The 57,671-nt window shown below is 63.0% G+C and carries 54 protein-coding genes; 49 read left to right on the top strand and 5 right to left on the bottom strand.

Annotated elements, in window-relative coordinates:
- Nucleotides 1-189 precede the first annotated feature (189 nt).
- From folD to recN, 7 genes are all read left to right on the top strand, one after another.
- Entirely contained in the window at nt 190-1,041 is an 852-nt protein-coding gene (gene folD / locus NUH19_RS09200) for a bifunctional methylenetetrahydrofolate dehydrogenase/methenyltetrahydrofolate cyclohydrolase FolD (protein ID WP_262316262.1), read from the top strand.
- The gene (xseA, locus tag NUH19_RS09195) at nt 1,034-2,392 is read left to right on the top strand and encodes an exodeoxyribonuclease VII large subunit (RefSeq protein ID WP_262316261.1); all 1,359 of its coding nucleotides are present in this window, start codon (nt 1,034-1,036) and stop codon (nt 2,390-2,392) included. Before folD ends, xseA begins: the two co-directional genes overlap by 8 nt.
- Nucleotides 2,385-2,609, top strand: a complete 225-nt coding sequence (locus tag NUH19_RS09190) for an exodeoxyribonuclease VII small subunit (protein WP_262316260.1) — start codon at nt 2,385-2,387, stop codon at nt 2,607-2,609. Before xseA ends, NUH19_RS09190 begins: the two co-directional genes overlap by 8 nt.
- Nucleotides 2,602-3,459 carry a polyprenyl synthetase family protein gene (locus NUH19_RS09185; protein WP_262316259.1) on the top strand — a complete coding sequence of 286 codons (858 nt, stop codon included), beginning with the start codon at nt 2,602-2,604 and terminating at the stop codon, nt 3,457-3,459. The genes NUH19_RS09190 and NUH19_RS09185 overlap by 8 nt, the downstream gene beginning before the upstream one ends.
- A 7-nt stretch (nt 3,460-3,466) precedes the next feature.
- Nucleotides 3,467-4,288, top strand: a complete 822-nt coding sequence (locus NUH19_RS09180) for a TlyA family RNA methyltransferase (protein ID WP_262316258.1) — start codon at nt 3,467-3,469, stop codon at nt 4,286-4,288.
- Between the two features lie 76 nt (nt 4,289-4,364).
- Nucleotides 4,365-4,817, top strand: a complete 453-nt coding sequence (locus NUH19_RS09175; protein ID WP_262316257.1) for an arginine repressor — start codon at nt 4,365-4,367, stop codon at nt 4,815-4,817.
- Between the two features lies 1 nt (nt 4,818).
- Nucleotides 4,819-6,519, top strand: coding sequence for a DNA repair protein RecN (gene recN, locus NUH19_RS09170; protein WP_262316256.1), 1,701 nt, complete (start codon nt 4,819-4,821; stop codon nt 6,517-6,519).
- Nucleotides 6,520-6,854: 335 nt separating this feature from the next.
- Here recN and NUH19_RS09165 read toward each other — a convergent pair whose 3' ends face one another.
- Entirely contained in the window at nt 6,855-7,154 is a 300-nt protein-coding gene (locus NUH19_RS09165) for a hypothetical protein (protein ID WP_262316255.1), read from the bottom strand.
- 171 nt (nt 7,155-7,325) lie between these two features.
- Here NUH19_RS09165 and gmk point away from each other — a divergent pair, with 171 nt between their 5' ends.
- From gmk to NUH19_RS09105, 12 genes are all read left to right on the top strand, one after another.
- A complete protein-coding gene (gene gmk, locus NUH19_RS09160; protein WP_225047529.1) occupies nt 7,326-7,934 on the top strand; it encodes a guanylate kinase in 609 nt (202 codons plus the stop codon).
- Nucleotides 7,935-7,962: 28 nt separating this feature from the next.
- A complete protein-coding gene (gene rpoZ / locus NUH19_RS09155; RefSeq protein ID WP_262316254.1) occupies nt 7,963-8,208 on the top strand; it encodes a DNA-directed RNA polymerase subunit omega in 246 nt (81 codons plus the stop codon).
- Between the two features lie 101 nt (nt 8,209-8,309).
- Nucleotides 8,310-9,488 (top strand): bifunctional phosphopantothenoylcysteine decarboxylase/phosphopantothenate--cysteine ligase CoaBC, encoded by a 1,179-nt coding sequence (gene coaBC / locus NUH19_RS09150; protein WP_262316253.1) that lies wholly within the window; start codon nt 8,310-8,312, stop codon nt 9,486-9,488.
- The gene (priA, locus tag NUH19_RS09145; RefSeq protein ID WP_262316252.1) at nt 9,485-11,878 is read left to right on the top strand and encodes a primosomal protein N'; all 2,394 of its coding nucleotides are present in this window, start codon (nt 9,485-9,487) and stop codon (nt 11,876-11,878) included. The genes coaBC and priA overlap by 4 nt, the downstream gene beginning before the upstream one ends.
- Nucleotides 11,879-11,939: 61 nt before the next feature.
- The gene (gene fmt / locus NUH19_RS09140; RefSeq protein ID WP_262316251.1) at nt 11,940-12,881 is read left to right on the top strand and encodes a methionyl-tRNA formyltransferase; all 942 of its coding nucleotides are present in this window, start codon (nt 11,940-11,942) and stop codon (nt 12,879-12,881) included.
- A complete protein-coding gene (rsmB, locus tag NUH19_RS09135; protein WP_262316250.1) occupies nt 12,874-14,208 on the top strand; it encodes a 16S rRNA (cytosine(967)-C(5))-methyltransferase RsmB in 1,335 nt (444 codons plus the stop codon). Before fmt ends, rsmB begins: the two co-directional genes overlap by 8 nt.
- A gap of 17 nt (nt 14,209-14,225) precedes the next feature.
- Entirely contained in the window at nt 14,226-14,969 is a 744-nt protein-coding gene (locus tag NUH19_RS09130) for a Stp1/IreP family PP2C-type Ser/Thr phosphatase (RefSeq protein WP_262316249.1), read from the top strand.
- Nucleotides 14,966-16,987, top strand: a complete 2,022-nt coding sequence (gene pknB, locus NUH19_RS09125; protein ID WP_262316248.1) for a Stk1 family PASTA domain-containing Ser/Thr kinase — start codon at nt 14,966-14,968, stop codon at nt 16,985-16,987. The genes NUH19_RS09130 and pknB overlap by 4 nt, the downstream gene beginning before the upstream one ends.
- Entirely contained in the window at nt 16,980-17,888 is a 909-nt protein-coding gene (rsgA, locus tag NUH19_RS09120) for a ribosome small subunit-dependent GTPase A (protein WP_262316247.1), read from the top strand. The genes pknB and rsgA overlap by 8 nt, the downstream gene beginning before the upstream one ends.
- Nucleotides 17,889-17,965: 77 nt before the next feature.
- Entirely contained in the window at nt 17,966-18,616 is a 651-nt protein-coding gene (gene rpe, locus NUH19_RS09115; RefSeq protein WP_262316246.1) for a ribulose-phosphate 3-epimerase, read from the top strand.
- Nucleotides 18,613-19,275, top strand: a complete 663-nt coding sequence (locus NUH19_RS09110) for a thiamine diphosphokinase (protein WP_262316245.1) — start codon at nt 18,613-18,615, stop codon at nt 19,273-19,275. Before rpe ends, NUH19_RS09110 begins: the two co-directional genes overlap by 4 nt.
- A gap of 18 nt (nt 19,276-19,293) precedes the next feature.
- Nucleotides 19,294-20,454, top strand: a complete 1,161-nt coding sequence (locus tag NUH19_RS09105; protein WP_262316244.1) for a hypothetical protein — start codon at nt 19,294-19,296, stop codon at nt 20,452-20,454.
- A gap of 96 nt (nt 20,455-20,550) precedes the next feature.
- Here NUH19_RS09105 and rpmB read toward each other — a convergent pair whose 3' ends face one another.
- Nucleotides 20,551-20,736, bottom strand: a complete 186-nt coding sequence (gene rpmB, locus NUH19_RS09100) for a 50S ribosomal protein L28 (protein ID WP_225047517.1) — start codon at nt 20,734-20,736, stop codon at nt 20,551-20,553.
- 235 nt (nt 20,737-20,971) lie between these two features.
- Between rpmB and NUH19_RS09095 the strand changes: the two genes are divergently transcribed.
- From NUH19_RS09095 to ftsY, 9 genes are all read left to right on the top strand, one after another.
- Nucleotides 20,972-21,337: an Asp23/Gls24 family envelope stress response protein gene (locus NUH19_RS09095; RefSeq protein ID WP_262316243.1), complete on the top strand. Its 366-nt coding sequence runs from the start codon at nt 20,972-20,974 to the stop codon at nt 21,335-21,337.
- A gap of 54 nt (nt 21,338-21,391) precedes the next feature.
- Entirely contained in the window at nt 21,392-23,059 is a 1,668-nt protein-coding gene (locus tag NUH19_RS09090) for a DAK2 domain-containing protein (protein ID WP_262316242.1), read from the top strand.
- A 65-nt stretch (nt 23,060-23,124) separates the two neighbouring features.
- Nucleotides 23,125-25,164 (top strand): ATP-dependent DNA helicase RecG, encoded by a 2,040-nt coding sequence (gene recG / locus NUH19_RS09085; protein ID WP_262316241.1) that lies wholly within the window; start codon nt 23,125-23,127, stop codon nt 25,162-25,164.
- A gap of 71 nt (nt 25,165-25,235) precedes the next feature.
- Complete coding sequence (gene plsX / locus NUH19_RS09080; protein ID WP_262316240.1) at nt 25,236-26,240, top strand: phosphate acyltransferase PlsX; 1,005 nt, start codon at nt 25,236-25,238, stop codon at nt 26,238-26,240.
- A gap of 79 nt (nt 26,241-26,319) precedes the next feature.
- Entirely contained in the window at nt 26,320-26,565 is a 246-nt protein-coding gene (acpP, locus tag NUH19_RS09075; protein ID WP_262316239.1) for an acyl carrier protein, read from the top strand.
- A 721-nt stretch (nt 26,566-27,286) separates the two neighbouring features.
- The gene (locus NUH19_RS09070) at nt 27,287-28,951 is read left to right on the top strand and encodes an oligopeptide ABC transporter substrate-binding protein (RefSeq protein WP_262316238.1); all 1,665 of its coding nucleotides are present in this window, start codon (nt 27,287-27,289) and stop codon (nt 28,949-28,951) included.
- 124 nt (nt 28,952-29,075) lie between these two features.
- Nucleotides 29,076-29,780: a ribonuclease III gene (gene rnc / locus NUH19_RS09065; RefSeq protein WP_262316237.1), complete on the top strand. Its 705-nt coding sequence runs from the start codon at nt 29,076-29,078 to the stop codon at nt 29,778-29,780.
- A 4-nt stretch (nt 29,781-29,784) separates the two neighbouring features.
- The gene (gene smc, locus NUH19_RS09060; protein WP_262316236.1) at nt 29,785-33,333 is read left to right on the top strand and encodes a chromosome segregation protein SMC; all 3,549 of its coding nucleotides are present in this window, start codon (nt 29,785-29,787) and stop codon (nt 33,331-33,333) included.
- Between the two features lie 10 nt (nt 33,334-33,343).
- Complete coding sequence (gene ftsY / locus NUH19_RS09055; RefSeq protein WP_262316235.1) at nt 33,344-34,345, top strand: signal recognition particle-docking protein FtsY; 1,002 nt, start codon at nt 33,344-33,346, stop codon at nt 34,343-34,345.
- Between the two features lie 36 nt (nt 34,346-34,381).
- Here ftsY and NUH19_RS09050 read toward each other — a convergent pair whose 3' ends face one another.
- Nucleotides 34,382-34,696 (bottom strand): hypothetical protein, encoded by a 315-nt coding sequence (locus tag NUH19_RS09050; protein ID WP_262316234.1) that lies wholly within the window; start codon nt 34,694-34,696, stop codon nt 34,382-34,384.
- Between the two features lie 272 nt (nt 34,697-34,968).
- Here NUH19_RS09050 and NUH19_RS09045 point away from each other — a divergent pair, with 272 nt between their 5' ends.
- Together NUH19_RS09045 and ffh are read left to right on the top strand one after the other, a co-directional pair.
- The gene (locus tag NUH19_RS09045; protein ID WP_262316233.1) at nt 34,969-35,310 is read left to right on the top strand and encodes a putative DNA-binding protein; all 342 of its coding nucleotides are present in this window, start codon (nt 34,969-34,971) and stop codon (nt 35,308-35,310) included.
- A gap of 12 nt (nt 35,311-35,322) precedes the next feature.
- A complete protein-coding gene (ffh, locus tag NUH19_RS09040) occupies nt 35,323-36,759 on the top strand; it encodes a signal recognition particle protein (RefSeq protein WP_262316232.1) in 1,437 nt (478 codons plus the stop codon).
- Nucleotides 36,760-36,847: 88 nt separating this feature from the next.
- Here the strand turns inward: ffh and NUH19_RS09035 are convergent, their stop codons facing one another.
- Nucleotides 36,848-37,369, bottom strand: a complete 522-nt coding sequence (locus NUH19_RS09035) for a GNAT family N-acetyltransferase (protein ID WP_262316231.1) — start codon at nt 37,367-37,369, stop codon at nt 36,848-36,850.
- 105 nt (nt 37,370-37,474) lie between these two features.
- On the opposite strand from NUH19_RS09035, the gene NUH19_RS09030 reads away from it, so the two are divergent.
- From NUH19_RS09030 to NUH19_RS09010, 5 genes are all read left to right on the top strand, one after another.
- Nucleotides 37,475-37,951: a hypothetical protein gene (locus NUH19_RS09030; protein ID WP_262316230.1), complete on the top strand. Its 477-nt coding sequence runs from the start codon at nt 37,475-37,477 to the stop codon at nt 37,949-37,951.
- Nucleotides 37,952-38,296: 345 nt separating this feature from the next.
- On the top strand, nt 38,297-40,087 hold the full coding sequence (gene spxB / locus NUH19_RS09025; protein WP_262316229.1) for a pyruvate oxidase: 1,791 nt from the start codon (nt 38,297-38,299) through the stop codon (nt 40,085-40,087).
- Between the two features lie 17 nt (nt 40,088-40,104).
- On the top strand, nt 40,105-40,845 hold the full coding sequence (locus NUH19_RS09020; RefSeq protein ID WP_262316228.1) for an FAD synthetase family protein: 741 nt from the start codon (nt 40,105-40,107) through the stop codon (nt 40,843-40,845).
- Nucleotides 40,846-40,925: 80 nt separating this feature from the next.
- Nucleotides 40,926-41,660 (top strand): PAS domain-containing protein, encoded by a 735-nt coding sequence (locus NUH19_RS09015; protein ID WP_262316227.1) that lies wholly within the window; start codon nt 40,926-40,928, stop codon nt 41,658-41,660.
- The gene (locus NUH19_RS09010) at nt 41,660-42,580 is read left to right on the top strand and encodes an FAD:protein FMN transferase (protein ID WP_262316226.1); all 921 of its coding nucleotides are present in this window, start codon (nt 41,660-41,662) and stop codon (nt 42,578-42,580) included. The genes NUH19_RS09015 and NUH19_RS09010 overlap by 1 nt, the downstream gene beginning before the upstream one ends.
- 160 nt (nt 42,581-42,740) lie before the next feature.
- Here NUH19_RS09010 and NUH19_RS09005 read toward each other — a convergent pair whose 3' ends face one another.
- A complete protein-coding gene (locus NUH19_RS09005) occupies nt 42,741-43,565 on the bottom strand; it encodes an AraC family transcriptional regulator (RefSeq protein ID WP_262316225.1) in 825 nt (274 codons plus the stop codon).
- Nucleotides 43,566-43,655: 90 nt separating this feature from the next.
- Between NUH19_RS09005 and NUH19_RS09000 the strand changes: the two genes are divergently transcribed.
- The 14 genes from NUH19_RS09000 (at nt 43,656) to NUH19_RS08935 (ending at nt 57,078) form a co-directional block, all read left to right on the top strand.
- Nucleotides 43,656-45,368 (top strand): glycoside hydrolase family 2 protein, encoded by a 1,713-nt coding sequence (locus NUH19_RS09000; protein ID WP_262316224.1) that lies wholly within the window; start codon nt 43,656-43,658, stop codon nt 45,366-45,368.
- 74 nt (nt 45,369-45,442) lie between these two features.
- A complete protein-coding gene (yaaA, locus tag NUH19_RS08995; RefSeq protein WP_262316223.1) occupies nt 45,443-46,186 on the top strand; it encodes a peroxide stress protein YaaA in 744 nt (247 codons plus the stop codon).
- Nucleotides 46,187-46,295: 109 nt separating this feature from the next.
- The gene (gene rpsP / locus NUH19_RS08990; RefSeq protein WP_225047495.1) at nt 46,296-46,571 is read left to right on the top strand and encodes a 30S ribosomal protein S16; all 276 of its coding nucleotides are present in this window, start codon (nt 46,296-46,298) and stop codon (nt 46,569-46,571) included.
- Between the two features lie 8 nt (nt 46,572-46,579).
- Nucleotides 46,580-46,828, top strand: a complete 249-nt coding sequence (locus NUH19_RS08985) for a KH domain-containing protein (protein ID WP_262316222.1) — start codon at nt 46,580-46,582, stop codon at nt 46,826-46,828.
- Between the two features lie 54 nt (nt 46,829-46,882).
- Nucleotides 46,883-47,401, top strand: coding sequence for a ribosome maturation factor RimM (gene rimM / locus NUH19_RS08980; RefSeq protein ID WP_262316221.1), 519 nt, complete (start codon nt 46,883-46,885; stop codon nt 47,399-47,401).
- Nucleotides 47,391-48,143: a tRNA (guanosine(37)-N1)-methyltransferase TrmD gene (gene trmD / locus NUH19_RS08975; RefSeq protein ID WP_262316220.1), complete on the top strand. Its 753-nt coding sequence runs from the start codon at nt 47,391-47,393 to the stop codon at nt 48,141-48,143. Before rimM ends, trmD begins: the two co-directional genes overlap by 11 nt.
- 174 nt (nt 48,144-48,317) lie before the next feature.
- A complete protein-coding gene (locus tag NUH19_RS08970; protein ID WP_262316219.1) occupies nt 48,318-50,054 on the top strand; it encodes an ABC transporter ATP-binding protein in 1,737 nt (578 codons plus the stop codon).
- Nucleotide 50,055: 1 nt separating this feature from the next.
- Entirely contained in the window at nt 50,056-52,152 is a 2,097-nt protein-coding gene (locus tag NUH19_RS08965) for an ABC transporter ATP-binding protein (RefSeq protein WP_262316218.1), read from the top strand.
- 116 nt (nt 52,153-52,268) lie between these two features.
- Entirely contained in the window at nt 52,269-52,616 is a 348-nt protein-coding gene (gene rplS, locus NUH19_RS08960; protein WP_225047490.1) for a 50S ribosomal protein L19, read from the top strand.
- 56 nt (nt 52,617-52,672) lie between these two features.
- The gene (locus NUH19_RS08955; RefSeq protein WP_262316217.1) at nt 52,673-52,846 is read left to right on the top strand and encodes a hypothetical protein; all 174 of its coding nucleotides are present in this window, start codon (nt 52,673-52,675) and stop codon (nt 52,844-52,846) included.
- Between the two features lie 16 nt (nt 52,847-52,862).
- On the top strand, nt 52,863-53,108 hold the full coding sequence (locus tag NUH19_RS08950; RefSeq protein ID WP_262316216.1) for a DUF896 domain-containing protein: 246 nt from the start codon (nt 52,863-52,865) through the stop codon (nt 53,106-53,108).
- A 69-nt stretch (nt 53,109-53,177) separates the two neighbouring features.
- Nucleotides 53,178-53,396, top strand: a complete 219-nt coding sequence (locus NUH19_RS08945; protein ID WP_262316215.1) for a YneF family protein — start codon at nt 53,178-53,180, stop codon at nt 53,394-53,396.
- A gap of 150 nt (nt 53,397-53,546) precedes the next feature.
- Nucleotides 53,547-55,301: an ABC transporter ATP-binding protein gene (locus NUH19_RS08940; RefSeq protein WP_262316214.1), complete on the top strand. Its 1,755-nt coding sequence runs from the start codon at nt 53,547-53,549 to the stop codon at nt 55,299-55,301.
- Nucleotides 55,302-55,353: 52 nt separating this feature from the next.
- Nucleotides 55,354-57,078 (top strand): ABC transporter ATP-binding protein, encoded by a 1,725-nt coding sequence (locus NUH19_RS08935; RefSeq protein WP_262316323.1) that lies wholly within the window; start codon nt 55,354-55,356, stop codon nt 57,076-57,078.
- Nucleotides 57,079-57,671: the final 593 nt, after the last annotated feature.

The following is a 57,671-nucleotide window of genomic DNA, read 5'->3' as shown; positions in this document are numbered from 1 at the left end:
CGGGCCGTGTTTTCTCACGGTCCGTTGCTGTATGCGCTCGGCATTCTTAACGCCGGGTGAGAGTCTCTTGAGGATTGCGGGCTGAGGCTGGACGTCTTGACAGGCATCTTGTATGATGACACCACGACCTGCACTGGGCAGGTCGCGGCCCGAGTTGGGCCCAGCAGCCGCACCCGATGGAGGAGAACAATGACTACAATCTTAGATGGAAAAAAAACCGCCAACGCCTTGATGTCCGAGCTCAGCGCCACGGTTCAGTCGATGATTGCCCGTGGGGTGACGCCGGGGCTTGCCGTGGTGTTGGTCGGTGACGATCCGGCCAGCGCCATCTACGTTCGCAATAAGCAGCGCCGCGCCGAGTCGTTGGGCATCCGCTCGGTCAAACACGTGTTGCCGGCCAGCACCACCCAGGCCACGCTGCTTCAGATCATCGCCGAGCTGAACCTTGACCCCGCCATCGATGGCATCTTAGTTCAGCTGCCGCTGCCGGCGCAAATCGACGCCCAGGCGGTGATTGCGGCCATTGCGCCGGACAAGGACGTCGACGGCTTTCACCCGGTCAACATGGGGCGGCTGTGGACCCGCCAACCCGGCGTGGTCGCGTCGACCCCGCTCGGCATCATGGCGCTGCTTAACCACTATGGCATCTCGGTCGCCGGCCAACACGCCGTCATCGTCGGCCGCTCCAACATCGTTGGGCGGCCGCTGGCGGGGCTTTTGCTCAACCAAGACGCCACGGTCACCATCACCCACAGCAAGACGGCGAACCTGTTTGCACTGACGCGCCAGGCCGACTTGTTGGTGGCGGCGCTGGGCCAGGCCGAGTTCATCACGGCCGAGGCGGTCAAGCCTGGTGCCGTGGTGATCGACGTCGGCATGGACCGCAACGATTCCGGCAAGCTGGTCGGCGACGTCGCCTTCGATCAGGTGGCGCCGTTGGCCAGCGCGATCACACCGGTGCCGGGCGGGGTGGGGCCGATGACCATCGCCGCGTTGATGATGCAAACTGTTACCTTAGCCAAGAGGCGATTAAATGAGTGAACCCGAGTACCTCAGCGTCAGCAGCCTCACCACCTACCTGCGGCGCAAGTTTGACCTTGATCCTTACCTGACACGGGTCTTTTTGACCGGCGAGCTGAGCAACTTTCGTCTGCGACCCGGCCACCAGTACTTCTCGCTGAAGGACGACCAGGCCAAAATCAGCGCGGTGATGTTCAAAGGTGCTTTTGCCAAGCTGAAGTTTCGCCCCGAGGAGGGGATGAAGGTTCGCGTGGTCGGCCATGTCACCTTGTACAACGCGTCTGGCCAGTACCAGATTGTGATCGAGAGCATGGAGCCGGATGGCGTTGGGGCCTTGTACCAGGCGCTGGAGCAGCTCAAAACCAAGCTGGCCGCCGAGGGCCTGTTCAGCCGCAACCAGCGGCCGCTGCCGCGCTTTCCGCGGCGGGTCGCGGTGATCACCAGCCCCAGCGGCGCGGTGATCCAAGACATTCGCACGACGGTGGCCCGGCGCTACCCAATCCTGCAGCTGGTGCTGTTTCCGGCGGTGGTTCAGGGCACGGCCGCGGCCGGCGACTTGGTTCGCCAGCTGCGGCGGGTGCGGGAGATGGGCGGCTTTGACGCGTTGATCATCGGCCGTGGCGGCGGGTCAATCGAGGACCTTTGGCCGTTCAACGAGGAGACCGTGGCCCGGGAGTTAGTCGCCATGCCGATGCCGATTGTCAGCTCGGTCGGGCACGAAACCGACACCACCATCGCCGATTTCATCGCCGACCATCGCGCGGCCACCCCGACGGCGGCCGCGGAGCTGGTGACGCCGGTGCCGCTGGTCGACGCCTTGGCGCGGCTCGAAGAGGATCGGCTGCGCATCGTGACGGCGACCAAGGCGCTTTTGAGCGGCCAAGACGCGCGGCTCAAGCGCGTACGCGCCAGCGTCGTGCTGACGCAGCCGGCGCGGCTCTACGATCAGTACGTGCAGCAGGTCGATCAGCTGAGCGGTCGCCTGGTGGCCAGCACCCAGCAGCTCTTGGCCGACCGGCGCCACCGGCTGGCGATGGCCAATGCGCTGCTTGCCCCGCAGGCGCTGACCACCCGGGTGGCGACTGCGGCCCAGCAACTGAGCCAAGACCAGGTCCGGCTGGGCCGTGCGATTCGCGCGGCAGTGGCGACCGACCGGCAGCGGGTTGCCCAGGCCGCAGCGGCGCTGGATCACCTCAGTCCGCTCAAAATTTTGGGTCGCGGTTACAGTTACGCCACGGCCCCCGATGGCACCATGCTCAAGCACCGCCGCGACTTCACGGTGGGGCAAAAGGCCCAGCTTCACTTACAAGACGGGGTCGTGCCGGTGCAGGTGCTTGCACCGCAACAGGGAAAGGAAGACAACAATGGCTGAACCTACTTTTGAAGAGAATCTGACCCGCTTGGAACAGATTGTCGCAAGCCTCGAGCAGGGCCAAGTCCCGCTTGAAGCCGCGATGGATCAGTTCAAGACCGGCGTCAAGCTGAGTCAGCAACTGGAAAAAACGCTCAAGGAGGCCGAGCAAACCGTGACCAAGATGGTCAAGGACGACGGCACCTTGGTTGACTTCGAGCCGGCCGATCATGCTTGAGGCTACGACCTTGGGCTTCAAGGCCCCGCTTGAGGCGGCCCTGGCCGCGGCGCTTGCGCCGATTGCCAACACGCACCTGCAGGCGGCGATGCGCTACTCGGTTGACGCCGGGGGCAAGCGGTTGCGGCCGCTTTTGCTGCTGGCGGTGGTGGATAGCTTCGGTGGTTCGGTGAAGCAGGCCCTGCCGGCCGCGGCTGGGCTAGAGCTGCTGCACACCTACTCCCTGATTCACGACGACCTGCCGGCGATGGACAATGACGACCTGCGCCGCGGCCGACCGACTAGTCACAAGCGCTTCGGCACGGCCATGGCGATTCTGGCCGGCGACGGACTACAGGCGCAGGCCTTCGCCCAGGTTGCTGCGGTGACGGCCGCACCAGGCGTCGTGGTCCAATTGCTCCAGGCGCTGGCCCAGGCGGCCGGTCCCTGCGGCATGGTGGCCGGGCAGGTGATGGACATGGACGGTGAACACCACCGACTCGACCTGGCGGCGCTACGCCGACTGCAGGCGCTCAAAACCGGGGCGCTGATTGAGGCGGCGGTTGCCATGGGCGGCCTGCTCGCCGGGGTCACCACGACCGACACCGCAGCGCTGCGGGCGTTTGCCGCGCATTTCGGGCTGGCCTTTCAGATTCAAGACGACATCAACGACCGCACCAAGACCGCGGCCGAACTGGGCAAGACCCCGAACAAGGACCTGGCCGAGGCCAAGGCGACCTTCCCCAGCCTGCTGGGGCTTGCCGGGGCCCAAGCGGCGCTGGCCCAAGAGGTGGCGGCCGCCCGAGCGGCGCTGGCCGGCCTGAGCCGACCGGTGCCGCAGCTGAGCGCTTTTCTGACTTATTTTGAGTGAGGTAACTGTGAAAAAAGAACGAGTAGATGTGCTGCTGGTCGAGCAGGGGCTGTTCCTGTCGCGCGAGCAGGCCAAGCGAGCCGTCATGGCTGGTGAGGTGTACGATCAAAACAACGAGCGCCTGGACAAGCCCGGCGTCAAAATCGATGGCGAGTCCGTCCTGCACGTCAAGGGCAAGGTGATGCCCTACGTTTCCCGGGGTGGCCTGAAGCTGGCCAAGGCCCTGGACGTGTTTGGCCTCGACTTGAAGGGCCTCACGGTGCTTGACATCGGCGCCTCGACCGGCGGCTTCACCGACGTCGCGCTGCAGGCCGGCGCCAAGTTGAGCTACGCGCTGGATGTCGGCTACAACCAGCTGGCCTGGAAGCTGCGCGAGGATCCGCGCGTTGAGGTGATGGAGCGGGTCAACTTCCGCTACAGCAAGCCGGAAGATTTTACCCACGGCCCCGTCGAGTTTGCGATGACCGACGTGTCCTTCATCTCACTGAAGCTGATTTTGCCGCCGCTGCGGGCGATTCTGCAGCCCGGCGGTCACGCCGTCGCCTTGATCAAGCCGCAGTTTGAGGCCGGACCGGCCAACGTCGGTAAGAAGGGCATCGTACGTGACCCCGCGGTTCACAAGGCGGTGTTGACTATGATTGTCGACTTCGCGCTGGCCGCCGGCTACAACGTCTTGGGGCTGGACTTCTCGCCGATTAAGGGCGGGGAGGGCAACATCGAGTTTCTGATTCACCTGCAAAATGCGCAGGTACCAGGCGTCATGGCGCCTGACGTCAGCGTGACCGACACGCTGGCCCGGGCTTACGCCGAGCTGCGACCCGGCCATTGATGCATATCTATTCATAATACTAGCGCAAATATGCAGAATGCGGTATGCTTTGGGTAACTTCGAAAGCAGGTGCGTTATGCAAAAAAGTGAACGTCAGGCCCACATCAGGCAGTTAGTCGAAACCAGCGTCATCGAGCGCCAAGGCGAGTTCGTCGAAAAGCTCAAGGCGCTGGGCATTCCGGTCACCCAGGCCACCATTTCCCGTGACATCAAGGAGATGCAGCTGGTTAAGGTCCCAGAGGCCAATGGTGCGTACCGCTACGCCTTGCCCAAGGAAATGCAGCTGGCGCCGCTGGACAAGCTCCGCCGCACCATGGTTGGGGCTTATTTGCGTGGCGACGTGCTGGACCGCTTCGTTCACCTGGTGATGACCCCCGGTACGGCGCCGGCGGTCGGCAACTTGATCGATCAGCTGGAGGATCCGCGGGTGTTTGCGACCATCGCCGGCGACGCGGCGATTCTGGTCATCTGCCGCACCGCGGCGGCGGCGCAGGCGCTGTTAGCAGAACTGGACGAAATGGTGGGATAACATGTTACAGGAACTGGTCATCCATGATTTTGCAATCATCGACAAGCTCGAGCTGAGCTTTCAGACCGGCATGACCGCGCTGACCGGGGAAACCGGGGCCGGCAAGTCGATCATCATCGACGCGGTCAGCCTGCTCGCCGGTGGTCGCGGCAGCACCGACTTCGTGAGAACCGGCGCGGCTAAGGCGACGCTGCAGGGGCTGTTCGACGCGACCTCCAACCCACGCACGGCCTCAGTGATGGCCGCGTTCGGCCTGGCGCCGGACGACGGCACCGTGCTGTTGTCGCGCGACCTGTACGCGTCCGGACGCAACCTCTGCCGGGTCAACGGCGAGTTGGTCAACACCGCGACGCTGCGTGCGATTGGCGAGACGCTGGTCGACATTCACGGCCAAAACGAGCACCAGCAGCTGATTCACCCCGAGTCGCACCTCGGGCTCTTGGATCAGTTCGCCGGCGACCCCGTTGCGAGGCTTTTGACCGCCTACAAGGCGGCCTATGCGACCTACCAAAAGGACCGCGCGGCGCTGTCGCGCAAGCAGCAAAACGAGCGGGAGTGGGCCCAGCGCCTGGACATGCTGCGCTTTCAGGTTAACGAAATCACAACGGCGGCGCTTGCGCCCGATGAGGAAAACCAGCTGACCCAGGAGCGTGACCGCCTGGCCAATTACCAGCGCATCGCCGACGCGTTGAACGACGCCTACGCGCTGCTGAGCAACGAGGAGCAAAACCCGCTTGACCAAGTGGCCACGGCGATGACCGACATGCAGGGCATCGCCAAGCTCGACGAAGGGTTTGCGGCGATCAGCCAAAGCATCGAATCGGCCTACTACGCGCTGCAGGACGCGCAAGGCGACCTGTCGCGCCAGCTCGATCAGCTGGAGTGGGACGAGGGCCGGCTGGACGCGGTGGAAAAGCGGCTGGACCTGATTGCGCAGCTTGAGCGCAAGTACGGCGCCACGGTTGAGGCCGTGATCGCATACGGCCAAAAGGCGGCCAAGGAGCTGGCTACCATGGAGGCCACCGAGGCCGACGCCGAGGGGCTGGATCAGCGCGTCGCCGCGGAGCGGGCCGCACTGGTCCAGGCCGCGGCCAAGCTGACGACGGCGCGTCAGGCGGCTGCCAAGCGACTGATTGTGGCCATCCACCAGCAGTTGGCCGCGCTGTACATGGCCAAGACGGTGTTTGAGGTTCACATCGAACCGGCCACGACGCTGCGCGATGATGGGCTGGATCAAGTCGAGTTTTACATTCAGACTAACCCGGGTGAAAGCGCCAAGCCGCTGGCCAAGATCGCCAGCGGCGGCGAGCTGTCGCGCATCATGCTGGCCCTCAAGACGATTTTTGCCGAAACCGACGGCGTCACCAGTATCATCTTCGATGAGGTGGACACCGGCGTCTCCGGCCGCGTCGCCCAGGCGATTGCTAACAAAATCAGCCAGATTGCCACGCACAGCCAGGTGCTGTGCATCAGTCACCTGCCGCAGGTGGCCGCAATGTCCGACCACGAGTACGTGATCCAAAAGGCCGTTCACGGCGGTCGCACCAACACGACGGTCCAAAAGCTCGACCACGCCGCCCGGGTTCAGGAAATCGCCCGGATGCTGGCCGGCGAGTCCGTCACGCACCTGGCCGTTGAACACGCCGAGGAGCTTTTGGCGATGGCGGCCGAAACTAAGGCGACGCTGCGCAAGCAGCGTTGACCTAACCCAAATAGCCCCTGCGTGGCGATTGATGCCACGCAGGGGCTATAAGTTTAGTGTGGGACCGACAAAAGACGCACCAGACCCGCCGGTGGGAATAACCGACCGACGGATTTGGCGCGTTGTGGTCGCGTGGGGGCTTAACGACCTTGGGTGGCTTGGCTGCCAGCCCGGGGCGATGAGCAGCCCCGCAATCACGGCTGGATTGCGTGAGGTGGTGGCGCCTGCCACGGATTGCCAATGAGAACGGGGCCGTCGCGGTGGCTGGCCACCGTCCCGCTCCCACGGTCGGCTTGGCGACTGAGCGGCGGCCGGCCACGCCGAGGCGCGGAGGCTTACACCCGCTTGAGGTAGCGCAGCTGCGCCAGTGGCGCGACCCGCACGACGTTGCTGCGGTAGCCCTGAATCAACAGGCGGTCGCCTCCGAGGTGCCGGGTGACGTGGCCGATCATCGGCTGGTCTTCCCCCTGAAAGTACAAGGCGACCAGGTAGTGGCGAGCCTGGGCCTGCGTGGCAAAGTAGGTCAGCTGGCTGACCGGCATCGCGCTGGCAGGGGTGGCGAGGTCGAAGAACTCCCGGGCGTTGTTGAGCAGGGTGAGGGTAACCGCTTGAAGCCGATGCGCTTTGTTTTCCATTGTGAGGACCTCCGAACGTTTGTTTGTGACCCCATTATACGAACAAACGTTCTAAAAGACAAGCGGTCGCGGCAACTTTTTTTCGGCGGCGGCCGCGCGGGATTGCGGGTTGATATTTGCCCTGAAAACACGCATAATAGTCCTAATACAGTGAATGAAAGAGGTTAGAGCATGCATGAACGGGGAATGCTGATCGTGCTGTCGGGTCCATCCGGGGTCGGCAAGGGGACGGTTCGGCAAGCCATGCTGGAAGGTGACTACCGGGATTTTCAGTACTCGGTCTCAATGACGACGCGCAATATGCGCCCAGGTGAGCAGGACGGAGTGGACTACTACTTCCGCACCAAGGCCCAGTTCGAACAGGAAATCGCGGACGGCCAGATGCTCGAGTACGCGAAGTACGTCGACAATTACTACGGCACGCCACTGAAGTACGTGAACCAGACGCTGGATTCGGGCCGCGACGTGTTGCTCGAGATTGAGGTCAAGGGCGCGATGCAGGTGCGTGAGAAGTGTCCCGACGGTGTGTTCATCTTCCTGACCCCGCCCGACTTGGTCGAGCTCAAGAATCGCCTGACCGGCCGCGGCACCGACTCGGCCGAGGTGATTGAAAAACGCATCACCCAGGCCAGAGAAGAGATTCAGATGATGGCCAACTACGACTACGCGGTGGTCAACGACGAGGTCCCAAAGGCCGTCCAGCGCATCGAACGCATCATCGAAAGCGAACACCTGCGCGTGCCCCGCGTAATCGATCGCTACAAGAACATGGTCAACTAACCCGGCGTTTTTGCCAAAGGAGATAGTCATGATTATTTACCCATCCATCGATAAGTTGCTGGCCAAGGTGCCGTCTCGCTACTCGCTGGCCGTGCTTGCGGCCAAGCGGGCCCACGAGCTCGAGACGCAAGGCAGCATTCGCATGCTGTCTGTCTACCGCTCGAAGAAAACCGTCGGCCAGGCGCTTGAGGAAGTCGCGGCCGGCGATGTGATCATCGATCCGGACTCCAAGCTGTTGGAGCGCGACGCGGAGAAGCTCGACCACGAAGCCTGATAGTCTTGCAACGGTCAATCCGAAGGGGTTGGCCGTTGTTTGCGTTTAGGCGGCGAAAGTTTTTGGTATAATGAACCCAAAAGCGCAAGGAGGAATTCGGGATGACCCAACACATCGGGGTGTTCGTCACCGGCGGCATCGCCGCCTACAAGGTGCCGGGCATCGTGCGGGACTTGATCAAGGCGGGGCACGAGGTTCGCGTGGCGATGACCCCAAGCGCCGCGGCCTTCGTGACGCCGACGACACTGGCGACCGTCAGCAAGGCGCAGGTTCTGACCGACGCTGACGCCGAGCAGAACCCGGAGCACGTGGCGCATGTCGCCTTGGCCCACTGGATGGACCTAGCGGTGGTGGTACCGGCGACGGCCAACACGCTGGCAAAGCTCGCCTTTGGCCTGGCCGACAACGTGGTCACCACCACGCTGCTTGCGTTCAACGGACCCAAGCTCCTGGTGCCGGCGATGAACGACCAGATGTGGCAAAACCCGCAGACTCAGCAAAACATCGCCCACCTCAAGGCGCTGGGTTTTCGGGTGCTGCAGCCAGCCACTGGTTTTTTGGCCGAGGGGTACGCGGCGGTCGGGCGGATGCCCGAGCCCAGCGTGATTGCGGCGTTCATCGCCACCTACCAGCCTGCGGCCTTCCTGGCCGGACGCACCGTGCTGGTCACGGCCGGCGGCACCCGCGAGCGGCTGGATCCGGTGCGGTATCTGACCAACGACTCCAGCGGCAAAATGGGCACCGCGCTGGCCAACGTGGCCGCGGCGGCCGGCGCTAGGGTCACCCTGATTACCACCGCGACGCAGCCGGTGCTGCCCGACGTGACGGTGGTGAAGGTGGCCAGTGCCGCGCAGATGACCCAGGCGGTGCTTGCGGCCTTTGCCGAAAGCGACGTGGCAATCATGGCCGCGGCGGTGGCGGATTACCGCCCGGTTTCGGCCGCCGACCTCAAGCTCAAAAAAACCGGTACCGCCGGCCTGAGCCTTGAGCTGACCCAGACCCAAGACATTCTGAAGACACTGGGTACCACGAAGACGCACCAGCTGGTCGTCGGCTTTGCCGCCGAAACGGACCACCTGCTGGCAAACGCGCAGCAAAAGCTCGCCGCCAAACACGCGGATCTTTTGGTGGCCAACCGGGTGGGGCCGGGCATTGGCTTCAACCAAGACGTCAACCAGGTGACGCTTCTGGCACCCAGCCGCGAGCCCGAGGCGGTGCCGGCCGCCAGCAAGGTGGCCGTCGCCGCGGCCATTTTGCACCGCATCGAGGCCGCACTGTGACCGCCGTGGCCAAGGTGATCGTCGACGTGCCGACGATGCAAACCGACCGCCCCTTCGACTACGCGATTCCCAACGCCCTAGCCGACGCGATTCAGCCCGGCATGCGGGTGTGGGTCGGCTTTGGCCGCGGCAGTCGCCAGGTTGCCGGCATGGTGGTGGCCGTCGACACCGTCAGCGACTATACCGGTGAGCTCAAGCCGGTGCTTGCGGTGCTGGATTACGCGCCGGTGCTGGATGCGGAGGGGCTGGCCCTGTCCAAGTGGCTGGCCGACACCACCTTCGCCTTTTGGATCACCTGCATTCAGACGATGCTGCCGACGATGCTCAAGGTCGACACCATCAAGTCCGTGACGCTTGGGCCCAAGCCGACTCCGGCGGCCGTCGCGCTGCTGGCAGGCGCCAACAGCCGGCCGGTCGCCGACCTGCCCGAGGCCACGGTGGCCAAGCTGATTCAGGCCGACGCACTGCGGGTGGACTATGCGGCCAAGGACCGCGCCAAGGTCAAAACCGCCGATTACATCGTCCCCCAGCCGCTCGACTGGGCCGCCGAAAAGGCGAAGCTGCGGCCCAACGCCGCCAAGCAGCACGCGCTGCTGGCGCTTCTAGAAGGCTGGCAGGCCCAAGGCGAGCAGCCGGCCGCCGCCAGCGTCAAGCAGGTGACCCGAGCCCAGCTGGTGGCCGCGGCCAAACGCGGTTGGCTGACCTTGGAATCCCGCGAGGTCTACCGGGCCCCGTACGAGCAGCTCGACCACCGCGCCAAGACCGCGCCGTTGGCCCTGACGCCGGAGCAGGCCACGGTGGTGAAGACGGTGACGCAAGCGGTGAGTGCCCGTAAGCCAGAGACCTTCTTGCTTGAAGGGGTGACGGGCTCCGGGAAAACCGAGGTTTACCTGCAGGTGATGGCCGCCGCCTTGAAGCGCGGTCAAAACGCGATGATGCTGGTGCCCGAAATTGCGCTGACCCCGCAGATGGTTCACCGCGTCAAGGGGCGCTTTGGGGCAACCGTGGCGGTGATGCACAGCGGCCTGTCGGATGGCGAGAAGTTCGACGAGTGGCGGCGCATTCAGCGCGGCGAGGCCAAGGTGGTGGTCGGCGCCAGAAGCGCCGCGTTCGCGCCTTTGGCCAACATCGGGGTGTTCATCATCGACGAAGAGCACGAGTCAAGCTACAAGCAAGACGACGCGCCGCGCTACCACGCCCGAGACGTGATCTTGCACCGCGCTTTGCTCGCCCACGCGCCGGTGGTACTGGGGTCGGCCACGCCGAGCCTAGAGTCACGAGCCCGGGCGGCCAAGCACGTCTACACCCGGCTGGTGCTGCCGCACCGCATCAACCAGCGGCCGCTGCCGCCGGTTCACGTGATCGACATGCGCCAGGCCATGCAGCAAGGCGGCCAGGGCGATTTTTCCAAGCCCTTGCTTGCGGCCTTGCAGGCGCGGCTTGCGCGACACGAGCAAAGCGTGCTGATGCTCAACCGCCGCGGCTATTCGAGCTTTGTGATGTGTCGCGAGTGCGGCTTTGTCGTGCAGTGTCCCAACTGCGACATCAGCCTGACGCTGCACATGGACACCCACACGCTGCGCTGTCACTACTGCGGCCATGAGGAGCCAATCCCCACGCGCTGCCCGAGCTGTGGTTCCAACAAGATTCGCTACTACGGCACCGGCACCCAAAAGGTCGAGCAGGCACTCCACGCGCTGCTGCCGACGGCGCGGGTGCTGCGCATGGACGTCGACACCACCCGCAAGAAAGGCGGCCACGAGCGCATTTTGAACGCGTTTGGCCAAGGCGAGGCCGATATTTTGCTGGGAACGCAGATGATCGCCAAGGGCTTGGACTTCCCCAATGTCACGCTGGTCGGGGTGATCAACGCGGATACCGGGCTTTCGATGCCCGACTTTCGCGCCGCGGAACGCACATTCCAGCTGCTGACGCAGGTCTCGGGCCGCGCCGGGCGAGCCGACAAGGCCGGTGAGGTGTTCATCCAGACCTACAACCCGGATCACTACGCCATCCAATACGCGCAAAACCATGACTACGAGGGCTTTTTTGCCCAGGAAATGGCGATTCGCCACCGCGGGAACTATCCGCCGTACTACTTCACCATTAAGCTGACCGTCAGCCACCAAGACGAGAATCAGGCGGCCAAGGCCATTTACAGCCTAGCCGCCCAGCTGCAGCGGGTCCTGAGCCCAAGCGCGATCGTGCTGGGGCCGTCGCCGGCGGCCATCGCCCGGCTGAAAAACCGCTACATCTACCAGCTGGTGGTGAAGTACAAGCGGGAGCCGCGACTGGCCGAAACGCTGGCCGCGGTGCTGGATCAGACGCAAAAAAGCACCCGCAGCGGCTTTTTCGTGGCTATCGACAGAGAGCCCCAAAGCTTTTTGTGAGCGCAACATCAAGACTGAAAGGAAACGTGCGACCGGCTGGCCCGGCCGCACAGCAAAACACATGACATCGATTATTTTCTTAGGCACCCCAGACTTTGCGGTGCCGATTCTTCAGGCCGTGGCCCAAAGCTACGACGTGGTGGCCGTGATGACCCAACCGGATCGGCTGGTTGGCCGCAAGCAGGTGCTGCACCAGTCGCCTGTCAAGCAGGCGGCCGTGGCCCTGAACATTCCGGTACTGCAGCCGGAGAAGCTGTCCGGCTCACCGGAGCTTGAGCAGGCGATTGCGCTTGCCCCGGATCTGATCATCACGGCGGCTTACGGGCAGTTCCTGCCGACGCGCTTCTTGAACGCGGCCAAGATTGCCGCCGTCAACGTTCACGGCTCGCTGCTGCCCAAGTACCGCGGCGGGGCGCCGATTCAGTACAGCATTATCAACGGCGACGCCGAAACCGGGGTGACCATCATCGAGATGGTCAAGCAGATGGACGCCGGCGGCATGTACGCGCAGGCCAAGCTGCCACTGACCCGGGCCGACGACACCGGCACCGCCTTTGCCAAGCTCAGTGAGCTGGGCCGTGACCTGTTGATGCAGACGCTGCCGGCGCTCATCGCCGGCACCGCCCAAAAAGTGCCGCAGGATCCGGCGCTGGTGACGTTCTCCCCGACCATCAAGAAGGAAGAGGAACACCTGGACATCACGCTTCCCGCTAGCAAGCTGGACAACTGGGTGCGGGGCTTGCGGCCGGCCGTCGGGGGCTGGGTGACGCTCAACGGCGAACGCACTAAGCTTTGGGCGATCACGCCGCAAGCGGTGCCGACCGACGCGGCGCCGGGAACGGTGATTGCGCGAACCAAAAAAACCCTGGTGATTGCCGCCGGGGCCCACACCAGCTTTGCCGTCGACGTGATTCAGCCGGCCGGCAAGGCCCAGCAGCCGATCGCCGCGTTTTTGAACGGCGCCGGTCGGACCATCCAAGAAGGAGACCTGATCATTGCGTAACGACCCTCGCACGCTGGCCGTGCAGATTCTGACCAAAGTGAAAACCCAACACAGCTACGCCAACTTGGCGCTGGACGCGACGCTGAACCAGGCGCGGCTTGACCCGCGCGACGCGGCGCTGGCCACGACCCTGGTTTACGGCGTGATTCAACACCAGCTGACGCTTGACTTCGATTTGGCACCGTTCATCGGCGCCAAGAAGCTCGACGCCTGGGTGGTGGCGCTGCTTGAGACCGCGGTGTATCAGATGCACTACCTGGACAAGATTCCGGACCGGGCGATTTTTTACGAATCGACGCGCATCGCCAAGCAGCTGGGCCACGTCGGCATCGCCAAGCTGGTGACGGCGGTCCTGCGCAACATTCAACGCACCGGGCTGCCGGATCCCGCGACCATCAAAGACCCGACCGAGCGGCTGAGCATCACCTACAGCGTCCCGATGTGGCTGGTGGCCAAGCTGCAACAGCAGCTCGGCGCCACCAAGTGCGAATCGATTCTGGCGGCGATTAACCAGCCGCCGGCGGCCAGCCTGCGGGTCAACACCACCAAGGGGACGCGAGCGGAACTGTTGGCCCAGCTAGCCGATCGCTTCCCAGAGGTTGCCCCCAGCGAGCTGTCGCCGGATGGCATCGTGGCCCCTGGCGGCCACTTCGCCGGGCTGCCGGAGTTTGCCGTCGGCGCCTTCACCCTCCAGGATGAAAGCTCGATGCTGGTGGCCCCAAGCCTTGCGCTTCGCCCCAGCGACCGGGTGCTTGATGCCTGCGCCGCCCCCGGCGGCAAAACCACCCACATCGCCCAGTTCCTGGACCCGGCGGTTGGCGGGGAGGTCGTCGCCCTTGACTTGCACCCGCACAAGGTTCGCCTGATTGAGCAAAACGCCAAGCGGCTGGGGGTGGCCGACCGGGTTCACGCCCAGGCGATGGACGCCCGGCAGGCCGCTGACGTGTTTGAGCCGGCCAGCTTTGACCGGGTGCTGGTCGACGCGCCTTGCTCGGGGCTTGGGCTCTTGCGCCGCAAGCCGGAGATTCGCTACGGCAAGACACCTTCAGACCTTGAGAATTTGCCAAAGATTCAGCTGAGCCTGCTTGAGGCGGTGGCGCCTCTGGTAAAATCAACGGGAAGGCTGACCTACTCGACCTGCACCATGGTCCAAGAGGAGAACCAAGACGTCGTCGCCGCCTTTTTGGCCAAACACCCGGAATTCCGCCAAGTGGCGGTGCCGACCGCTCAGCCACTAACGCGCGTTCACGGGGCCCCGGCGCTGCAGGTGTTCCCGGATGACTACGGCACCGACGGCTTTTTCATCGCGAGCCTGGAACGCATCTGAAGTTTAAGGAGTACAAGATGGAATACACGTATCGCACGGACATCGGCCAGAAGCGGCCGAACAACGAAGACTATGTCGGCCTGTTCAAAAACACCGCCAACACGACCCTGGCGATTGTGGCCGATGGCATGGGCGGCCACCTCGGCGGTGATGTCGCCTCCGAAATGGCGGTTTCGCACATCGGCTACGCGTTCGAAAAAACCGGTACCACCGATGTCGAGACCATCGTGCGGTGGCTGATATTTGAGCTGCAGGAAGAAAACGCGGTGATCCTCGAAAAGGCGCAGCAGTACTCGGACCTGACCGGCATGGGCACCACCTTGGTGGCCGTGATCATCTCGGGTTCGCGCTTCGTGGTGGCCAACATCGGCGATTCGCGCTGCTACCTGTACCGCCGCGGCCGGCTGATGCAGATCACCGAGGACCACAGCCTGGTCAACGAACTGGTCAAGACCGGCGAGCTGACCCCGCAGGAGGCCAAGAACTTCCCACAAAAAAACGTGATCACCAGAAGCCTCGGGGTGTCGGCCGATGTCGATGCGGATGTCACCATCTACGACATGGAACCAGATGACTACTTGCTACTGTGCTCTGACGGGCTGACCAACCAGGTGCCGGACGCGGCGATTGCGGCGGTACTTGCCGCCGACCTGCCGCTTGGCGACAAGGCCCAGTCCTTGATCGACCAAGCCAATGCGGCCGGTGGACCCGACAACATCACGGCTTTGATTATTCACCAAGACAGGGGGGCTGACGCTTGATCGAACCAGGCTACATTCTTAACGAGCGCTACCAGCTGCTCAAAACGCTGGGGGAAGGCGGCATGGCCAACGTCTACCTGGCCCACGATCTGATTTTGGATCGCGACGTGGCCGTCAAGGTGCTGCGGCTGGACCTGCAAAACGATCCGGACACGATTCGCCGCTTCCAGCGCGAGGCGATGGCGACCACCGAGCTGGTTCACCCCAACATCGTGGCCATCTACGACGTCGGGGAAAGCCACGGTCAGCAGTACCTGGTGATGGAGTACGTGCCGGGGTCGGACCTCAAGAAGTACATCGTCGAACACTTCCCGATCCCGTACCAGCGGGTGGTCGACATCATGACCCAGATTCTCAGCGCGGTGCAGATGGCGCATGACCACAACATCATTCACCGCGACTTGAAGCCGCAAAACATCCTGATCGACGCGGATGGCAACGCCAAAATCACCGATTTTGGCATCGCCGTGGCGCTGTCGGACAACTCGATGACCCAGACCAACTCGCTGTTGGGGTCGGTGCATTACCTGTCGCCCGAGCAGGCGCGAGGCTCGATGCCGACGCGCCAAAGCGACATCTACGCGCTTGGCATCATTCTCTTTGAGATGCTGACCGGCACCGTACCCTTCGAAGGCGACTCGGCGGTGTCCATCGCCTTGAAACACTTCCAAGAGGACATGCCGTCGGTGCGAGACTTCGACCCGCGGATTCCCCAGGCGCTTGAAAACGTGGTGCTCAAGGCAACCGCCAAGGACCCGAGCAACCGTTACACCAGCGCGGATGCGATGAGCCTCGACCTCAAAACCGCGCTGTCGCCGACCCGGGCCCGGGAGGCCAAGTATGCGGTGCCGGTCGATGGGAGCTTGGAAGAGACCAAGGTGATTCCGACGCCGGCGCTGGCCGCAGCGCAAGCGACGCCCAAGCCAGCGGCGGTTGCCAAGCCCGAACCGGCGCCGGCGGCCAAGCCGGCCAAGAAGCGGCGCTTTTGGGCCAAGTACTGGCCATTCGTGCTGCTGGGCGTGGTGCTTTTGATGATTGTGGCCGGGTTGGCCTACGCCTTTTCCGGCAAGCAAGGCGACTACGCGGTGCCGGATCTCACCGGCATGACCCGGGCGCAAGCCGAAACGGCACTGGAAAGCCGTAACTTGGAGCTCGGTGCGGTGACCACCGCTTACTCCAGCAAGGTCGATCGAGACCGCGTGATTAAAAGCGACCCCAAGGCCAACACCAGCCTGAAGGCCGGCGCCAAGGTCGCCATCACCCTGTCCAAGGGGGCCAAGAAGGTGACGCTGTCCGATTACACCGGTGCAAGCTACGCGGATGTCAAGGCCGACCTCGAGGACCGCGGCTTCACGGTCAAGCAGAAGAAGAAGACATCGCGGTCGGCGGTGCCCGGCACGATTTTGAGCCAGGACCCAACCGCCGGCACCAAGGTGGTGGCCAAGGAGACGACGATCACCTTCACCGTGGCCAAGGCGGCCAAGGCGGCAAGCTCAAGTTCGAGCTCCAGCACCCAGACGATCACGATGATCGACCTGACCGGCAAGGACCGCGCCACGGTTTTGGACTGGGCGACCGAAAACAACCTGAGCGTCAACTTCGAGAGTGACTACTCGGACAAGTACCCGGAGGACCAAGTGATGGCCCAAAGCATTCCGGCCGACACGCAGGTGAAGGCCGGCGACCGCTTCACGGTCACGCTGTCCAAGGGCGAAGACCCGACCACCAAGGAAACCACGGTCAAGCGGACCGTCACCATTCGCTACCAGGCGCCAAGCGACACCGCTTCCAGCGACAGCTCAAGCGCCGACTCGAGCAGCAGCAACGTGGCCAACACCGTTGAAATTTACCTGGGCGACAAGGATCACAGCATCGGTAACGTCTACAAGACGCTGACCATCACCGCCGATCAGTCGGTGACGCTGACCTTCGTGCTCAACGACAAGGTGACGGCCGGCGCCTACAAAATCGTCAACGACGGGACGGTCGTGCAATCGGAGGACAGTATTAGTGAGTGATGAGCAGAAAACGGGGCGGATCATCCGCCAGATCAGCGGCTACTTCGACATCGCCGTGGATGGGCAGATTTTTCGCACCCGGGCCCGAGGCAACTTGCGGCAGCGCAAGGTCAGCCCGGTGGTCGGCGACTTCGCCCGGTTCACGCCGGGTGACGGCGCGACGCTGGCGGCGCTTGAGGAAGTGCTGCCGCGAACCAACCTGTTGGAGCGGCCGCCGGTGGCCAACATCGACCAGGCGCTTTTGGTGGTTGCGGCGGCCGAGCCGGACTTTTCGCTCAACCTGCTGGACCGCTTCCTGGTCTACCTGGAGGGCCAGCAGATTCACGCCGGCATCTACCTGACCAAAACGGACCTGGTGAGCGCGAGTCGGCTTGCCGGAATCACCCAGGCGCTGGCCGGCTACGCGGCGATCGGCTACGCGAGCTTTCACAGCGAGCCGCCGTTTGGGTCGGCAACGCTGGCGGCGGTTCGCCGGACCTTCGCCGGCCGGCTGACCATTTTCACCGGGCAAACCGGGGCCGGCAAGTCGACGCTGCTGAACCACCTGGTGCCGGGGCTCGAGCTGGCCACCGGGGAGATTTCCAAGGCGTTGAACCGCGGCCGCCACACCACCCGCACGACCGAGCTGTTCGCGACGGACGGCGGGTTAGTGGCCGACACGCCGGGGTTCAGCTCGCTGAACCTGCTGGACGTCACACTGGATAACCTGCGTGACCGCTTCCCCGAGTTCGTGGCGGTGGCCGGCGACTGCAAGTTTCGCTCATGCCAGCACCTGGCCGAACCCAAGTGTGCGGTCAAGGCGGCGGTGGCGGCCGGCACCATCATGCAAAGCCGCTACGATAACTACGTGCAGTTTCACCAGGAGCTGGCCGGGCAGCGGCCGACTTACATCAAAAAATAAGCCAGTGGCGCAGTCGAGAAGACTGCGCTATTCTTATGGGGAAGGCGCCGGCGACGGCGCGTAAGGAGGATCATCTGATGAAAATAGCAACTTCGATTTTGAGCGCGGACTTTGCCCATTTGGCCCAAGACATCGACGCGGTGGCGGCGGCCGGGGCCGACCTGCTGCACGTCGACGTGATGGATGGCCATTTTGTCTCGAACCTGACCTTTGGCCCGGGGATGGTGGCGGCGATTCGGCCAATCACTAATCTACCGCTGGATGTGCATCTGATGGTCGACGATCCGCAGCGCTGGATTCCGCAGTTCGCCAAGGCTGGCGCCGACACGCTGTTGGTGCATGCCGAGGCGACGCCACACCTGTACGGCGCCTTGCAGGCGGTGCAACAGGCCGGCTGCAAGCCAGGCGTCGTGGTCAATCCAGGCACCGGCCTAGCCACGATTGAAGAGGTGCTGCCGCTGGTGGGGCAGGTGCTGGTGATGACCGTCAACCCGGGCTTTGGCGGTCAAAAGTTCATTCCCGCGATGACCGCAAAGGTGAAGGCGTTGGCCGCGCTGCGCCAAAGGCTTGGCCTACGCTTTGACATCGAGGTCGACGGCGGCATCTCGGCGGTCACGGCGCCGGCCGTCTTGGCCGCCGGCGCCGACATTCTGGTGGCCGGGTCGTTCATCTACGCGGCCGGCCGCCCGGCGACGCAGATCGCGAAGCTGCGGCAGGTGGCGCGATGACCACGCTGAATCTGATGGTCGGGGGACCGCGTGAGCTGCTGCCAGCCGACTGGCAACAGCTTGACGGCGACTGGGTCGGGGTCGACCGCGGCACCTTGCACCTGCTTGAGGCGGGGGTCGTGCCGACGTTTGCCGTCGGGGATTTTGATTCGCTGACGCCGGCCGAACGAGACCGGGTCGCCGCCCAGGTGGCGACGCGCTACACGGCTCCGCCGGAAAAGGACGAAACGGACACGGAAATGGCGGTGCGGCTGGCCTTTGCCGCCGGCGCCGAGCGGGTGCGGCTGTTAGCCGCCACCGGCGGTCGGCTGGATCACCTGCTGAGCAACCTGTTTTTGCCGACGCAGCCGCGCTTTGCGGCCTTCACCGAGCAGCTTGAGGTACTGGACGCCCAAAACCGGGTTCGCTTCTACCGGGCAGGCACCCATCAGCTGCTGCCGGCCGGCTACCGCTACTTGGGCATCGTGCCGCTGACGGCGGTGGCCGGGCTGACGATTGAAGGCGCCAAGTACCCACTTTTGAATTGGTCAAGCGCCACGCCGTTCTCCTGGGCCTCCAACGAGTTCGTCGACTCGACCCCGGTCACCGTCAGCTTCACCCAAGGCGTGGTCGCGGTGGTGGACAGCCACGATCGGCGGGGCCAAACCGTCGACAACTGAGCCGCAGGAGGGAACGCTATGCGCAAACTAATCCGCATCGCCGATTCGGCGATTCAAGCCGGGGCCACGCCCCAGGAACCTTACCCGGTCGTGTTCGCGGGGCTGGTCGCCCCAGACCTTGCCGCCGCGGATTTTGAGGGGCTCACAACCGATACCATCGGCGACCACTGGGTGACGCTGTCACCACGGGGCTGGTTGCGGCTGCAGCAGGCCAACCCGAGCGTCGCGGCCCAAGACATCAATCTGCTGCCCGGCCGCATGACGGTGTTACCGCCGGTCACGCCGCGGTTCATCGTCTTGACGCGGACCATCACCTACGTCGGGGCCGGGGCCCAGACGCCACCGCCCTTGGTGCAGCGCGTCAACGTGGCGGTGTACACCGAAATCGGCGGGGCCGGGCGCGTGGCCTACCTGCCCCAAGGGGCCTTTGCCGCCGTGCCGACGCCGGCGCGGTTTGGTTTTGTGCCCGACCGCTCCGTGCCGGCGGCGTCGCCGGCCAGCGGCTTCACCCGACCGGCCCACCGCTTCGTCACGGTCACGTACCTGCCGGCGGTGATCGAGTACCTGCTTGAGCCGACGGACCGCGCCGGTAATCCGATTGCACCGGCTTTGCGCTGCTACGGGCTGCAGGGGCATGCGATCACCACGTACCCGGAATACGCCGCCTTCGAGCGGCTGCCCCAGCCGCTGCGGGTCCCGGCCGTTGACGGGGGCCGGGTTCGCGCCATCTACGTGCCGGCCGATCCCTGGCGGCCGACGCCGCAGGCCGAACTCGAGGCGCTGGCCCAGGCGCTGATGCCAAAGGCCACGGCGGTGCCGCCTGTCGCGACCGCCGAGCCGGCCAAAGCGCCACGGCTCCTCGGTGCGGCCAAGCCGCAGCCGGCGTCGGCTGCCCCAGACGCCGGTTCCGCTGTACCAAAGACGGCGGGGCGGCCTGCCGTGGCGCCGGTTGATGCGCCGCCGTCACCGGCCGGCGGGGCCGCGGCCGAGTCGCCGAAGCGCCCTGAGGCCGGGCCCGATCACCCCGCCGAGCCGGCTGAGGACCGCGCGGCCCTGTCCCTGCGTTCCCCGGAGGAGCCGACCCTGCCGCTGGCGGTGCCGGCGGATCTGGTCCAGCCGGTGCGGGTCAAGGCACTGTTGCGCCGGGCGACCCGCCAGCTGTTCGGCCGCCGCGGCTGAAGACGAAAAACGCCCCTGGCTTGCACAGATGTGCGAGCCAGGGGCGTTTTTGGTCAAAAAAAGGGCACCGCAAGCGGCGCCCCTGGGCTCGGGAGGTTAGACCCGAGTCACTTTACCTGATTTCAATGCGCGGGCAGATACCCAAACGCGCTTTGGCTTACCGTCGATCAGGATGCGAACCTTTTGCAGGTTAGCCTTCCAGGAGCGGCGGCTGGAGTTCAAAGCGTGCGAACGCTTGTTGCCAAATACAGTGTGGCGACCTGTGATTACGTCTTTTGCCAATTCTCGGACCTCCTTGCTTATCCAGTCACGGATTTTTCACTCAACTAACTTATCATAGGGCACCGCCGATTGCAAGAAGTTTTGCCAAGTTATTTTACTTGACAGCGCGTCGGCCGACTTTTAAAACGGCATTTGCTATGCTAAACTAGTCTAGAAATGCCAAGCCCAACTAGGCTTGGCCCAGTTGCGAGGCGACTTGCGCCTCAATCATTCCCTAACACTAGGAGGTCAGCGCATGGCGGTCAAAATCAAAACCAAGTACGGGACCATCGACATCTCGAACAATGTCATCGCGACAGTTGTTGGCGGCGCCGCGACCGATATTTACGGGATCGTCGGAATGGCCAGCAAAAACCAGATCCGCGACAATCTCAACGAAATCCTGAACCGTGAGAATTACTCGCGCGGCGTGGTGGTGCGGCAAGCCGACAACGGCGTCACCGTCGAGGTCAACATCGTCGTTGGCTACGGCACCAAGATTTCGGAGGTGTGCCGCAACGTTCAAGACAAGGTCAAGTACAACCTCGAAACCATGCTGGGGGTCACGGCCAACACCGTCACGGTGATCGTGCAAGGTGTGCGTGTCTTAGGCGAAGACTAACAGATCGTGGCCGGTGTGTGCCGCACACCGGCACCAATACGGAGGAATTACCGAGTGGAAGTTACTGAAATCACGGCGGCGAAGTTCTCGGACATGATCCGGATCGCCGCACACCGCATCAAGAAGAATGCCGAATTCGTCAACTCACTGAACGTCTTTCCGGTGCCGGATGGCGACACCGGGACCAACATGAACCTGACCTTCCAAACCGGGGCCAAGGCGGTCCTTGAAAGCGACAGCGATCAGGTCGGTGAGCTGGCCAAGCACCTGGGCAAGGGCCTGCTGATGGGCGCCCGGGGCAACTCCGGCGTCATTTCGTCCCAGCTGTTCCGCGGTTTCGCCAAAAGCGTCGCCGCCAAGGACACGCTTTCCGCCCAGGACCTTGCCGATGCGTTCGCCGGTGGGGTGGAAACGGCCTACAAGGCGGTGATGAAGCCGGTTGAAGGCACCATTTTGACGGTGGCGCGGGAAGGCGCCAAGGCCGGGCTCAAGGCCGCGGCCGGCACCGAAGACGCCGTGGTGGTGATGAACGCGGTGGTCAAGGCCGCCAAACGCGCATTGGCCAAGACGCCGGACCTACTGCCGGTGCTCAAGGAAGTCGGCGTCGTCGACTCCGGCGGCCAGGGCCTGGTCTTCATCTACGAGGGCTTCAAGGAAGGGCTGTCCGGTGAGGTCGAAGACGACGCCTACGTGCCGGATGAAGTCGAGATGGGCGAGATGGTTTCGGCCACCCACCACCAAGGCGCCCAGGCCCAGCTGAACCCGGAAGACATCGTGTACGGCTACTGCACGGAGATGATGGTCAACCTCGGGCAGGGCGATGCGCCTAAGGCCTTTGATTACGAGACCTTCCGCCAGTACCTCAACCAGCTCGGCGACTCCACCTTGGTGGTGGCCGACGACGAGGTGGTCAAGGTTCACGTTCACACCGAACACCCCGGCACCGTCTTCAAGTACGGCCAGCAGTTCGGGACGCTTGAGAAAATCAAGGTCGACAACATGCGCCTGCAGCACGAGTCGATCATCGAGCGTGAAAAAGAGGCGCCGCAAGAAGCGCAGCCGCTGGCCGCCGCCGGGGTGGTCACCATCGCCGCCGGGTCCGGGTTGGCCGAGCTGTTCAAGAGCCTCGGCGTCACCTACGTGCTCAACGGTGGTCAGACCATGAACCCAAGCACGAACGACATCTTGGACGCCATCACCGCCGCCCACGCCGAAAACGTGATTGTGCTGCCGAACAACAGCAACATTTTCATGGCGGCGGCCGAGGCGGCCAAGGCGGCCACGGTCAACGTGGCGATCGTCAAAAGCCGCACCATCAACCAGGGGATGACCGCGATGCTGGGCTTCAACCCGGAGGCAACGCTTGAGACCAACGAGGCGGCGATGGCCGCCGAGCTGGGCAACGTGGTGTCGGGTTCCGTCACCCAGGCGATTCGCGACACGACCATCGACGGGCTGACCATTCACAAGGACGACTGGATGGGCATCATCGACAACAAGATCAAGATTTCGGAAGGCGACCGCCAGCAGGCGACCACCGACATGATCTTGGCAATGCTGGATGAGGATTCCGAAATCATCACGCTGATTGTCGGGGCCGATGGCAGCAAGCAGGAGGCAGAGGCCGTGACTGACGCGGTGACGACGGCCAACCCGGATGTTGAAGTCGAGATTCACCAGGGCGACCAGCCGGTTTACCCGTACCTGGTTTCCGTAGAGTAATGGCATAGGGCAGGTCACACTGGTGGCTGGCCCTATTGTTTTTGACTGGCGAGGAGGACGAGCGCTTGGCATTGATGGATCCGTTAACGGTGTTGCCCGGCGTCGGGCCGAAAAAAGCCGAGCAGCTGGCGACGCTTGGCTTGCACACGCTCGGGGAGCTGCTGTTTTATTTTCCGTTCCGCTACGACGACCTGCAGGTCAAGGACCTGGCAGAGGCGGCGGATCAAGAGAAGCTGACCATCAAGGGCGTCGTCGTGGCGCCGCCGGTGGTCAGCCGCTTCGGGCCGCGCAAGAACCGGCTGAACCTGCGACTGCAGGTCGACCGCGCGGTGGTTTTGGTCACGTTCTTCAACCAGCCTTGGCTCAAGGACAAGTTCGAGCAGGGCGAAGAGGCCGCGATTTACGGCAAGTGGGACGCCAAGCGCCACACGATGACCGGCATGAAGGTGCTGGCCACCCAAACCGCGGAGACGCCCGAGCTGGCCGGCATCTACCCGGTGAACAAGCACGTGCGGCAAAGCACGGTGTTGGAGCTGGTCAAGGCCGCCTACACCCGAGAGGCGAAGGCGATGGGGAACGTGGTGCCGGCGGCCATTCGCACCAAGTTTCGCCTGCTCGACGACGCGGCGATTGTCCACGGCATGCACTTCCCGGACTCGGCCCAAGAGGCCAAGGCGGCGCGACGCAGCGCGATTTTTCGCGAGTTCTTCTTGTTTCAGTGCCAGATTCAGGCGCTGCGCCAAGACGACCACGCCGCGGCCAACGGGCTGGCGATTCCCTACGACAACCAGGCCGTGCGGGGGCTGATTCAGACGTTGCCGTTCACCCTGACCGCGGCGCAAAAGCGCGTGGTCAACGAAATCTGCGGCGACCTCCGGGCCCCGCGGCACATGAACCGTCTGTTGCAAGGCGACGTCGGCTCGGGTAAGACCATCGTGGCCGCCATCGTGATGTACGCAACCGTGACCGCCCGCTACCAGGCCGCCTTGATGGTGCCGACCGAAGTGCTGGCCGAGCAGCACTTCGCGAAGCTGACCAAGCTCTTCGCCCCGCTGAACGTCAACGTCGCGCTGTTGACCGGCTCGACCAGCGCGGCCGCCCGGCGGCCGATTCTGGCCGGGCTGCAAAGCGGCGCCGTTGACATCGTGATCGGCACCCACGCGCTGATCCAAAAAGGCGTGGATTACGCCAACCTCGGCTTGGTGGTGATCGACGAGCAGCACCGCTTCGGCGTCAACCAGCGACGGGTGCTGCAGGAAAAGGGCTTGCGGCCCGACCTGCTGGCGATGACCGCGACGCCGATCCCCCGGACGCTGGCGATCACCGCATACGGCGAGATGGATGTGTCAAGCATCGACGAGCTGCCGGCCGGCCGCAAGCCGATTACCACCAGCTGGTTGCGCAAGAACCAGGTGGGGCACGCGCTAGACCGAATGCGCCAGGAGCTCGCCGCTGGCCACCAGGTCTTCGCTATCACGCCGTTAATCGCGGAATCCGAGAAGGTCGACTTGCAAAACGCGGAGCAGCTTTACGAAAAGCTCGGCCAGGCCTTTGCGGGCAAGGCTAACGTCGCGCTGTTGCACGGGCAGATGAAGCCGGACGAGAAGGACGCGATCATGCGGGCCTTCGCCGCCAATGAGGTGCAGGTCCTGGTGTCGACCACCGTGGTCGAGGTCGGCGTCGATGTGCCCAACGCGACGGTGATGGCGATTTTTGACGCCGATCGCTTCGGGCTCGCCCAGCTCCACCAGCTGCGCGGCCGGGTCGGTCGCGGGGCCGCCGCAGCTTACTGCGTCTTGATCGCCGACCCCAAAAACGACGCCGGCGTCGAGCGCATGCAGATCATGACGACGACCACCAACGGCTTTGAGCTGGCGGAAAAAGACCTCGCGCTGCGGGGCTCCGGCGACCTGTTCGGCGACAAGCAAAGCGGGTTGCCGGAGTTTGCGGTGGCCGATCCCGTCGCCGATTTTGCCACGCTCGAGGCCGCCCAGCAGGTGGCCGCCGCGCTGTTTGCGGCCGACCCGACGCTTGATGCGGCGGAGCTTGCGCCGCTTCGCGCCCACCTGGCGCGGCTTCAGCAGGCTACCGGCAGCCTAGATTAGGCGGGGTCTGGCTTGCAAAATCGCCGGCTTTGGCGCAAAGTTAGCCTATCGGAAACAAAGGAGTGATCTGAGTGAAAATTGCCGTAGATGCAATGGGCGGCGACCACGCCCCAGAAGTTGTGATTCAAGGGGTTGAGCAGGCGCGAAACGAGCTGCCCGGCGTCTCCTTCACCCTGTACGGGGATGAGACCAAGATTCGGCCGCTGATTCAAGACGACAGTCGGCTGACCATCGTCCACACCACCGAAAAGGTCGAAAGCACGGACGAGCCGGTGCGGGCGATTCGCCGCAAGAAGCAGGCATCGATGGTGCTGGCCGCCCAGGCGGTGCGCAGCGGCGAGGCCGACGCGGTGATTTCTTTGGGTTCCACCGGGGCGCTTTTGGCCGCCGGGCTGTTCATCGTCGGCCGGATTCCCGGCATCGACCGGCCCGGCCTGATGCCAACGCTGCCGACGGTCGACGGCAAGGGCTTTGTGATGCTTGATGTCGGGGCCAACGCCGAGAACCGCGCGGCCCAGTTGGTGCAGTACGCGGTGATGGGCAACTACTACGCCCGAGACCTCCGCGGCCTGGCCAACCCGCGGGTGGCGCTGTTGAACAACGGCAGCGAGGCCAACAAGGGCGACGACTTGCACCAGGAGACCTACAAGTTGCTTGAGCAGACCCCGGGGCTGAACTTCATCGGCAACGTCGAGGCCGACGCGCTTTTGCAAGGGGCCGCCGACGTGGTGGTCACCGACGGCTTCACCGGCAACGCGACCCTCAAGGCCATCGAAGGCACCGCCAAAACCATTCTGCGCTTGGTCAAACACGCAATCATGGACGGTGGTGTCAGCGGCAAGCTCGGCGGCCTGCTGCTCAAGGGTGGCATCAAAAGCATCGCCAAGACCTTCGACGTCTCAAGCTACGGCGGCGCAGCCTTGCTCGGGCTGAAGGCGCCGGTGGTCAAGGCCCACGGCAACGCGGATGCGGCCACGGTTTACTACACCGTCAAGCAAGTCGCCGCCATGGTCGAGAATCAGACCATCCAAAAGAGCGTGGCGTACTTTGAAAGCCACCGCCAGGACCAGGCCTGAGCAATCGGAAACGGCATAGACAACCCACCCGAAATCGGGTATGCTTGAGTGCGTGTTAAAAACAAGGAGGAGCCGTGTCATGACTGAGCAAGAAGTATTTGATAAGATCGCTGGCCTGATCGAGGATCATTTCCAGACCCCAGCAGATAAGATCACCAACGACTTGAACTTCAAGAAGGACCTGGATGCCGATTCCATCGACACCGTTGAGTTTGTCCTTGAGCTTGAAGATACTTTCGGCGCTGAGATCCCTGATGAGGATGCCGAACACATCGAAACCGTCGGCGATGCCGTCCAGTACGTCTTAAGCCACCAGAAAAAATAAGGGTTACACTCAGCTGCCTCGACTCGCTCGAGGCAGTTTTTGCGTCCGGCGGCGAGCTTAAAATTTGACGGCTGAAATGGCAGGGCTTACACTAGCTTCAGATGATTGTCAACGGGCAGGGAAAACTCCGCGGCCGCGGCGCTTGCAACTCTACTGTCTATGGGGAACGGTCCGGGACATAAGCATTCCCAGTACCCCACTCATGCCATGCCGAACCAGGCAACAACGTCGACGTTTTCGTGCAACGGTCCCCTCCGATTGGGACCGACCACCAGGGTGTGGACCACCATCTTCCTGCCGCACAGTCTGGCGCCTACTCGCTTGCGAGGTAGCTGCGGTGCCGAACTGACAGGGGGCTTGTCCCAAGATACCGCGTAGCGATGCGATGATCGGGGGACGACGGCACAAGAACGCAAGGCATCAACAAGCAGGCCAAGGCCACCGCGGGTTACGCCTCGTGGTGGCTTCGGCGCGGCCGGCGCAGGGGTGCGCCGGTTTTTTTGCGGTCACCGGCCGGTCGCCAGCCGGGGCCGGCTTGCAATCGCGTGGTCGCCTTTGTAAAATGGTGACTACAACATTCGGTTGGCCGGGCAACCGGCAGAAGGGGGTCGCGATGGCAAGGCGTATGGGGTATGGGGTGGCATTGCTGATGTGCGTGGGACTGTTGTTGGGTGGCTGCGGGCATCGGCAGCAGGCCACAAAGCAAGCGTCACCGGCGCCGGTGAAACTGCAAGCGGTCTTCAAGAACCCCCGGCCGGCACTGGCTGGCGGCAAGCTGGCGGTGGCGGTGGTGGCCGACGCCCCGATTCAGGGGGTGTTCAGCGAGGAGCTCTACGACTCGGCCACCGATGAGGACTTCATGAGCCCGGCGGCCGAGCCGCTGTTTGCGACCGATTCGGCCTTCAAAATCACCGCTGGCGGTGCCGCCACCCTCGCCTTGGACAACGCGGCCAAAACCGCGACGGTGACCATCAAGCCGGCGGTTCGCTGGGCGGATGGCCAGCCGGTGACGGCCCGCGACTACGTGTTCGCCTACGAGATGCTGGCCAACCCGGCGGTGACCACGGCGCGGTACACGACGGCGCTTGAAAACATCAACGGCATGGCGGCCTACCACGCCGGCCGCGCCGCATCGATCAGCGGCCTGACGATGCCCGACGGCGCCTCGGGCCGGCGGGTGGTGATTCACTTCAAGCGGATGTTGCCAAGCTTCACCCAGTCGGGCAACGGCTACCTGTGGGAGTCGGCGGCGCCTTACCACTACCTCAAGGACGTCCCCTTCGCGAGGCTGGCGACGAGCCCCAAGATTCGGCTGCACCCGCTGTTTTTCGGGCCGTTTGCGATGCGCCGGGTGACGGTCGGTCAGGCCGTGACCTACGCGCCCAATCCTTATTACTACCGCGGCAAGCCGGGGCTTTCGCGCTTGCGGCTGGAGGTGGTGGCCTCCGCCGCCATCACCGCGGCGCTTCGGGCCAAGCGCTACGACCTGGCGCTTGAGATGCCGACCACCGGCTTTGCCGACTACCGCAAGCTGCCGCATTACGTCAACCTCGGCCGCGAGGACCTGGCCTACAGCTACATCGGCTTTAAGGTCGGCCACTGGGACGCCGCGCGTGGCCGCAACGTGATGGACCCGGTGGCCACGATGAGTGACGCCGCGCTGCGCCGTGCGCTGGCCTACGCCATGGACAATCAAGGGCTCAACGCCTTGTACTACGGCGGCCTGGCAACGACGGCGACGACGCTGATTCCGCCGATTTTCGGCCCGTTTCACGCCGACCTGGCCGGCTTCCACCAAGACGTCAAGAAGGCCAACCGGCTGCTGGACGCCGCCGGCTACAAGCGCGGCAAAGACGGCTACCGCTGCCGCCCCAACGGCCAGGCGCTGACCCTGCATTACGCGGCCATCGCCAAAGACGCCGCCTCGGAGGCCGTGGCCCGGGCACGAATCCGCCAGTGGCGCCGCGTCGGGCTGCGGGTGCGGCTGACGGCCGGGCGGCTGCTCGAGGCCAACAACTTCTACGACAAGCTGCACTCGGATTCCAAGGACATCGACGTCTTTGAGGCCACCTGGGGCGTGTCGTCCGAGCCGTCACCGGCCGATCTCTACGGGGTCAAGGCGCGATACAACCTGACGCGCTTTGTCACCGCCGCAAACACCCGGCTTTTGGCGGCCATCGACGCGCCTGCCGCCTTGAATCACGCCGAGCGCGTCAAGGCCTTTGCCGCCTGGCAGGCCTACATGCTCAAGGCCGCCTACGTGGTGCCGACGCAGTACCGCACCGCGGTGGTGCCGGTCAACACGCGGGTGAAGGGCCTATCGATCGCTTATGGCCAGGCCGGTTTTCAGTGGCAAAATCTCGGCGTCACCAGGCGCCAGCGTTAATTTTTTGACCTCACCGCGGTGGGGTCCTTTTTGGCTGCAGGCCCGTTGCCTGTGGCAATCGCGGCGGTTGACTTGTATAATGGATAGGAATAATGCACAAACTGTGCATAGAGGGGGCTACATTATGGTTGCATCGGAGTTTGTGAGTGAGCTGAGGCAGCGTTACGGCATCGAGTTTCACGACCTGGCGCTGCTCGACGAGGCCTTCACCCACTCCTCGTACGTCAACGAGCACAAGGAATTGGGGCTCAAGGACAATGAGCGCCTCGAGTTTTTGGGCGATGCGGTGCTTGAAATCACCGTGTCGGACTACCTGTACCGTCACTTTCCTGACCTGCCAGAAGGCAAGCTGACCCGCATGCGGGCCGCCATTGTGCAGACGAAGAGCTTCTCGGCGTTCGCCAAGGAGGCCCACTTCGATCAGTACATCAAATTGGGCAAAGGCGAGGAAAATGCCGGTGCCCGGCAGCGCAAGACGCTGCTGGAGGACCTGTTTGAGGCGTTCAACGGGGCGCTATACCTCGATCAAGGCAGAAAGGCCAACGTGCTGTTTGCCGAGCAGGTGATCTTCCCCAAAATCGCCGCCGGCCAGTTCGCCGCGAACATGGATCACAAAACCGCGCTGCAGGAGTTCGTCCAGCAAAACGGCGAGGTCGTGATCGCCTACCAGCTGCAAAGTGAGGCCGGGCCGGCGCATGACCGCCAGTTTCTGGTTGATGTCACCGTCGACGGCAAGGTCTTGGGGTCGGGCACCGGCAAGAACAAGAAGGCTGCGGAGCAGGCGGCGGCCAACGACGCGTTGACCAAGCTGCAGCAGCCGAGTGAGTGAGCGCATGCAATTAACACATCTGACGATCAGCGGCTTCAAGTCCTTCGCGGACAAAACCGAGATCGCATTCGTGCCGGGGTTGACCGGCATTGTCGGGCCCAACGGCAGCGGCAAAAGCAACATCACCGAGGCGATTCGCTGGGCTTTGGGCGAGCAAAGCGCCAAGAGCCTGCGCGGCGAGAAGATGGGCGACGTGATTTTCGCCGGCACCGCGCAACGCGCCGCCTTGAACCGCGCGGAGGTGATCATGACCTTCGACAACGCGGATGGGTACTTGAAGGATCAGCCGGCGACGGTCACCGTGTGTCGCCGGCTTTATCGTGACGGCGAGTCCGACTTTTTGATCAATAACCGCAACGTCCGGCTCAAGGACATCGTCGATCTGTTCATGGACTCGGGGCTGGGCAAGGAGTCCTTCTCCTTCATCTCCCAGGGGCGCGTTGAGGCGATTTTCAACTCCAAGCCCAAGGACCGCCGGGGGATTATCGAAGAGGCCGCCGGGGTCTTGAAGTACAAGCAGCAAAAGGAAAAGGCCGAGCAAAAGCTACAGGAAACCGACGACAACCTGGACCGCGCCAACGACATCGTGACCGAGCTTTCCCGCCAGGTGACGCCCTTGGCCGAGCAGGCCTCGCTGGCGCGGGACTTCGAGCGGCAAAACGCCGACTACCAGGCGGTTCACAAGAGCATCCTGGCGCTTGAAATCCAGCAGATGGCGGCCGAGCAGACCCAAGTTCAGGCCCAAAGCCTGGTCACCAAGCAGACGCTGAACGCCTTGGCGGATCAGCTCACGCACTTGGAGGCCAAGTCCGAGACGCTGACCCAAGGCGACACCGATTTTGAGGCGCAGGTGACGGCGGTCAACGATCAGCTGCTCAGCCAGTCGATGCGGCTGGAGAACCTGAACGGCGAGGTCAAGTTGTCCGCCGAACGCGCAAGTAACGCCCAGGCGACCTTGGCGGAGCTCAAGCAGCAGCTGGCGGCGGCCCAAGCGCGGGCAACCGCGGCGCAAGCGCAAGAAAGCGAGCTGACGGCCACGCAGCAGACCCAGGCCGCAGAACACCAGCGGCTGCAGGCGCAAGCGGCGGCCCAGGCGGAATCGGCCGCCTCGCCGGAGGCCCTGAACGCCGAGCTTGAGGCGGCCCAAGCCCGCTACATCGAGTTGCTGCAGCAGCAGGCGACGGTCAAAAACCAGCTGAGCGGCGCCGAAAAAGACGCGCAGCTGGCGGCCTCACAAAGCCTCGCGGAGACGCAACGGCGTCAGGCGCTGGCCGCGCAGGTTCAAGCGCAGCAAGCCGTGGTTGACGACCTGAGGGCTAAGCACGCCGCCGCCCAGGCCGCGGTCCAGGCGGCCAAGGCCCAAGCGACCCAGGCCGAACAGGCGCAAGCGACGGCCCAGGCCGCCTATGCCGATGCAAGCGAGCGGCTGACTTCGGCCACGAGCATCTACCAACGCGCCAACGCGCGTTACGAGACGCTTCAGGAGCTGCGCGACGATTACGCCGGGTTTTACGCCGGGGTGCGTGCGGTGCTGAAGCAAAAGGCCGACCTGCCCGGCGTGATCGGGGCGGTGGCCGAGCTGCTGGCCGTGCCGAGCCAGTACCAGCAGGCATTAGACGTTGCGCTGGGCGGTAGCCTGCAGGCGGTGGTGACCACCACCGAGCAGGCGGCCAAGCAGGGCATCACCTACCTGAAGCGAACCAAGAGCGGGCGGGCGACCTTTCTGCCGACCGCCGTGGTGCGACCGCGGTTGCTGCCGGCCAACGTGCTGGCGCAGCTGCGCGACCAGCCGGGCTTTGTCGGCATCGGGGTCGACTTGGTGCGGTTTCGCGAGGAAGTGCGCCCGGCCATGGCCAACCTGCTGGGCAGCCTGATTGTCGCACAGACTTTGGACGACGGCATTCGCCTGGCGAACCTGACCGGTCACCGCTACCGCATCGTCAGCCTAGACGGCGACATTCTGGCGCCGGGCGGGGCCCTGACCGGTGGCCAGACCAAAAAAACCGGCGCCTCGCCGCTAGCCCGTACCCAAGAGGTGACCGAGCTGCACGCCAGGCTGCGGGACATGACCGCGGCGCTTGCCAAGCAGCGCGAGCTCGTGGCCACGAAGAAGGCGGCGCTGACCGCGGCGGAAGCCGCCCTGGCGCCTGCCCGCGCGGCGGCCGAAGCGGCCCAGACGCACCTGGCCGAGCAGGCCGCCCAAAAGCAGTTGCAAGAAAGCGCCTTGGCGCAGCTCAAGCGCCAGGCCGCAGCGGCCGGCTTGCAGGCGGCGGCCGGCACGGACTTTGAGGCGGCGATTGCGGCGCTTCAACAGCAGGCGAAAAAGGTCGCTGCGGCGCTTGAGCAGGCCAACCAGGCCGTGGCCGACCTGAAGGCGCAACTGGGTGCGGCCACCGCCGCGGCCAGCCAGACGCAGGCGACCCAAAGCCAGCTGGCGACCAAGCTCGCGGTGCTAAAGCAGGCGCAAGCGACCACCAAGGCCGCGCTGGCCCAGGCCAACCAGGCGCGGCGCGAGGCGACGGCGCAGCACAAGCAGCTGGCCGCCCGCATCGAAGCCATCACCAAGGCGGCCGCGACCGGCCAAGACGCCGCCGGCAACGCCGCGACGATTGCGGCGCTTGAGCGCAAGCTGGCCGAGCTGCACCACACCCACGACCAGCTGGTCAAGGACAAGGCGGCCAACCGCGACGCCTTGAGCCGCGTGTCTGCGGCAATCACCACCGCCTACACCAAGCAAAAGGCGGCGATGGCCGAATCCGAACAGCAAGGCATCAGCCTCAACCGGCTGAAGATTCACCTGAACGACCACCTCGCCACGCTGGCCGACACCTACCAGCTGACGTTCGAGGCGGCGCTTGCCAAGACGACGGCGCAAGCCGCCGACCTGCCGGTGCTCAAGAGCCGGCTGAAGCTGCTGCGCCGCGGCCTGGACGAACTGGGGCCGATCAACCCCAACGCGATTGCCGAGTACGACAACGTCAAGGAACGCTATGATTTTCTCACCAAGCAGCAAACCGACCTGCTGGAGGCCAAGGACATGCTGCTCAAAACGATGGGCGAGCTCGATGCGGAGGTCGCCACGCGCTTTGAGGACATGTTCAACAAGACCAACGCCGCCTTCACCGAGATTTTCCCGCGGATGTTCGGCGGCGGCACCGCGCATCTGGCCCTGACCGAGCCGGATGACCTGTTGAACACCGGCATCGAGATTTCGGCCCAGCCGCCTGGCAAAAAGCTGCAGCGCCTGTCGCTTCTGTCCGGCGGTGAGCGGGCCTTGACCGCGATCGTCCTGCTCTTTGCCATTTTGCAGGTGCGGCCGGTGCCGTTCTCCATTCTCGACGAGGTGGAGGCGAGCCTCGACGAGGTCAACGTCAACCGCTTCGGCGAGTTCTTGAAGCACTACAGCTCGGATACGCAGTTCATCGTCATCACGCACCGTCGCGGCACGATGCTGGCCGCCAACATGCTGTACGGGGTGACGATGCAAGAGTCCGGGGTGTCCAGTATGGTGGCCGTGTCCTTGGATCAGCTGGCCACCGACAGTTCGCACTAAGGAGGAAGCAATGGGATTATTCGATCGAATCAAGAAGGCCTTTGGCGGCGGCGAGCCGGAAACCAAGGCCGTCGAGAAGTACGACACCGGGCTTGAAAAGAGCCGCGACACGTTTTCGGCCAAGCTCAACGCCTTTTTCGCCGGTTTTCGCACCGTCGACGAGGACTTTTTCGACGACCTGGAGGAAATGCTGATCGGCGCCGATGTCGGCTACGAAATCGCGGTGCAGCTGACAGACGAGCTGCGCGACTCGGTCAAGCTGCAAAACGCCAAGCGGCCGGAGGAGGTCTCGCAGGTGGTGGTCCAAAAGCTGGTCGACCTGTACGGCGAGGCCGGAGAAGCCGAGGACAACGCGCTGCACTACGCGGCGACTGGCCCGACCGTCTTCTTGTTCGTCGGCGTCAACGGCGCCGGCAAAACCACGACCATCGGCAAGTTGGCGCATCAGCTGGAGCAAAGCGGCAAGTCCGTACTGCTGGCGGCCGGTGACACCTTCCGCGCCGGCGCCATCGCCCAGCTTGAGGCGTGGGGCCGCCGCGACAACGTGCCGGTGGTGACCTCCGAGCCCGGCGGCGACCCCGCCGCGGTGGTGTACGACGCGGTGCGTCGCGCCAAGGCCGAGGACGTCGACGTGCTGCTGGTCGACACCGCCGGCCGCCTGCAAAACAAGGTCAACTTGATGAACGAGCTGGACAAGATTCGCCGCGTGATCGTGCGGGAGCTGCCCGACGCACCGCAGGAGGTCCTGCTGGTGTTGGACAGCACCACGGGCCAAAACGCGCTGAGTCAGGCCAAGGAGTTCAACCAGACCACCAAGGTGTCCGGCATCGTCTTGACCAAGCTGGACGGCTCCGGCAAGGGCGGCATTGTGCTGGCGATTCGCAACGCCTTGCACGTGCCGGTCAAGCTGGTGGGCTTGGGCGAGGGGATGGACGACCTGCAGCCGTTTGATCCCAACAAGTTCGTTTACGGGCTGTTCAAGGGGCTGATTCAGGCGCCAGACGCCGAATGAGGGCAAACAAAAAGGGCCAAGCTGGCCCTTTTTAGTTTACGCCGCGGCGGACTTCTTCTCGCGGCCCAAGAGGAGCTGCAGGAGAATCAAGACGACGTAGCCGATAATGATGAAGAACAAAAGCGGCCCGTTCGTGACGGAATCCACGAACCAGTACTTCTGCCAGGCCGTGTTGGACATCACGATGTCGAACACCACCGTGAAGATCAGGGTCAAGGCGTTCAGGATTGCGAAGAACCACAGGTTGCCGAACTCGCGGTTGTGAACGTAGATGGCGCTGAACACGATGTTCCAGGCACCCCAACCCAACAATGCGCAGACGACGGCCCAGTAGATAATCGTTGCTACCATAGAAAGTCCCTCCATTTCATTGCCTCTTCATTCTAGCACGTTTGAAAGCGCAACACATCTCTTTTGTGAACGGTTGCGCGAACTCCCGGTCAGGCGGCACCGGCCGACTGCCGCGACCCAAAGCGCGGTTGCCACCACGCGCCAAGGGCAGTGGGCCGGTGGGGGCGCTGCAGCCGAGGCGGCGAAGGCTTTGTTGGATGCGCCCCTGGGCCGATTGACGCCGGCCGTTCGAATCGGTATCCTAATGTAAGACAAGCCAAAGGAATGACGACATGCAAATTGATAAGAATAACCGCATGAATTCGCTTTTTGAGTTCTACGGGGCGCTTTTGACCGACAAGCAGCACAGCTACCTCGAGCTTTACTACGGCGATGACTATTCGCTGGGCGAAATCGCCACCGAGTTCGACGTCTCGCGCCAGGCGGTGTACGATAACATTCGCCGCACCGAGGCCAGCCTCGAGGAGTACGAGGCCAAGCTGCACCTGCTGGCGAATTACCAGGCCCAAAACCAGGCGGTCGACGCCTTGGTGTTGTACGTTCACCAGCATTACGCAGAAGACGCCAAGCTGAGCACATTGTTGACGCGCGTTGCCGATCAGGCGGCGCGGTAGAAAGGACACGTTATGGCATTTGAAGGATTATCCGAGCGACTGCAAAAGGCCTTCGCCGGTCTGCGCCGCAAGGGCAAGGTCACCGAGGCGGATGTGCAAAGCACGATGCGCGAGATTCGCCTCGCGCTACTGGAGGCCGACGTCAACTTCGGCGTGGTGAAGGACTTCATCAAGTCGGTGCGGGAGCAGGCGCTGGGCGCTTCGGTGCTGGAAAGCCTGACCCCGGGCCAGCAGATCATCAAAATCGTCAACGACGAGCTGGTCAAGACGATGGGCGAGGCGGCGGTGCCTTTGAACAAGTCCCCGCATATTCCGACCGTCATCATGATGGTTGGCCTGCAAGGGGCCGGGAAAACCACCACGGTCGGCAAGCTGGCCAAATACCTGATCGAAGGCGAAAAGGCGCGGCCGCTTCTGATCGCCGCCGACGTCTACCGCCCGGCCGCGATCGAGCAGCTGCAGGTGGTCGGCCAATCCGTCGGGGTCCCGGTGTTTGAAATGGGGACCGCCGTCGATCCGCGCGAAATCGTGCGGCAGGGGATGGCCCAGGCCGCGCTGCAAAAAAACGACTACGTGCTGATCGATACCGCCGGCCGCCTGCAGATCGACGAGAAGCTGATGACCGAGCTGGCCGACATCAAGGACCTCGCCCATCCGGATGAGATCCTGCTGGTGGTCGATGCGATGACCGGGCAGGCCGCCACCGAGGTCGCCGAGGGCTTCAACGCCCGGCTGGACCTCACCGGCGTCGTCTTGACCAAGCTGGACGGCGACACCCGCGGTGGGGCGGCGCTGTCGATTCGCGCGGTCACCGGCAAGCCGATCAAGTTCGTCGGCCAGGGCGAAAAGATGGACGCGCTGGACGTCTTTTACCCGGACCGCATGGCCAACCGGATCCTCGGCATGGGCGACATGCTCACGCTGATCGACAAGGCGCAAAAGACCTACGACGAGAAGCAGGCGCTTGAAGTCGCCGAGAAAATCAAGGAGAACAGCTTCGACTTCAATGATTTTCTCGACCAGATGGATCAGGTCTCCAACATGGGCTCCTTCGACGAAATCATGAAGATGATTCCAGGCCTGGCCAACAACCCGGCCATGAAGAACTTCCACGTCGACCCCAAGGACATCGCCCACCAAAAGGCGATTGTCTACTCGATGACCGCGGCGGAGCGCGAGAACCCGGACCTCCTGAACCCGAGCCGGCGGCGGCGCATCGCCGCTGGCTCCGGGCGCCCGATCGTCGAGGTCAACCGCATGATCAAGCAGTTCAACCAGTCCAAGCAGATGATGAGCCAGATGTACAAGGGCAACTTCAACGGCATGGAAGGCCTGATGGGCGGCGGGATTCAGGGTCGCCTGGGCAAGATGGCGATGAACAACATGATCCGCAAGCAAAAAAAGAACAAGAAAAAGCGCCTCAAAAACGTGAAGCGCTTCAAGTCTTAGTCAGTTAACAACGCCGTCGCGACCTGGTCGCGGCGGCGTTGTTTTGGTCATTGGCCGTGTGGTCGACACCCAGTTGGTGGTCCCGCGACTATGACAAGCGGTCCGGCCGCAGCCGCCGGTACTGCACCATTTCGGTCGGCTGGTCGAGTTGATTGGGTTCCGTCAACTGCCCGATCAGCGCGAAGCCCAGCCGCTCGAGCAGCCGCCGCGACGGCCGGTTGGCGGCCCCGGTGTAGCAGTCGAGGTTTACAAGCGTTGGCTCTTGGTGCCACAGCTGGGCAACGACCGCGGTCACCGCGGCCGTCATCAGGCCCCGACCCTGAAAGGCCGGCAGCAGTCCGTAGGCGAGCTCGCAGGTGGTGCGAGCCGGGTCGAAGCCCCAGGCGCCGATCAGGCCGACCGGGGCTTCGGCCACCGTGATCAACCAGGTGCGACTGGTGCCTGCCGCCTGGCCGGCCAGAAGCTTAGCGAGAAAGGCCGTGGCCGCCTGCCGCGTTGCGGCCACCGGTCGCCCCTCGGCCGCGGCCAGCCTTGCGTCGCTGCGGTAGCGCCAAAAAAAGTCCGTGTCTGCGGCCGTGGGCAGCCGCAGCGTGATGCCTGCTGCGTTCATGTGATTGCTCCTTTGATTCGGTTGGTCTCAGTATACCACCCGATGCGAGCAGATTGCTCGCCAGGGCAGGGGGCAAGCGCGTAGTCTGAGGGTGGAGGTGGGGACATGACTGAATTTGATCACGACTACTGGCGACTGCGTGAGAAAACGCGAACGCGCCTGGTTCGCCCCGGGGTGCCTTGGGCCTACCCGCTGCCGGCAGGGGCGGTGTTTCGCCTGCTCGACCAGGAGGCGCCGGCCGGCACCCTCTTGATTGCGGCCAAGGGGTGGCGGCCGCGGCTTCGGCTCGCCGAGCTCGACTTTTTGCAGCAGGCCGAGCCGGTGTCGGCCCAGGAATTTGCCGCCGCCCCGGCGCGGTATCACCGCTACTGGGAGCAGCTTGCGCCAGTCCACACCGGCGGTCACGCCAAGCTGCACCCAGGCGACCTGCTGGAGGTGTTGGGGCAGGCCCCGGACGCAAGCGGCGGGGTGATGGTGCAGCAAAACGGGCGGCGCCGGCTGCGGCTGTCGGCTCAGGCGCTGGCCGCCGCCGCGCGACCGCTGAGTGCGGCGCAGTGGGAGCGGCGCCGCCGGGGGCGTTGACCGCGGTCCTGCCCAAAGCGCGAAACGGTGCCGGCCGCCGTGGCGCGACTGACCCGCAACCGCCTTCAAGGCGGCTGTTTGGCGTCACGCCGCCGTGAGCAGATTTCTTGCCAGCGGTCGGGTGCAAGGGGACAATGGAGGCGGGTCAGCACGGTGGCTTGCGGCGGTGACTAATACAGTTTTGTCAGTTTGGGGAAACAATCAGGATAGATGTGGATATGGCCAAATCCATGAAGGGAGGCTAAACTAATCCTTGTAAAGCGGTTCCATGTCAGATTCGGTTCCGTTATCAGCAACTGTCCGCAATCAGATTTCATTCTTGATGAAACACATAGGAGGCTCATTATGGCACAAACAATCAGCGGCTCCGACGCCGTCCTCAAGGTCATCGAATCCTGGGGCGTCAATCACATTTACGGTTACCCGGGTGGCTCGTTCGACTCCACGATGAACGCGCTGCACAACCAGCAAGACAAAATCAAGTTCATTCAGGTTCGCCACGAGGAGGCCGGTGCCTTGGCCGCGGCCGCGGAAGCGAAGCTCACCGGCCAGATCGGCGTCTGCTTCGGCTCCGCCGGTCCCGGTGCGGTTCACCTGCTCAACGGGCTGTACGATGCCAAAATCGACCGGGTGCCGGTCTTGGCGATTGTGGCCCAGGTGCCTTCCAAGAACATGAACATCGACTTCTTCCAGGCGATGAACGAAGAGCCAATCTTCAACGACGTCGCGGTGTGGAACCGCACCGTCATGACGGCCCAAAGCCTGCCGAAGGTGATCGATGAGGCTATTCAGGAAGCCTACGAGAAGAAGGGGCCGGCCGTGGTCACGATTCCCAAGGACTTCGGCTGGGCTCAGATCAAAGACAACTATGTCTCAAACGCCAACACCCAGATTACGCCTTACGCGATTCAGCCGGATCCGGTTCGCATCGACGAAGCCGTCGCTTTGATCAAGCAGGCCAAGGGCCCGATCATCTACTTCGGCCTGGGTGCCAAGCACGCCCGCAAGCAGCTGATCAAGGTCTCCGAGAAGTACAAGATGCCTTTGATCTCCTCGGTTTTGGCCAAGGGCATTTTGGATGAAGACTATCCAGCCTACCTCGGCTCCACCGGCCGCGTCGCGCCCAAGCCCGGCGTTGAGGCCGCGCTGGCCGCGGACCTGATTCTGTGGGTCGGCAATGACGTACCATTCGCCAGCATGCTGTTCAACCCGAACGCCAAGGTCATCCAGATCGACATCGAAAGCACCAAGCTGGGCAAGCGCCGCCACAACGACGTCGCCATCCTGGCCGACGCCAAGGAAGCGCTGAAGGCGATCTACAAGGCCGGCACCGAGTCCAAGGCGACACCGCTTTACGAAGCCTGCATCGCCAACAAGAAGAACTGGGTTGACTGGCAGGACAGCTTCAAGGATTCCAGCGAATCCCCGGTTCGCCCGGAGCCAATCTTTGATGTGCTGAACAAGACCGCGTCCGACAAGGCGGTCTGGGCCATCGATGTCGGCAACGTCAACATCAACTTCGAGCGGCTTTTGGACATCAAGCACACGATGAAGTGGACCACCTCCGGGAAGTATGCGACCATGGGTTACGGGTTGCCGGCCGCCATCGCGGCCAAGGTGGCCTACCCGGACCGCGACGTTTACTCCCTGTCCGGTGACGGCGGCTTCGCGATGCTTTGCGAGGAGATTTTGACCCAGGTCAAGTACGGGCTGCACGTCGTCAACGTCGTCTTCTCCAACGCCACGCTTGGTTTCATCGAAGCCGAGCAGCGCGACGACTCGCACCAGCCGCTGTCCGGGGTCGACATTCCGGATACCGACTGGGCCACCATCGGTAAGGGGATGGGCGCCAAGGCCTACACCGTCCACGACAAAGCCGAGTTCCAGGCGGCAATCGACGATGCCAAGAACACGGATCTGCCGGTGGTCATCGACGTCAAGCTGACGCACAAGATGCCGTTCACCACGCAGCACATGTTCCTCGATCCGGCCTACCAGGACCAAAAGCAGATCGATGAGTTCGTGCAAAAGTACGACGCCCAGGCACTCCGGCCGTTCCGCGCCTTCCTCAAGGACGCCAAGGACGCGCAACTCGCGCAAGACGTTGCCAAGAAAAGCGGCAAGAAGAACAAATAGTCAGGAGGGTTTGACGCATGGACGTGACGACGCTCGATTACCAATCGCTTCAGCAACGCTCAAAAGTCGCGCCTTGCGTCTTGACTCTTGGCTTCTTCGATGGGGTTCACCGCGGTCACCGGCGCGTGATCGAAACGGCGCGGCTGGCCGCGCGGCGGTCCGGCCTGGCGCTTTCGGTCATGACCTTCGACCGCCACGCCGCTTCCGTTTTCGGCGGCCGCCCCGTCCGCTACCTGACCACCGTCGCCCAAAAGGCTGAGCTGATGGCCCAGCTTGGGGTCGACCACCTGTACGTGATGCGCTTCACCCGCGACTTTGCCGCGCTGACCCCGCAGGCCTTCGTGACCGACTGCCTGGTGCCGCTTGGCGCCAAGCAGGTGGTGGCCGGCTTCGACTACACCTTCGGCCGCGGCGGCACCACCACGGCGGCCGCCCTGCCGGCGCTTGCCGCCGGTCGCTTCACGACCACGGTGGTGCCCAAGCTGACCGCGTCGCACCTCAAAATTTCGTCGACCCGCATTCGCGAGCTGATCGGGCGCGGCGAGTTCGCCGCCGCCGAGGCCTTGCTGGGCCACCCGTACCAAGTTGTGTCGCCTGCCTTGCAGCAGTTACCTCCTAATGGCTGCTACCAGGCAGAAGACCGGTTCGGCCGGGTGGTGACGGTGGACGTGTCAGCTTCGGGGCAGCTGGTCTCGGCGGGGCTTGGACCGTTGCGTTTCTTGCGCCGCACCGCGCAGTTGCGGGTGGTCGGCGAATAAGAAAAAAGCCCAGTTGACTGGGCTTTTTCCATGACACTTGTCCCGGTGGCGGTTGCCTGCGGGACTCAGGAGGATAAATCATGACGAGTAAACCAGAATACGATGGCACCTACATCCAGTTTCCCACCGGCCGGCTGACGCTGACCGAGGTGCAGCAGATTTTCAGCACCATTCCCTTTGAAATCGACCTGATCGACCACACGGATCACTTCACGTGGTACTCCAACAAGCCGAACCGCGAGCACGTTCGCACGGTCGATCAGCTCAACGAAACCGTGGCGGAATGCCACCCGGCCCGGGTGCTGCCGGTCGTGATGGGCATCATCAACAGCTTCAAGGATGGCTCCCGGGACTTCGTGGCCCGGCCGCTGATGATGCACGGCCACCGCGTCTACATCCAGTACTACGCGCTGCGCGACGTCGACGGCACCTACCTGGGCACCATCGAGTTCACCGGCTCCGTTGAAGCGATTTTGACCGCCTACGAAAACGGCGGCTGGTCCGACGCCTCCACCGGCGCCTCCAAGGCCGACGGCAAGACCGGCACGGTCGACGCGACCAGCGGCGCTTCCGAAGAAGCGGCCGCCCCAGCGCCGACGGCCGACGCGACCAGTGGCGCCTCCGAGGAAGAAGCCGCACCGGCGCCTGCAGTCGACGCGACCAGTGGGGCCTCCGAGGAGGAAGCTGCGCCGAAGGTTGATGCGACCAGCGGCGCCTCCGAGGAAGAAGCGGCGCCGAAGGCCGATGCGACCAGCGGCGCCTCCGAAGGCCCGGCCACGGCGGGCAAGCCCGGTCCGTTCACTTACGATCTGTAATGACGACGAAGCGAGTTAAAACCCTGCACGCCTTGGGAACGCGCATCAACCTGACCGTGTTCGGCGAGCTGGACGACGCGGCGCTTGACGCCGCGGCGGCGTTGATCAACCGCGAGGAGGACCGCTTGACGGTCAACCGCGCCCAGTCGGAGGTGATGGCCGTCAATCACGCCGCCGGCAGCGCCGCGGTGGCCGTGTCCAGCGCGACGTACGGCCTGATTCGCACAGCCGCGGCGGCCAGCCGCGAAGACTTTGGCTTCAACGCGCTGATCGGGCCCTTGGTCAAGCTGTGGAAAATCGGCTTCACCGGCGCCAACGTGCCCGACGACCTGGCCATTGTGGCCCGGCTGGCCTTGAGCGACCCCTCCGGCGTGGTTTTGGACGACCAGACCCACACCGTGAAGCTGGCGCAGCCGGGGATGGAGCTTGACCTCGGCGGCATCGCCAAGGGCTTCATCGCCGATCAGATCCGGGCGCTGTGGGGTGCTTACGGCGTCGCCGCCGGCATCATCGACCTCGGCGGCAACCTGCTGTTCGTCGGCGAGTCCCCGCGGCGCGAGGACGGCAAGTGGGTGATCGGGGTGCAAGACCCCGGCAAGTCCCGCCATACCGATCTCGGCTGCACGATTTTGCCTGCCTGCTCGGCCGTGACCTCCGGCATCTACGAGCGGTTCCTAGTCAAAGACGGCAAGAAGTACCACCACCTGATGGACCCACGCACCGGCTACCCGCTTCAGACCGATCTGGCCGGCGTCACGGTGTTCACCAAGGACTCGATTCAAGGCGAGCTCGAGGCCAAGCGCCTCTTCTTCGCCGGGGTCCCGGTGCCGGGCTGGCTGGATGACCCGACCCACCTGGGGGCGGTGTTCGCCTATCAGGACGGCCACACCGAGGTCATCGGCACCACCATCAGCAAGTGAAAACAGCGCGGCGTCTCCAGCGGAGGCGTCGCGCTGTTTGCGTCGCGTCTTTGCTTCCTGGCGGTGGCGCCGGTGGCCCAGTCGGTGGCCGCGCGGTTAGCGCCGTACCGCCAGCGGGGCGGCGCTTGGCCGGTCGGCGTGAGCCGACCGTCAATGGGGCTCAGCCCGTCGCCTGGCGCCGCCACTCGCCGGGTCGCACCCCGGTGGCCCGGGTGAAGGCGTTGGAGAAGTAGTGGGCGTCGGCGAAGCTCAGCCGCGCGGCAATGGCGGCCACGGGCAGGCTGGTGTGGCGCAGCAGGGTTTTGGCCATCGCGATGCGGCGGTCTTGCAGGTAGGCGTAGGGCGTGGTTTGGTAGGCCTTTTTGAACTGGCGGGTCAGCTGTGACGCCGACAGATTGACCAAGGCGGCCAGCTGGGCGATGGTCACCGGCTCCTCCAGGTGGTTGTCGAGGTAGCCCCGCACCACCGTGGCCAAGGGCGCCTGCTGCACCCGCGCATGCGTCTGGGCGAAGGCGTGCAAGGCAAAAAAAAGCCGGTGGATCGCCAGGCTGCCGTCTAGTCCCCGTGCCGCCGGGCTCAGCGTGGGATCGGCGCAGCTTTGCAGCAGCGAATCAAGCGCTGGCCCGGTGTCCAGGTTGGCGAACACGACCTGGCCGGCCAGCTGGTAGGCGGCAAACAGCTGCACCGGCACCGCGCCGGCAAAGTTCACCCAGCGTTTTTGCATCGGGGCGTGGGGGTCGGACCAGTAGCGGTGGTCGGCCCCCAGCGGCAGCAGGTAGGTGTCGCCGGCCTGCACCACGTGGCGGGTGCCGTCAACCTCAATCACGCCGCGGCCGGCGTCGACGTGTTCGAGGCAAAAGACCGCGGCGTGGGGCCGCTCGACGTGGTAGGTGGCAAAGGGGTAGGTGACGCCGGCCAGCTCGATCCAAAACAAGGCGGGGTCTTCGAACTGGCTGGGTAAGAAGCTGTAGATCAATTCCTTCATGCGGTTATTCCTCACTTTTGTAAGCAAATGCACTCTTGCCTGTGCCTCAGCATACGCTAAACTGGAGTCAAAATAAAGCGGAGGTGCAACATGACAATTCCTCGTCCTGAATTTCCAGAACCGATGATGCAACGTACCCAGTGGCAGAACCTGAACGGCCAGTGGGATTTTCTGATCGATGCCGCCGACTCCGGCCGCGACCAGCACTTCGAAACCACGGCGGTTTTTGACCGCCAGATCACCGTACCGTACCCGCCGGAAAGCCAGCTCAGTGGCATCGGCAACGTCGACTTCATGGCCGCGGTGTGGTACCGCCGCCACTTCACCGTGACCGCGGCCCAGCGCCAGCAGGTGGTGCGGCTGCACTTCGGCGCGGTCGACTACCACGCCACGGTGTTCGTCAACGGTCAGGTTGTCGGCCAGCACGACGGCGGCTTCGTGCCGTTTGCCTTTGACATTCAGGCCCAGCTGCAAGACGGCGACAACACGCTGGTGGTCTGCGCCCAAGACGACATTCGCGGCGGCAAGCAACCCGGCGGCAAGCAAAGCCACCTTTACCAGTCGCACGGTTGCGACTACACCCGCACCACGGGCATCTGGCAGACCGTGTGGCTGGAATTTTTGCCTCAGGTCCGGGTGGAGACGCTGCACCTGACCCCGGATGTCGCAAGCCAAAGCGTGACCGCCCAGCTGACTCTGGCCGGGCAAGGCGACCTGACCGTCGCGGTGAGCTACGCCGGAGAAGCGATGGGGACGGCCCATGTCGGCCCGGCGAGTGGCACCGTCACGGTGTCCGTGCCGCTGGCCGCGGCGCATCTGTGGGAAATCGGGCACGGGCGGCTGTACGACGTCAGGGTCACTTTCGGCGCCGATCAGCTCAAGAGCTACTTCGGGCTGCGCAGCGTCGCCTTTGACGGTGAGAAGTTCCGCCTGAATGGCCAGTCCGTTTTCCAGCGGCTGGTGCTCGACCAAGGCTTTTACCCGACCGGCATTTTCACCGCGCCGGATGATGACACCTTCGTGCAAGACATTGAGCGCAGCGTGGCCTGCGGGTTCAACGGGGCCCGGCTGCACCAGAAGGTGGTGGATCCGCGCTACTTGTACCACTGCGACGCCGCCGGTTACCTGGTGTGGGGTGAAATGGCCAGCTGGGGCATCGACATGGCAAACGCCGACGGGCTTTACCACTTCGTGCCGGAGTGGCTGGCCGCGGTGCGGCGTGACTGGAACCACCCGAGCATCGTGACTTGGTGCCCGTTCAACGAGACTTGGGACATCGACGGGCGGCCGCAGCGGCGAGACGCCGTGGCCATCGTCTACCAGGCGACCAAGGCGTTGGACGCGACGCGGCCTTGCGTCGACACCAGCGGCAACTACCACGGCGTGACCGACTTGTACGACGTGCATGACTACGCCCAGGAGCCGGCGGTGATGGCGCAGCACTTTGACGGCGAGCAGGCTCACAACGGCGCGTTTTGGGACGAGCACGAGGCCCGGCAGCACTACCAGGCGGGACAGCCGATTGCGGTGTCCGAGTACGGCGGCATCAAGTGGGCGCCAAACGCCAGCGTCGATGAGGCGTGGGGCTACGGCGAACCAGAAGATGAAGCGGCCTTTGTCGCCCGTTACCGCGGCTTGACCGAGGTGCTCTTGGCCAACCCGCACATCTGCAGCTTCTGCTACACGCAGCTTTACGATGTCGAGCAGGAGCGCAACGGCCTTTATTACTACGACCGCACCCCAAAGTTCGCCCCTGAGCAATTCGCCGCCATCAATCGGCAAAAGGCGGCGATCGAGGACTGAGTGCCAGACAACAAGCGGCTTGCCGCTTGTTTTTTTGGCCGCCGCCCGGTATCGTGGGGGCAAAGGAGTTCGCCATGCAAATCATAATCGCCCCCGCCAAGAAAATGGTGGTGGATCAAGACACATTCGCAGTCCAGGGCCAGCCGCAGTACCTGCAAGCGGCCGCAACGCTGCTTGCGGCCATGCAGCGGCTGAGCCTAAAGGAGGCCCAGGCGCTTTGGCGCTGCAGCGACAAGCTTGCGCAAGCGGCCTACCGAAGGCTTTTGGCCACCACCTTGGCCGGGCCGCAGACGCCGGCGCTGGTTGCCTTCAGCGGGCTGGCCTACCAGGCGATGGCACCGGACCTGTTCACCGCACCGGCGCTGGCTTACGTGCAGGCCAACCTGCGCATCCTCTCGGGCTTTTACGGGGTGCTTCGGCCCTTCGACGGGGTGGTGCCATACCGGCTGTCTTTGGACGAGCGGCTGGCCGTCGGTGAGTACCGCGACCTTTACGCGTTTTGGGGGGCGCGGTTGTATGCGGCGCTTGATTTTAGCCACGGGCCGGTGCTCGATCTGGCGTCCAAGGAGTACAGCCGCGCCGTGGCGCCTTACCTACGGCTTGGGGAGTCGCTGGTGGCGGTGGTGTTCGCCCAGCTGGTTGACGGCCGGCCCAAGGTCAAGGCGACTTTGGCCAAGCAGGCGCGAGGTGCTATGGTGCGGTATCTGGCCGAGCACCAGGTGACCACGCTGGCGGGGGTGGCCGGCTTCGACGATCCGCGCTACCGGTTTGACCCCGAACGCTCCAGCGACCGTCAGCTGGTGTTCATTCAGCGTTAGGCGGCGAGGAAATTGGGCCTTTTTTGGGGTTGTAAAGAAAAACCTCTTTACACGCCTATGAATCTTTGCTATTATTTTGAAGTTGAGAAATTTACAGGAGGTGGACTTAATGGCAGTTAAAATTCGTTTGAAGCGGATGGGTTCCAAGCGTAAGCCTTTCTACCGCGTCGTGGTTGCTGATTCTCGCTCCCCACGCGATGGCCGGTTTATCGAATCCGTCGGTTACTACAACCCGTTGACCGAACCAGTTGACTTGAAGCTGGACGAAGACAGCATCTTGGATTGGCTTCAAAAAGGCGCTCAGCCTTCCGATACCGTTCGCAACTTGCTTTCCAGCAAGGGCTTGATGCAGAAGTATCACGAAGCGCGCTTCACTAAGAAGTAGGGGATAATGTGGACATCGCGGCATTGATCCAAGCCATCGTGACGCCATTAGTCACCCACCCCGAGGCCGTGTCCGTCACGCCGCACGAAACGGCGGACTACATGGCTTTTGATTTGACGGTCGCCCCGGACGATGTCGGTCGTGTGATCGGCAAGAGCGGCCGGGTCGCCCAGGCAATCCGCACGATTGTCTACTCCGTCAAATCACCATATACCAAGCGGGTGCGCCTGAACATCATGGACGCGCCGCATGACTAAAAACGACCGGCGAAAGCTGGCCGTTTTTTGCATAACCAATAATAAGGAGAGTTTATGGCAAACCTTTATCACGTTGGCAAAATCGTCAACACACACGGCATCCGCGGCGAGCTCAAGGTCGTGCCGATCACCGATTTTCCGGAGACGCGCTTCGCCAAGGGCAGCAAGCTGGTGATCGAGGCCACCCCCAACGTTGAGGTGGAAGTCGCCCAAAGCCGCCAGCAAAAGGGCATGTACCTGCTGACGCTGAAGGGTTACACCGACATCAACGCGGTGCTGCCGTTCAAGGGCCAGGTGCTGTCGGTGGCCGAATCCGAGATGCAGGACCTGGCCGATGGCGAGTACTACTACCACGACATCATCGGCCTGACGGTGATCGACCAAAACGACCAGGTGCTGGGTCAGGTCAGCGAGATTCTCAGCCCGGGGCCCAACGATGTGTGGGTGATTCCGCGGCCGGGGAAGACCGACGTGCTGCTGCCGTTCTTGAACAGCGTGGTGTCGCGCATCGACCTGGCGGCGCATACCGCGTGGGTGACCGTGCCGGAAGGACTGATCGACGATGCGGATTGAGGTGCTGTCGCTGTTTCCCGACATGTTCGCGCCGCTGACCCAAAGCATCATCGGCAAGGCGCTGGACAAGTCGCTGCTGGATTTTGACGTGATCGACTTTCGCCAGTACAGCCACGACAAGCACAACCACGTCGACGATACGCCGTACGGCGGCGGCGCGGGAATGCTGCTGAAGCCCGAGCCGATTTTTGAGGCGATGGACGACCTGACGGCGGCCCATCCCGGGCCCAAGCGCGTGATCCTGTTGGACCCGGCCGGTCGGCGCTTCGACCACGTCGCGGCCAAGGAACTGGCGAAAGCCGACCACCTGGTCTTCATCTGCGGCCACTACGAGGGCTACGACGAGCGCATCCGCAGCCTGGTCACCGATGAGTTTTCCATCGGCGACTTCGTGCTGACCGGCGGCGAGCTGCCGGCGATGATGATGATCGACGCGACGCTGCGCTTCGTCCCCGGGGTCTTGGGCAACGCCGAAAGCGCGGCGACCGACAGCTTCGAAGACGGGCTGTTGAACTACCCGGAGTACACGCGCCCGGCCGAGTACCGCGGCATGGCCGTGCCGGACGTGCTGCAAAACGGGAACCACCAGCTGATCGCGCAGTGGCGCCTCAAGGAGTCGCTGCGGCGAACCTACCTGCGCCGCCCGGACCTCTTGGCCCAGCTAGACCTGGACAAGAACGCGCAAAAGCTGCTGCGGGAAGTCGAGCGGGAGGCGCGAACCATTGTGGCGCCGGATGATTGACCGGGGCCTGCGGACAAAGCCGAATCCTTTGCGGATTCGGCTTTTTTCGTGGCCGGAGGGCGGGACTCACAAATATAAAAAAATAATTTACAGCGGCAAGCAAACGGCGTATAATCCAAGTTCGCTGCGCCTGGCTGGCCAGGCGAGACTCATCTGTGGAGGACAAACTAAAAGATGGTATTCAAGGCGATTGGAAAATACAAGTTGCTGGTCATCGCGGCCCTGGCCACGATGCTTTTGCAGGTCGGAGCGGCGCTGTGGCAGCCCAGTTACATGAAGAATATTTTGAGTGTGATGGCCGACATGAGCCTGTCGACCAGCGGCAAAATCGATCAGATCTCCGGCTACGGCGTCGGCCTGCTGGTGATCGCGGCGGTGGGGCTGATCGGCTCGGTGCTCAACACGCTGGCCGCGGCCAAAATTGCCCAGGCGGTGTCGGCCGACCTGCGCGAGCAGACGTTCCGCAAGATTCAAACCTTCTCATATGAAGACATCGAGAAGTTCAAGGCCGAAAACCTGGTGGTTCGCATGACCAACGACGTCAACCAGGTCCAGATGCTTTTGATGATGGTCTTTCAGGTGCTGATTCGGGTGCCGCTGCTGTTCGTCGGTGCCTTCATCCTGTCGATTCTGACGATGCCGCGCCTGTGGTGGATCATCATCGTGATGGTGGTCTTGATCGTCTTGGTCACCGGCATTTCGATGGGGCGGATGGGGCCGCACTTCGCGGCCTTCCAAAGCCTGATGGACAAGATCAACGGCATCGCCAAGGACAACCTGCGCGGGGCCCGGGTGGTCAAGTCCTTCGTGCAAGAGAAGAATCAGGAGGCGGCCTTTGACGCGGCGTCGGACACCCTGAACGGGCACAATCTGGCGGTCGGCTACACCTTTTCGACCATGATCCCGGCCTTCACGATTATCTCGCAGCTGGCGATTTTCATCGCCATTCTGCTGGTGTCGAACTTCGTGACCGAGTCGGCCAGCGTCGCCCAAGATCAACTCGGCGGCATCATGTCCTTCATCCAGTACATGATGCAGATCATGTTCGCCATCATCATGGGCGGCATGATGTCGATGTTCGCCTCCCGCGGTTTCGTCTCCATCGGCCGCATTCAGGAGGTCTTGAACACCGAGACCGCCATGACCTACGACACGACAGCCGTTGAGGACCTGACGGGTCAAGTCGAGTTCGACCACGTCACCTTCGCCTACCCCAACGACGAGCAGCCGACGCTTCAAGACATCAGCTTCAAGCTGGCGCCTGGCGAGATGGTCGGGGTGGTCGGGGCCACCGGCGCCGGCAAGTCGACGTTGGCCCAGCTGATTCCGCGGCTGTTTGACCCCACCGCAGGCCGCGTTTTGGTCGGGGGGCGCGACCTGCGCCACGTGTCGCAGGCGACGCTGCGGGCAACCGTCGCGATGGTGCTGCAAAAGGCCATCTTGTTTTCCGGCACCATCGCCGGCAACCTTAAGCAAGGCAAGCCCGACGCGACCGCCGGGGACATGGACCGCGCGGCCGGCATCGCCCAGGCCGCCGAGTTCATCGACCGGCTGCCCGAGCGTTACGACGCGCCGGTCGAGGAACGCGGCAACAACTTCTCGGGCGGCCAAAAGCAGCGGATGTCGATCACCCGCGGCGTGATCGGAGCCCCGAAGGTCTTGATCCTCGATGATTCGACCTCGGCCTTGGATGCCCGCTCCGAAAAGCTGGTGCAAGAGGCCTTCAGCCGCGAGCTGAAGGGGACCACGACCATCATCATCGCCCAAAAGATTTCAAGCGTGGTTCACGCCGACAAAATCCTGGTGCTGTCCGCAGGCCACCTGGTAGCGGTGGGGACGCACCGCGAGCTGGTGGCAAGCTCGCCGGTTTACCAAGAAATCTACAACACCCAAAAGGCTAAGGAGGCTTAAGATGAGCGATACCAAACGGGCCATCAAATTCTTCTACCTGTACCTCAAAAAGTACAAGCCGCAGTTTCTGCTGATCGCGGTTTTGATCATCGCGGCCACCTACCTGCAGGTCAAGGCACCGGTGGTGATGGGCGACGCGATCACCGACCTGTCGACCTACGTCGGCGACTTCTTCACCCACCAGCACGCCCCAGAGGCGACCAAGGCGCTGCAAAAAATTGCGGCCGGTGGGACCCAGGCGCAAGACGCCTTGCAGGGCATCGCGGCAAAGCTTGCCCAGGCCAGCGGCCACACCGTTGCGGCCAGCGGCCTGACCGACGCGAACGTGCCGGCCTCGGTGCTGGCCAGCCTGCCCAAGGGCACCACGATCAAGGGCCTTCAGCAGCTGGCCGCGATGCCAGACGCTTGGCAGCACCTGACCGACGCGAACGTGCCGGCCTCGGTGTTGGCCAACCTGCCCAAGGGCACCACGATTCAAAGCCTGCACCACGTCGCGCTGTCAAGCGCCGCCAGCAAGGCCGATTTCCTGGGCACCATGTGGAAGCTCTTGGCCTTTTACGTGATGACCGGCGTTGCGCAGCTGCTGTACACGCTGCTGTTCACCCGCATCGTCGCCCATGCGACCAACCGGATGCGCAAGGGGTTGTTCGGCAAGCTCGAGCGTATGACCATCGCGTACTTCGATCGCCACGAGGACGGTGACATCCTCGCGCGGTTCACCTCGGATCTGGACAACATCCAAAACACGCTGAACCAGGCGGCGGTCAACGTGACCACCAACGTCGCGCTGTTCGTCGGCCTGATCATCATGATTTTCCGCCAAAACGTCAGCCTGGCCTGGGTCACCGTCTCCACGACCCCGGTGGCCGTGCTTTGCGCCGTGATCATCGTCGCGCAGGCCAAGCGCTACACCGACCGCCAGCAGACGCAGGTCGGTGACCTGAACGCATACATGGACGAGAAAATCTCGGGCCAAAAGGCGATCATCGTGCAGGGCCAACAGGCGCAGACCATCGCAGGCTTCGTCACCAAAAACGCGGCGGTGCAGCGCTCGACTTTCGCCGCTCAGGCCTGGTCCGGGATGATTTTCCCGCTGATGAACGGCTTTTCGCTGCTGACCACCGCCTTGGTGATTTTCCTCGGCACCCGCATCGCGCTTAACGATGCCAGCCTGAGCACCGCGGCCGCCTTGGGCCTGGTCGTGACCTTCATCCAATACGCCCAGCAGTACTACAACCCGATCATGCAAATCTCCAGCTCCTTTGGTCAGCTGCAGCTGGCGGTCACCGGGGCGACGCGGCTGAACGTGATGTTCGACGAGCCCGACGAGGTGCGACCGGTCGCCGGCAAGCACTTCGAGCGCATTGGCGACGGCATTCACATCGACCACGTCGACTTCGGCTACCTGCCGGGCAAGCCGATTTTGAAGGACGTCAGCATCGCGGTCGCACCCGGCCAGATGGTGGCCCTGGTCGGCCCGACGGGATCTGGCAAAACCACGGTGATGAACCTGATGAATCGCTTCTACGACGTCGACGCCGGCGCGATTCGCTACGACGGCACCGACATTCGCGACTTCGATCTGGATTCGCTGCGGTCGCGCGTCGGCATCGTGTTGCAGGAGTCCGTGCTGTTTTCCGGCACCATCGCCGACAACATCCGCTTCGGCAAGCCCGAGGCGACGATGGAAGAGGTGGTCACCGCGGCCAAGACCACGCACATTCACGACTTCATCATGAGCCTGCCCGAGCAGTACGAGACCCACGTCGACGAAAGCAACGCGGTGTTTTCGGTCGGCCAAAAGCAGCAGATTTCCATCGCGCGAACGATCCTGACCGATCCGGCCATCTTGATTCTGGACGAGGCGACCAGCAACGTCGACACGGTGACCGAGCAGCAGATTCAGTGGGCGATGGAGGCGGCGATCGCCGGGCGCACCAGCTTCGTCATCGCCCACCGGCTCAAGACCATCCTGAACGCCGACAAGATTGTCGTGCTCAAGGACGGCCAAGTGATCGAAGAGGGGACGCACGAGGAACTGGTCGCGGCGCAAGGCTTTTACGCCGAGCTGTACCACAACCAGTTCGTCTTCGAGTAACCGGCTTTACTTCAACCGCCGCGTGTGTTACACTACTAACTTGTGGTAACCCCACAACAGCAACGATGTTCCGCTGATCGGGACGATTATGAATGTCGGTATAAGGAGAAATTTCAATGAACCCATTGATTCAAGAAATCACGAAGTCGCAACTGCGTGACGACATCCCGGACTTCCGCCCTGGTGACACCGTGCGTGTTCACGCCAAGATCGTCGAAGGCGAACGCGAACGTATCCAGATTTTCGAAGGCGTTGTGATCAAGCGTCGCGGTTCCGGCATCTCGGCCACCTACACCGTCCGCAAGATTTCCAGCGGTGTCGGCGTTGAGCGGACGTTCCCGCTGAACACCCCACGCGTTGAAAAGATCGAAGTTGTGCGTCACGGCCAGGTTCGGCGTGCGAAGCTCTACTACCTGCGTGCGCTGCGCGGGAAGGCTGCTCGTATCAAAGAGAAGCGTCGTTAAGACAAAGGGGCCGCGTTTGCGGCCTTTTTTGATGTCACCGGGAAGGAGGGCTGACCTTGGATCAGATCATCTACGTGGTGTACTACGATCAGCCCGCGGCCCCGGCCAAGCTGATCAAGGGTTTTCGTTCGCGCTCCCGGGCGCTTGAGTACCAGGCGATGCTGGCCGCGGCACCGTTTCCGGGCCAGCGGCCGGCAGGCTACCGGGTCGCGGAGATTCACCTCAACTGAGCAAGGAGGCACTATCATGGCACAGCAACCACAAGAACGGCTGGATCGCATCAACGAGCTGGCCAAAAAGGACAAGGAATTCGGGCTGACCGCGGCCGAGGTCGCGGAACGCAAGGCGTTGCGCGAGGCCTACCTGGCCGATTTTCGCGCCGGTTTTCGCCAGCAGCTCGAAACCACCGCGTTTTACAACAAGGCCGGCAAGGAGATCACGCCGGAGAAACTGCAGGCGATTCAGCGCAAACGCGGCCTGCGGAAAGATTAGGCTTTCAAAGCGCCGCGAGCTTTTGTACAATGTTAATGTTGAGAAATTTTGCAGAGGGGAGGATCGACGATGCTATTCGTGTTAGGACTGATCCTCGGGTTACTGGCAGGGGCCGTTGCAGGCTTCTTCGGCGCCCGAGCTTATATGAAAAAATATTTCCGCGATAACCCCCCAGTTAACGAGGACATGATGCGCAGTATGATGCTATCGATGGGTCAAAAGCCTTCCGAAAAGAAGCTGAACCAGATGATGCAACAGATGAAGCAGGCGCAAAAGCGTTCGAAGTAAGACTGTCTGGGAAGCGGTTCGGCCCCCTGTTTTGGGGTCGAACCGTTTTGTTTTGCCCGTAAGCGGGGTATTCTCACGCCTTTATTTGCAACGATTCACCGAATCATTATATACTTTTCGAACAATCTCATTATTGGAGGCGCCTAAGTCATGGGTATTTTCAAAAAATTGGGCTGGTACTTCCGCCAGGAGCAAAAGCGTTACGGGCTTGGCATCCTGTTCCTGGTGCTGGTGGCCCTGGTGAATCTGATCCCACCCAAGGTGATCGGGACCTTGGTCGATGCGATGGACAGCAAAAGCCTGACCTCGGATCGGCTCTTGCTGTGGCTCGCGCTGCTGTTGGCCGCCGGGGTCGGGCAGTACCTGTTTCGCTTCGGGTGGCGCAACGCCATCTGGGGTGGTGCGGCCAAGCTGGAAAAAACGCTGCGGACGCGCCTGTTTTGGCACTTCATGAAGATGGATGCCACCTTCTATCAGCGCCACCGCACCGGCGACTTGATGGCCCACGCCACCAACGATCTGAACGCGATCCAAAACGTCGCCGGCGCCGGCATCCTCACGCTGTTTGACTCCATCATCACCGGCGGCACCACGATCATCGCGATGGTGCTGTTCGTCGACTGGCGGCTGACCGTTCTGGCAATCCTACCGATGCCGCTTTTGGCGGTGATGGCCCGCAAGCTCGGGATGCGCCTGCACGAGGCCTTCGCCCGGTCACAGGCGGCCTTTTCCCGCCTGAACGACAAGACGCAAGAATCCGTGTCCGGCATCAAGGTGATTAAGACCTTCGGCCAGGAGCGGGAGGACACCGCCGACTTCAACAAGATTGTCGACAAAACCATTCAGATCAACAAGAAGGTCAACTTCCTGGACGCCTTGTTCGACCCGACGACCAGCGTGATCATGGGCATCACCTACGTCATCACCATCGTCTACGGCGGCCACCTGGTGCTGGCCAGCCAGATCACCATCGGCCAGCTGGTCTCCTTCGTGTCCTACGTCGCCTCCTTGGTGTGGCCGATGTTTGCCATCGGCCGGCTGTTCAACATCTTGGAGCGGGGCAACGCGTCTTACGACCGCGTCAACGCGCTGCTTCAAGAGCAAAGCGCGATCATCGAGGCGCCCGACGCGATTGCCACGCCGGCGCATGGCGACATTCGCTTCAAGGTCAACAAGTTCAGCTACCCGGGCGACGACCACGCGACGCTGGTCAACGTTCACTTCTCGCTGCCTGAGGGGCAGACGCTGGGCATCGTCGGCCGCGTCGGCGCCGGCAAGAGCACGATTTTCAAGCTGCTGTTGCGCGAGTTTGACGACTACGACGGCGTGATCGAGTTCGGCGGCCACGACATCCGGCACTACACGCTGGACGCGCTGCTGGATTCGATCGGTTACGTGCCACAGGACAACTTCCTGTTTTCCACCACCGTTGCCGACAACATCCGCTTCTCAAGCTTTGCCAAGGCGCAGGGCGAAGTCGAAGAGGCGGCGCGGGAAAGCGCCGTTCACAACGACATCTTGGACTTCGCGGAAGGCTACGGCACTTTGGTCGGGGAACGCGGCGTGTCGCTTTCGGGCGGCCAAAAGCAGCGGCTTTCGATCGCCCGGGCGGTGATCACGACCCCCGAGCTGTTGATCCTCGACGATTCGCTGTCTGCGGTCGACGCCAAGACGGAAAACGAGATTTTGGCCAACCTGAAGGACGTGCGCGACCACAAAACCACCATCATCGCCGCCCAGCGGCTGTCGTCGGTCATGCACGCCGATGAGATCATCGTGCTGGAGGATGGCCACGTGATCGAGCGCGGCACCCACAACGACCTGCTCGCCAACCACGGCTGGTACGCCGAGATGTGGGCCAAGCAGGAACTCGAACAAAAGATTGAAGGTGAACAACTTGGCTAAATACGAAAGCGCCTGGGCGAAGAGCATCCCGTTCAAGGAGCAGCTTCACATCATGAAGCGGCTTTTGGGCTACACGCGGCCGTACAAGAAGCAGTTCTTGGGCGCGTTGCTGGCCGCCGCGCTGCTGGCCGGGGCCAACGTTGCGCTGCCGGCGGTGTTGCAGTACTACATGAACCACTATCTGAGCCAGATGAGTGCGACCACCGCGATCATTTTCGCCTTCGGGGGCCTTTACGCCCTGGGTACCTTGATCAAGGCGGTCTTCCAGTTCTTTCAGACCTTCCTGTTTTCGATGGGGGCCGAGCGGGGGCTTGAGGACGTGCGGCGCCAGCTGTTCAAGAAGCTGCACACCCTGGGGATGCGCTACTTTGACCAGACGCCGGCCGGCTCCATCGTCAGCCGCGTCACCAACGACACGATGACCATGACCGATTTTTGGAACGTGATCTTGAGCGTGATCGTCGGCCTGTTCTCCATCGTGTCGAGCTTTGCGATGATGTACAAGCTCGACGCCAAGATTGCGCTGATGGTGCTGGCCTTCCTGCCGGTGCTCTTGTTGGCCATCTGGTATTACAGCCATTACTCCAGTAAGGTTTACCGCCACATGCGCGAGAAGCTGTCGGAGCTGAACACCAAGCTCAACGAGTCGATCGAAGGCATCGGCATCATCCAGCAGTTCCGCCAGGAGAAGCGCATCGCGTCCGAGTTTGAAACCACGAACAACGAGTACCTCGACACCCGCACGGCGATGATTCGCACCAACTCGCTTTTGCTTTCGCCCATCATCAACCTGCTTTACAGCCTGGCGCTGGTTGCGGTGCTCGGCGCGTTCGGCGTCATGTCCATGCGCAATTTCGTGTTGGCCGGCACCATCTACGCCTTCACGACCTACGTCTCGAACTTCTTCAACCCGATGACCAACATGATGGACTCGCTGTCGAGCTTCCAGGATGGGGTCGTCGCAGGCAGCCGCATTTTTCGCATCATGGACAACACCGAGTACGCCCCGAGTCAAAACCCAGGGGCCAGCGCGACCATTGCGGCCGGCAAAATCGAGTTTCGCCACGTCAGCTTCGCCTACGACGGGGTGCATGAGATCCTTCACGACATCAGCTTCGTCGCCAATCCCGGCGAAACCGTGGCGCTGGTCGGCCACACCGGCTCCGGCAAGTCCTCGATCATCAACGTGATGATGCGCTTTTACGAGTTCGGCACCGGTGAGATCTTGATCGATGACGTCGACATCCGCGACTACCCGATGACCGAGTTGCGCCAAAAGCTCGGCTTGGTGCTGCAGGACTCCTTCATGTTCTACGGCGACATCGCCTCCAACATTCGCCTGTTCAACACGGACATCACCGATGATCAGGTGGTCGCGGCCGCCAAGTTCGTGCAGGCCGACCGCTTTATCGACAAGCTGCCCAACACCTACCACGCCCGGGTGATCGAAGGCGGCAGCCAGTTTTCAAGCGGGGAGCGGCAGCTTTTGAGCTTCGCGCGAACCGTGGTCACCGACCCCAAGATTCTGGTGCTCGACGAGGCCACGGCCAACATCGACACCGAAACCGAGTCCGTGATCCAAGAGGGCCTGCGCCGCATCCGCCGGGGCCGCACCACGATTGCCATCGCCCACCGCCTGTCGACCATCAAGGACGCCAACATGATTTTGGTGCTCGACGCCGGGCGGATCATTGAGGCCGGCAACCACGATCAGTTGCTGGCCAAAAAGGGCCGCTACTACGACATGTACCGGCTGCAAAACGGCGACGTCGACTGACGGCTTGCCGACTCCAACGCCTTCGCACGTGACTGCGAAGGCGTTTTTTGTGCTGGGCCGACGCCAAAAAAGCCGGCGCAGGAGGCCTGCGCCGGCCGCGCCGAAGCCACCACGGGGGGATAATCCCGCGGTGGCCTCGGTTTGCTTGCTGATTGGTTGCAATCTTGCGGTGTTGACCTCGCAGTGGTGCTGCGTTCAAGGCCGCTTGGAACAAGCCACGCGCCGAGCCCCTCCGCAGCTACCTCGCAAGCGAGTAGGAGAGACAGTGTGACTGCGCGTGGGTGGTGGCGTACACCCTGGTATTCGGGCCCAGCGAGGGGCGCCGTAACGCGAAAACACGTGTGTTGAAAGCCAGGTTCGGCTTGGTATGGGTGGGGGTGCTGGAGATGCTTATGCTCCGGCCATTCCCCCTGGGGCAGTGGACGCGCAACGACCAAGGCCTTTGGCCGCCTCCCTGTCCTAGAATAATCGTAAGCACCCAATAACAGACCGGATATGATTGCCCCTTGCCGGGCAGTATGATTGCCTCATCAAATCTAAATTGGTGAGGTAATTTTATGGATGAGAAACCTGAGATTGTTCGGATCAAATTA

Origin of the sequence: Lacticaseibacillus parakribbianus (assembly GCF_025490915.1) — a bacterium.
Classification (GTDB): Bacteria; Bacillota; Bacilli; order Lactobacillales; family Lactobacillaceae; genus Lacticaseibacillus; species Lacticaseibacillus parakribbianus.
Note: the sequence above shows the minus strand (reverse complement) of the source record. Positions and strands in the feature narration are given on the sequence as shown.

Bases quoted from the DNA above. Each gene is read 5' to 3' on its own strand.
- NUH19_RS08965 (WP_262316218.1), top strand. From the start codon at position 50,056: ATGAGCGATACCAAACGGGCCATCAAATTCTTCTACCTGTACCTCAAA.
- NUH19_RS09130 (WP_262316249.1), top strand. From the start codon at position 14,226: ATGGAATACACGTATCGCACGGACATCGGCCAGAAGCGGCCGAACAAC.
- ffh (WP_262316232.1), top strand. From the start codon at position 35,323: ATGGCATTTGAAGGATTATCCGAGCGACTGCAAAAGGCCTTCGCCGGT.
- folD (WP_262316262.1), top strand. From the start codon at position 190: ATGACTACAATCTTAGATGGAAAAAAAACCGCCAACGCCTTGATGTCC.
- NUH19_RS09190 (WP_262316260.1), top strand. From the start codon at position 2,385: ATGGCTGAACCTACTTTTGAAGAGAATCTGACCCGCTTGGAACAGATT.
- rpe (WP_262316246.1), top strand. From the start codon at position 17,966: ATGAAAATAGCAACTTCGATTTTGAGCGCGGACTTTGCCCATTTGGCC.
- NUH19_RS09110 (WP_262316245.1), top strand. From the start codon at position 18,613: ATGACCACGCTGAATCTGATGGTCGGGGGACCGCGTGAGCTGCTGCCA.
- ftsY (WP_262316235.1), top strand. From the start codon at position 33,344: ATGGGATTATTCGATCGAATCAAGAAGGCCTTTGGCGGCGGCGAGCCG.
- smc (WP_262316236.1), top strand. From the start codon at position 29,785: ATGCAATTAACACATCTGACGATCAGCGGCTTCAAGTCCTTCGCGGAC.
- NUH19_RS08950 (WP_262316216.1), top strand. From the start codon at position 52,863: ATGGCACAGCAACCACAAGAACGGCTGGATCGCATCAACGAGCTGGCC.
- spxB (WP_262316229.1), top strand. From the start codon at position 38,297: ATGGCACAAACAATCAGCGGCTCCGACGCCGTCCTCAAGGTCATCGAA.
- trmD (WP_262316220.1), top strand. From the start codon at position 47,391: ATGCGGATTGAGGTGCTGTCGCTGTTTCCCGACATGTTCGCGCCGCTG.
- NUH19_RS09035 (WP_262316231.1), bottom strand. From the start codon at position 37,369: ATGAACGCAGCAGGCATCACGCTGCGGCTGCCCACGGCCGCAGACACG.
- NUH19_RS08935 (WP_262316323.1), top strand. From the start codon at position 55,354: ATGAAGCGGCTTTTGGGCTACACGCGGCCGTACAAGAAGCAGTTCTTG.
- NUH19_RS09185 (WP_262316259.1), top strand. From the start codon at position 2,602: ATGCTTGAGGCTACGACCTTGGGCTTCAAGGCCCCGCTTGAGGCGGCC.
- NUH19_RS08945 (WP_262316215.1), top strand. From the start codon at position 53,178: ATGCTATTCGTGTTAGGACTGATCCTCGGGTTACTGGCAGGGGCCGTT.
- yaaA (WP_262316223.1), top strand. From the start codon at position 45,443: ATGCAAATCATAATCGCCCCCGCCAAGAAAATGGTGGTGGATCAAGAC.
- NUH19_RS09030 (WP_262316230.1), top strand. From the start codon at position 37,475: ATGACTGAATTTGATCACGACTACTGGCGACTGCGTGAGAAAACGCGA.
- rplS (WP_225047490.1), top strand. From the start codon at position 52,269: ATGAACCCATTGATTCAAGAAATCACGAAGTCGCAACTGCGTGACGAC.
- NUH19_RS09165 (WP_262316255.1), bottom strand. From the start codon at position 7,154: ATGGAAAACAAAGCGCATCGGCTTCAAGCGGTTACCCTCACCCTGCTC.
- rimM (WP_262316221.1), top strand. From the start codon at position 46,883: ATGGCAAACCTTTATCACGTTGGCAAAATCGTCAACACACACGGCATC.
- gmk (WP_225047529.1), top strand. From the start codon at position 7,326: ATGCATGAACGGGGAATGCTGATCGTGCTGTCGGGTCCATCCGGGGTC.
- xseA (WP_262316261.1), top strand. From the start codon at position 1,034: ATGAGTGAACCCGAGTACCTCAGCGTCAGCAGCCTCACCACCTACCTG.
- NUH19_RS08970 (WP_262316219.1), top strand. From the start codon at position 48,318: ATGGTATTCAAGGCGATTGGAAAATACAAGTTGCTGGTCATCGCGGCC.
- rpoZ (WP_262316254.1), top strand. From the start codon at position 7,963: ATGATTATTTACCCATCCATCGATAAGTTGCTGGCCAAGGTGCCGTCT.
- NUH19_RS09020 (WP_262316228.1), top strand. From the start codon at position 40,105: ATGGACGTGACGACGCTCGATTACCAATCGCTTCAGCAACGCTCAAAA.
- recN (WP_262316256.1), top strand. From the start codon at position 4,819: ATGTTACAGGAACTGGTCATCCATGATTTTGCAATCATCGACAAGCTC.
- NUH19_RS09000 (WP_262316224.1), top strand. From the start codon at position 43,656: ATGACAATTCCTCGTCCTGAATTTCCAGAACCGATGATGCAACGTACC.
- NUH19_RS08940 (WP_262316214.1), top strand. From the start codon at position 53,547: ATGGGTATTTTCAAAAAATTGGGCTGGTACTTCCGCCAGGAGCAAAAG.
- NUH19_RS09175 (WP_262316257.1), top strand. From the start codon at position 4,365: ATGCAAAAAAGTGAACGTCAGGCCCACATCAGGCAGTTAGTCGAAACC.
- NUH19_RS09010 (WP_262316226.1), top strand. From the start codon at position 41,660: ATGACGACGAAGCGAGTTAAAACCCTGCACGCCTTGGGAACGCGCATC.
- rnc (WP_262316237.1), top strand. From the start codon at position 29,076: ATGGTTGCATCGGAGTTTGTGAGTGAGCTGAGGCAGCGTTACGGCATC.
- NUH19_RS09045 (WP_262316233.1), top strand. From the start codon at position 34,969: ATGCAAATTGATAAGAATAACCGCATGAATTCGCTTTTTGAGTTCTAC.
- NUH19_RS09050 (WP_262316234.1), bottom strand. From the start codon at position 34,696: ATGGTAGCAACGATTATCTACTGGGCCGTCGTCTGCGCATTGTTGGGT.
- NUH19_RS09095 (WP_262316243.1), top strand. From the start codon at position 20,972: ATGGCGGTCAAAATCAAAACCAAGTACGGGACCATCGACATCTCGAAC.
- NUH19_RS09005 (WP_262316225.1), bottom strand. From the start codon at position 43,565: ATGAAGGAATTGATCTACAGCTTCTTACCCAGCCAGTTCGAAGACCCC.
- fmt (WP_262316251.1), top strand. From the start codon at position 11,940: ATGACATCGATTATTTTCTTAGGCACCCCAGACTTTGCGGTGCCGATT.
- NUH19_RS09105 (WP_262316244.1), top strand. From the start codon at position 19,294: ATGCGCAAACTAATCCGCATCGCCGATTCGGCGATTCAAGCCGGGGCC.
- rpsP (WP_225047495.1), top strand. From the start codon at position 46,296: ATGGCAGTTAAAATTCGTTTGAAGCGGATGGGTTCCAAGCGTAAGCCT.
- NUH19_RS09015 (WP_262316227.1), top strand. From the start codon at position 40,926: ATGACGAGTAAACCAGAATACGATGGCACCTACATCCAGTTTCCCACC.
- coaBC (WP_262316253.1), top strand. From the start codon at position 8,310: ATGACCCAACACATCGGGGTGTTCGTCACCGGCGGCATCGCCGCCTAC.
- acpP (WP_262316239.1), top strand. From the start codon at position 26,320: ATGACTGAGCAAGAAGTATTTGATAAGATCGCTGGCCTGATCGAGGAT.